The organism is Geodermatophilus sp. SYSU D00705 (assembly GCF_054050135.1).
In genome coordinates this window covers 1-56,594 of the sequence record NZ_JBJGYT010000028.1, presented here as the reverse complement: position 1 = coordinate 56,594, position 56,594 = coordinate 1, and the positions used below count along the sequence as shown (strand labels likewise).

The 56,594-nt window shown below is 74.1% G+C and carries 50 protein-coding genes and 1 tRNA gene; 35 read left to right on the top strand and 16 right to left on the bottom strand.

All coding sequences use genetic code 11. The features are described from left to right. Positions 1–81: 81 nt before the first annotated feature. The 4 genes from ACI78Q_RS18575 to ACI78Q_RS18560 all read right to left on the bottom strand — a co-directional run bounded on the left by ACI78Q_RS18575 (position 82) and on the right by ACI78Q_RS18560 (position 3,537). Positions 82–681 carry an endonuclease domain-containing protein gene (locus ACI78Q_RS18575; protein ID WP_456924915.1) on the bottom strand — a complete coding sequence of 200 codons (600 nt, stop codon included), beginning with the start codon at positions 679–681 and terminating at the stop codon, positions 82–84. A gap of 419 nt (positions 682–1,100) precedes the next feature. Next, the gene (locus tag ACI78Q_RS18570) at positions 1,101–2,012 is read right to left on the bottom strand and encodes an SDR family oxidoreductase (RefSeq protein ID WP_456924914.1); all 912 of its coding nucleotides are present in this window, start codon (positions 2,010–2,012) and stop codon (positions 1,101–1,103) included. Positions 2,013–2,107: 95 nt separating this feature from the next. Continuing rightward, the gene (locus tag ACI78Q_RS18565; RefSeq protein WP_456924913.1) at positions 2,108–2,779 is read right to left on the bottom strand and encodes a 3-oxoacid CoA-transferase subunit B; all 672 of its coding nucleotides are present in this window, start codon (positions 2,777–2,779) and stop codon (positions 2,108–2,110) included. Then, entirely contained in the window at positions 2,779–3,537 is a 759-nt protein-coding gene (locus ACI78Q_RS18560) for a CoA transferase subunit A (RefSeq protein ID WP_456924912.1), read from the bottom strand. The genes ACI78Q_RS18565 and ACI78Q_RS18560 overlap by 1 nt, the downstream gene beginning before the upstream one ends. A gap of 420 nt (positions 3,538–3,957) precedes the next feature. Between ACI78Q_RS18560 and ACI78Q_RS18555 the strand changes: the two genes are divergently transcribed. Genes ACI78Q_RS18555 through ACI78Q_RS18545 form a run of 3 tightly spaced genes read left to right on the top strand, consistent with a single transcriptional unit; the run spans position 3,958 to position 7,686 of the window. Continuing rightward, positions 3,958–5,061, top strand: a complete 1,104-nt coding sequence (locus ACI78Q_RS18555) for an NDMA-dependent alcohol dehydrogenase (protein WP_456924911.1) — start codon at positions 3,958–3,960, stop codon at positions 5,059–5,061. 11 nt (positions 5,062–5,072) lie between these two features. Continuing rightward, on the top strand, positions 5,073–6,551 hold the full coding sequence (locus ACI78Q_RS18550; protein ID WP_456924910.1) for an aldehyde dehydrogenase family protein: 1,479 nt from the start codon (positions 5,073–5,075) through the stop codon (positions 6,549–6,551). Between the two features lie 10 nt (positions 6,552–6,561). Beyond that, positions 6,562–7,686 (top strand): NDMA-dependent alcohol dehydrogenase, encoded by a 1,125-nt coding sequence (locus ACI78Q_RS18545; protein WP_456924909.1) that lies wholly within the window; start codon positions 6,562–6,564, stop codon positions 7,684–7,686. A gap of 101 nt (positions 7,687–7,787) precedes the next feature. Here ACI78Q_RS18545 and ACI78Q_RS18540 read toward each other — a convergent pair whose 3' ends face one another. Then, positions 7,788–8,642 carry an IclR family transcriptional regulator gene (locus tag ACI78Q_RS18540; RefSeq protein ID WP_456924908.1) on the bottom strand — a complete coding sequence of 285 codons (855 nt, stop codon included), beginning with the start codon at positions 8,640–8,642 and terminating at the stop codon, positions 7,788–7,790. 369 nt (positions 8,643–9,011) lie between these two features. On the opposite strand from ACI78Q_RS18540, the gene ACI78Q_RS18535 reads away from it, so the two are divergent. From ACI78Q_RS18535 to hisF, 8 genes are all read left to right on the top strand, one after another. Continuing rightward, positions 9,012–9,578 carry a UGSC family (seleno)protein gene (locus tag ACI78Q_RS18535; protein WP_456924907.1) on the top strand — a complete coding sequence of 189 codons (567 nt, stop codon included), beginning with the start codon at positions 9,012–9,014 and terminating at the stop codon, positions 9,576–9,578. Further along, on the top strand, positions 9,575–10,678 hold the full coding sequence (locus tag ACI78Q_RS18530; protein WP_456924906.1) for a hypothetical protein: 1,104 nt from the start codon (positions 9,575–9,577) through the stop codon (positions 10,676–10,678). The genes ACI78Q_RS18535 and ACI78Q_RS18530 overlap by 4 nt, the downstream gene beginning before the upstream one ends. Next, positions 10,675–11,511: an SDR family NAD(P)-dependent oxidoreductase gene (locus tag ACI78Q_RS18525; RefSeq protein ID WP_456924905.1), complete on the top strand. Its 837-nt coding sequence runs from the start codon at positions 10,675–10,677 to the stop codon at positions 11,509–11,511. The genes ACI78Q_RS18530 and ACI78Q_RS18525 overlap by 4 nt, the downstream gene beginning before the upstream one ends. After that, positions 11,508–12,371 carry an SDR family NAD(P)-dependent oxidoreductase gene (locus ACI78Q_RS18520; protein ID WP_456924904.1) on the top strand — a complete coding sequence of 288 codons (864 nt, stop codon included), beginning with the start codon at positions 11,508–11,510 and terminating at the stop codon, positions 12,369–12,371. Before ACI78Q_RS18525 ends, ACI78Q_RS18520 begins: the two co-directional genes overlap by 4 nt. A 75-nt stretch (positions 12,372–12,446) precedes the next feature. Further along, positions 12,447–13,370: an SDR family oxidoreductase gene (locus tag ACI78Q_RS18515; protein WP_456924903.1), complete on the top strand. Its 924-nt coding sequence runs from the start codon at positions 12,447–12,449 to the stop codon at positions 13,368–13,370. 20 nt (positions 13,371–13,390) lie between these two features. Further along, on the top strand, positions 13,391–14,137 hold the full coding sequence (gene priA, locus ACI78Q_RS18510) for a bifunctional 1-(5-phosphoribosyl)-5-((5-phosphoribosylamino)methylideneamino)imidazole-4-carboxamide isomerase/phosphoribosylanthranilate isomerase PriA (RefSeq protein WP_456924902.1): 747 nt from the start codon (positions 13,391–13,393) through the stop codon (positions 14,135–14,137). Next, complete coding sequence (locus tag ACI78Q_RS18505; protein WP_456924901.1) at positions 14,134–14,526, top strand: RidA family protein; 393 nt, start codon at positions 14,134–14,136, stop codon at positions 14,524–14,526. Before priA ends, ACI78Q_RS18505 begins: the two co-directional genes overlap by 4 nt. After that, a complete protein-coding gene (hisF, locus tag ACI78Q_RS18500) occupies positions 14,523–15,317 on the top strand; it encodes an imidazole glycerol phosphate synthase subunit HisF (protein WP_456924900.1) in 795 nt (264 codons plus the stop codon). The genes ACI78Q_RS18505 and hisF overlap by 4 nt, the downstream gene beginning before the upstream one ends. 42 nt (positions 15,318–15,359) lie before the next feature. On the opposite strand, the gene ACI78Q_RS18495 is transcribed toward hisF, so the two are convergent. Further along, on the bottom strand, positions 15,360–15,983 hold the full coding sequence (locus ACI78Q_RS18495) for a TIGR03085 family metal-binding protein (protein ID WP_456924899.1): 624 nt from the start codon (positions 15,981–15,983) through the stop codon (positions 15,360–15,362). Between the two features lie 111 nt (positions 15,984–16,094). On the opposite strand from ACI78Q_RS18495, the gene ACI78Q_RS18490 reads away from it, so the two are divergent. The 17 genes from ACI78Q_RS18490 to ACI78Q_RS18410 all read left to right on the top strand — a co-directional run bounded on the left by ACI78Q_RS18490 (position 16,095) and on the right by ACI78Q_RS18410 (position 39,012). Further along, entirely contained in the window at positions 16,095–17,870 is a 1,776-nt protein-coding gene (locus tag ACI78Q_RS18490) for an ABC transporter ATP-binding protein (protein ID WP_456924898.1), read from the top strand. Next, positions 17,867–19,693 carry an ABC transporter ATP-binding protein gene (locus ACI78Q_RS18485; RefSeq protein WP_456924897.1) on the top strand — a complete coding sequence of 609 codons (1,827 nt, stop codon included), beginning with the start codon at positions 17,867–17,869 and terminating at the stop codon, positions 19,691–19,693. The genes ACI78Q_RS18490 and ACI78Q_RS18485 overlap by 4 nt, the downstream gene beginning before the upstream one ends. A gap of 68 nt (positions 19,694–19,761) precedes the next feature. Beyond that, a complete protein-coding gene (locus ACI78Q_RS18480; RefSeq protein ID WP_456924896.1) occupies positions 19,762–20,208 on the top strand; it encodes a hypothetical protein in 447 nt (148 codons plus the stop codon). A 55-nt stretch (positions 20,209–20,263) separates the two neighbouring features. After that, a complete protein-coding gene (locus ACI78Q_RS18475; RefSeq protein WP_456924895.1) occupies positions 20,264–20,779 on the top strand; it encodes a hypothetical protein in 516 nt (171 codons plus the stop codon). 9 nt (positions 20,780–20,788) lie between these two features. After that, positions 20,789–22,441 (top strand): FAD-binding dehydrogenase, encoded by a 1,653-nt coding sequence (locus ACI78Q_RS18470; RefSeq protein ID WP_456924894.1) that lies wholly within the window; start codon positions 20,789–20,791, stop codon positions 22,439–22,441. A gap of 78 nt (positions 22,442–22,519) precedes the next feature. After that, complete coding sequence (locus tag ACI78Q_RS18465) at positions 22,520–23,212, top strand: hypothetical protein (RefSeq protein ID WP_456924893.1); 693 nt, start codon at positions 22,520–22,522, stop codon at positions 23,210–23,212. A 36-nt stretch (positions 23,213–23,248) separates the two neighbouring features. Next, positions 23,249–23,623 carry a phosphoribosyl-AMP cyclohydrolase gene (hisI, locus tag ACI78Q_RS18460; protein ID WP_456924892.1) on the top strand — a complete coding sequence of 125 codons (375 nt, stop codon included), beginning with the start codon at positions 23,249–23,251 and terminating at the stop codon, positions 23,621–23,623. Next, complete coding sequence (locus ACI78Q_RS18455) at positions 23,610–25,145, top strand: anthranilate synthase component I (protein ID WP_456924891.1); 1,536 nt, start codon at positions 23,610–23,612, stop codon at positions 25,143–25,145. The genes hisI and ACI78Q_RS18455 overlap by 14 nt, the downstream gene beginning before the upstream one ends. Positions 25,146–25,224: 79 nt before the next feature. Beyond that, a complete protein-coding gene (locus ACI78Q_RS18450) occupies positions 25,225–25,851 on the top strand; it encodes a Trp biosynthesis-associated membrane protein (RefSeq protein ID WP_456924890.1) in 627 nt (208 codons plus the stop codon). 155 nt (positions 25,852–26,006) lie between these two features. Beyond that, positions 26,007–26,816: an indole-3-glycerol phosphate synthase TrpC gene (trpC, locus tag ACI78Q_RS18445; RefSeq protein ID WP_456924889.1), complete on the top strand. Its 810-nt coding sequence runs from the start codon at positions 26,007–26,009 to the stop codon at positions 26,814–26,816. Positions 26,817–26,981: 165 nt separating this feature from the next. Next, positions 26,982–28,331, top strand: a complete 1,350-nt coding sequence (trpB, locus tag ACI78Q_RS18440; RefSeq protein WP_456924888.1) for a tryptophan synthase subunit beta — start codon at positions 26,982–26,984, stop codon at positions 28,329–28,331. Next, the gene (trpA, locus tag ACI78Q_RS18435; RefSeq protein WP_456924887.1) at positions 28,328–29,131 is read left to right on the top strand and encodes a tryptophan synthase subunit alpha; all 804 of its coding nucleotides are present in this window, start codon (positions 28,328–28,330) and stop codon (positions 29,129–29,131) included. Before trpB ends, trpA begins: the two co-directional genes overlap by 4 nt. Then, positions 29,128–30,099 (top strand): prolipoprotein diacylglyceryl transferase, encoded by a 972-nt coding sequence (lgt, locus tag ACI78Q_RS18430; RefSeq protein ID WP_456924886.1) that lies wholly within the window; start codon positions 29,128–29,130, stop codon positions 30,097–30,099. Before trpA ends, lgt begins: the two co-directional genes overlap by 4 nt. 321 nt (positions 30,100–30,420) lie before the next feature. Further along, positions 30,421–35,091 carry a glutamate synthase large subunit gene (gene gltB / locus ACI78Q_RS18425; RefSeq protein WP_456924885.1) on the top strand — a complete coding sequence of 1,557 codons (4,671 nt, stop codon included), beginning with the start codon at positions 30,421–30,423 and terminating at the stop codon, positions 35,089–35,091. Then, on the top strand, positions 35,084–36,574 hold the full coding sequence (locus tag ACI78Q_RS18420) for a glutamate synthase subunit beta (RefSeq protein ID WP_456924884.1): 1,491 nt from the start codon (positions 35,084–35,086) through the stop codon (positions 36,572–36,574). Before gltB ends, ACI78Q_RS18420 begins: the two co-directional genes overlap by 8 nt. 150 nt (positions 36,575–36,724) lie before the next feature. Then, positions 36,725–38,140, top strand: a complete 1,416-nt coding sequence (pyk, locus tag ACI78Q_RS18415) for a pyruvate kinase (protein ID WP_456924883.1) — start codon at positions 36,725–36,727, stop codon at positions 38,138–38,140. Further along, positions 38,137–39,012 carry an acyl-CoA thioesterase gene (locus ACI78Q_RS18410; protein WP_456924882.1) on the top strand — a complete coding sequence of 292 codons (876 nt, stop codon included), beginning with the start codon at positions 38,137–38,139 and terminating at the stop codon, positions 39,010–39,012. The genes pyk and ACI78Q_RS18410 overlap by 4 nt, the downstream gene beginning before the upstream one ends. A 10-nt stretch (positions 39,013–39,022) precedes the next feature. On the opposite strand, the gene ACI78Q_RS18405 is transcribed toward ACI78Q_RS18410, so the two are convergent. Both ACI78Q_RS18405 and ACI78Q_RS18400 read right to left on the bottom strand, forming a co-directional pair. Next, positions 39,023–40,768 (bottom strand): aminotransferase class V-fold PLP-dependent enzyme, encoded by a 1,746-nt coding sequence (locus tag ACI78Q_RS18405; RefSeq protein WP_456924881.1) that lies wholly within the window; start codon positions 40,766–40,768, stop codon positions 39,023–39,025. A 188-nt stretch (positions 40,769–40,956) separates the two neighbouring features. Next, positions 40,957–41,030, bottom strand: a tRNA-Leu gene (locus ACI78Q_RS18400). A gap of 79 nt (positions 41,031–41,109) precedes the next feature. Here ACI78Q_RS18400 and ACI78Q_RS18395 point away from each other — a divergent pair. After that, positions 41,110–41,706: an ANTAR domain-containing response regulator gene (locus ACI78Q_RS18395; protein ID WP_456924880.1), complete on the top strand. Its 597-nt coding sequence runs from the start codon at positions 41,110–41,112 to the stop codon at positions 41,704–41,706. 190 nt (positions 41,707–41,896) lie between these two features. Next, a complete protein-coding gene (locus ACI78Q_RS18390; RefSeq protein WP_456924879.1) occupies positions 41,897–43,237 on the top strand; it encodes an ABC transporter substrate-binding protein in 1,341 nt (446 codons plus the stop codon). 93 nt (positions 43,238–43,330) lie between these two features. Here the strand turns inward: ACI78Q_RS18390 and ACI78Q_RS18385 are convergent, their stop codons facing one another. From ACI78Q_RS18385 to ACI78Q_RS18365, 5 genes are all read right to left on the bottom strand, one after another. After that, complete coding sequence (locus tag ACI78Q_RS18385) at positions 43,331–43,750, bottom strand: DUF7712 family protein (RefSeq protein WP_456924878.1); 420 nt, start codon at positions 43,748–43,750, stop codon at positions 43,331–43,333. A gap of 89 nt (positions 43,751–43,839) precedes the next feature. Further along, the gene (locus ACI78Q_RS18380) at positions 43,840–44,697 is read right to left on the bottom strand and encodes an ABC transporter ATP-binding protein (RefSeq protein WP_456924877.1); all 858 of its coding nucleotides are present in this window, start codon (positions 44,695–44,697) and stop codon (positions 43,840–43,842) included. Beyond that, positions 44,694–45,728 (bottom strand): ABC transporter ATP-binding protein, encoded by a 1,035-nt coding sequence (locus ACI78Q_RS18375; RefSeq protein WP_456924876.1) that lies wholly within the window; start codon positions 45,726–45,728, stop codon positions 44,694–44,696. The genes ACI78Q_RS18380 and ACI78Q_RS18375 overlap by 4 nt, the downstream gene beginning before the upstream one ends. After that, entirely contained in the window at positions 45,718–46,716 is a 999-nt protein-coding gene (locus ACI78Q_RS18370) for a branched-chain amino acid ABC transporter permease (RefSeq protein WP_456924875.1), read from the bottom strand. Before ACI78Q_RS18370 ends, ACI78Q_RS18375 begins: the two co-directional genes overlap by 11 nt. Before the next feature lie 3 nt (positions 46,717–46,719). Then, the gene (locus tag ACI78Q_RS18365; RefSeq protein ID WP_456924874.1) at positions 46,720–48,066 is read right to left on the bottom strand and encodes an ABC transporter permease subunit; all 1,347 of its coding nucleotides are present in this window, start codon (positions 48,064–48,066) and stop codon (positions 46,720–46,722) included. 190 nt (positions 48,067–48,256) lie between these two features. Between ACI78Q_RS18365 and ACI78Q_RS18360 the strand changes: the two genes are divergently transcribed. After that, entirely contained in the window at positions 48,257–48,898 is a 642-nt protein-coding gene (locus ACI78Q_RS18360) for a GNAT family N-acetyltransferase (RefSeq protein ID WP_456924873.1), read from the top strand. A 13-nt stretch (positions 48,899–48,911) separates the two neighbouring features. Here ACI78Q_RS18360 and ACI78Q_RS18355 read toward each other — a convergent pair whose 3' ends face one another. Beyond that, positions 48,912–49,322: a PaaI family thioesterase gene (locus tag ACI78Q_RS18355; RefSeq protein ID WP_456924872.1), complete on the bottom strand. Its 411-nt coding sequence runs from the start codon at positions 49,320–49,322 to the stop codon at positions 48,912–48,914. 90 nt (positions 49,323–49,412) lie between these two features. Between ACI78Q_RS18355 and polA the strand changes: the two genes are divergently transcribed. Together polA and ACI78Q_RS18345 are read left to right on the top strand one after the other, a co-directional pair. Further along, positions 49,413–52,154, top strand: coding sequence for a DNA polymerase I (gene polA, locus ACI78Q_RS18350; protein ID WP_456924871.1), 2,742 nt, complete (start codon positions 49,413–49,415; stop codon positions 52,152–52,154). A 39-nt stretch (positions 52,155–52,193) separates the two neighbouring features. Next, positions 52,194–52,469 carry a hypothetical protein gene (locus ACI78Q_RS18345; RefSeq protein ID WP_456924870.1) on the top strand — a complete coding sequence of 92 codons (276 nt, stop codon included), beginning with the start codon at positions 52,194–52,196 and terminating at the stop codon, positions 52,467–52,469. Between the two features lie 314 nt (positions 52,470–52,783). Here the strand turns inward: ACI78Q_RS18345 and ACI78Q_RS18340 are convergent, their stop codons facing one another. Next, complete coding sequence (locus ACI78Q_RS18340) at positions 52,784–53,626, bottom strand: class I SAM-dependent methyltransferase (protein WP_456924869.1); 843 nt, start codon at positions 53,624–53,626, stop codon at positions 52,784–52,786. 214 nt (positions 53,627–53,840) lie between these two features. Here ACI78Q_RS18340 and rpsA point away from each other — a divergent pair, with 214 nt between their 5' ends. After that, entirely contained in the window at positions 53,841–55,301 is a 1,461-nt protein-coding gene (gene rpsA, locus ACI78Q_RS18335; RefSeq protein ID WP_456924868.1) for a 30S ribosomal protein S1, read from the top strand. 151 nt (positions 55,302–55,452) lie between these two features. Here rpsA and ACI78Q_RS18330 read toward each other — a convergent pair whose 3' ends face one another. Then, on the bottom strand, positions 55,453–55,611 hold the full coding sequence (locus tag ACI78Q_RS18330) for a hypothetical protein (protein ID WP_456924867.1): 159 nt from the start codon (positions 55,609–55,611) through the stop codon (positions 55,453–55,455). Between the two features lie 266 nt (positions 55,612–55,877). Between ACI78Q_RS18330 and coaE the strand changes: the two genes are divergently transcribed. Continuing rightward, positions 55,878–56,465: a dephospho-CoA kinase gene (gene coaE, locus ACI78Q_RS18325; protein WP_456924916.1), complete on the top strand. Its 588-nt coding sequence runs from the start codon at positions 55,878–55,880 to the stop codon at positions 56,463–56,465. Positions 56,466–56,594: the final 129 nt, after the last annotated feature.

The window sequence follows — 56,594 nt, the reverse complement described above, 5'->3', positions numbered from 1 at the left end:
CCCCCCCCCCCGTTGAGGCCACGCCCAAGGTCCCAACACGGCCCCCCCCGGGGGGGGCGTTGGGGGCCACTTCGGCCGCGGTCAGCCGGCGAGGGCTGCGAGCACGCGCGCGACGACGCCGTCGAGGTCGCGGAGGTCGGTCGCGCTGAGCCGGATGACCCGCCAGCCGGCCGCGTCCAGGCGACGGATGCGGGCGTCGTCTCGCACGAGGTGTCCGTCCGCGAAGTGGTGCGCGCCTTCGTACTCGACGGCCAACTGCGCCTCCGGGAAGGCCAGGTCGACGCGCGCCAGGAACTCACCCGTCGAGCGGACCTCGTACTGGGGGATCGGGGTGAGTCCCGCCAGGACGAGCGCGACCCGGACCCGCGACTCCGGCGCCGACTCGGCGCGCGCATCGACGAGGGGCACCGCGGCGCGCATCCGGGCCACTCCCCACCGACCAGCGCCGGACGAGGCGAGCTGGACCAGCGCGGGAAGGGTCACGGCCTCCGTGCGGACCATCGAGTCCAACGCGGCCACCGCGGTGCCCACGGGTTCGAGCGCCGCGAGGTCCCACGCCGTTCGCAGCGCCGACGTGACCGGAACGCCGTCGTGTACCTCGACGTCGCCGGGTCGGAGGTCGGTGCGGTGGACCCGCACGCCGCGCGGTCCCTTCCAGAGCACGGTTGCGGGGCGCAGCACCGTGACTGGGTCTGTGGGCCGGCGAAGGGGGCGCCGTGCCAGGCCGCCGCGGAGTGGCCGCCGATCGCGGTGCCTGGCGGCATGAGCAGGGCGACGGCCCGGCACCGCAGACGGTGATCGACCGTCAGTCCCGGGTCGGCATAGACGCCGTGGACGAGACGCCGGTAGCTGCGCTCACGCAGCTGCCGGCGGGTGAGGAAGCCCTCCGCGATGGCGTGGCTGCCGACGAAGACGCCGGTGAGTCGAGAACGGGACACTGCGGCAGGGTCGCCCATCGCGACCCGCCTGCGCTGTCGTCGTCCACAGGCACCGGCTCACACCCGGCCTTCGTGGGCACGAAGGCCGGGTGCCAGGGCCGAGATGGCCACAAAGGCCGTTCAGGGCGCGGCCGAAGTGGCCACAAAGGCTCGCGCGGGGGCTCAGCGCAGGTCGGTCAGGCGCGGCGCGGGCAGCCGCTTCTCCGGGGCGTAGATCGTGTGCCCGGTCAGGAACGGGATCGCCGCGGCCCGCTCCTCGTTGATCGGCTCGTCCGGGAAGGCAGCCAGCGTGGTGTCGAAGCGGTCCTGCACGCCCGCCTTGAACTCGGGGTGGGTGAGGATGAACAGGTCGTTGCGGCGGACGCCGCCCAGCACCCGCTCGCCGGCCTCGACGTAGCTCATGTACGGCTGGGTCTTGGCCCGCTCGAGGAACTCGGCCGGCGGCGGGGTGTAGCCGCTCTCGCCGTACTGGGCCGGCCGGTTGGCGACCGCGCCGGCGATGTTGCTGTGCACCGGCCCGGGGCAGTAGGCCGAGACGCCGATGCCGTCGGGGGCCAGTTCGATGGCCAGGGCCTCCGACAGCGCGACGACGGCGGCCTTCGTCATCGAGTACAGGCCCGCGACGATCGGCATCAGCGCGGCCATCGACGCGGTGTTGACGACGTGCCCGCCCTGGCCGTGCGCGCGGATGCGCGGGACGAACGCGGCGATGCCGTTGCCGACACCCTTGATGTTGACGTCGATCAGCCAGTCCCAGTCGGCCGGCGTGGCCTCCATGACCGGGCCGGTCAGCCCGATGCCGGCGTTGTTCACCAGCACGTCGACCCGTCCGTGGCGGCGCTCGGTCTCCTCGGCGGCGCGCTCGACGGCCTCCCGGTCGGTGACGTCGAGGAGGACGGCGTCCACCTCGAGGCCTGCGTCGGCGAACTCCGCGCGCGTCTCGTCGATGTGCTCCTGGCGACGGCCGCTGATCACGACCGTCATGCCGGCGCGGGCGAACGCCAGCCCGATCCCGCGGCCGATGCCGCTGGACCCGCCGGTGATGAACGCGACCTTGCCGTGGACGTCCTGCATGGGCTCCTCCTCGTCTCGAAGATGGGTCGGGCCCGCACCGCTGCTCGGCGGTGCGGGCCCGGGGCCGGGTGACCGGCCGTGGTCCGACGACCGGCTCAGCCGGCCAGGTGCTCGGTGTAGGGAGCGGTGGTGCGGGCGCGCACGTCCTCGGGGCTGACGCCGGGGGCGCACTCGACCAGCCGGAGCTGGCCGTCGACGACGTGGAAGACCGCGAGGTCGGTGTAGATGCGGGTGACCACGCCCTTGCCGGTCAGCGGCATCGTGCACTCGGCCACGACCTTCGGCTGCCCCTTGCGGTCGACGTGCTCCATGGCGACCCAGACCTGCGGGGTGCCGGCGACGAGGTCCATCGCGCCACCGACGGCCGGGTTCTTGCCCGGCACGTACCAGTTGGCGAGGTCGCCGGACGCCGACACCTGCAGGGCGCCGAGGATGGTGCAGTCCAGGTGCCCGCCGCGGATGATCGCGAACGACAGCGCCGAGTCGGTGATGGCCGCGCCGCTGATCAGCGTGATCGGCTGCTTGCCGGCGTCGGTCAGGTCGGGGTCGGCCTCCTCCGGCGAGGCCTCCGCGCCGATGCCGAGGACGCCGTTCTCCGCGTGGAGCACGACCTCCTTGTCCTCGGGCAGGAAGCGCGGGACCAGCAGCGGGATGCCGACGCCGAGGTTGACGACGTAGCCGTCCTGCAGGTCCTGGGCGAGGCGCTGCGCGATGCCCTCGCGGGTGCGGCCCACGACCGTGGCCGGGGCGGGGATGGTGCCGGTCATCAGGAGGCCTTCCTCGTCGTCGCGGCGGTGTCCTCGTGGGCGGGGGCCTTGCCGGTCGTCATGACCACGTCGTCGACGAACACGCCCGGCAGGTGGACGTCGTCGGGGTGCAGCTCGTCGACCTCGACCAGCTGCTCGATCTCGGCGAAGGTGGTCCTGCCGGACATACCCGCCATCGGGTTGAAGTTGCGGGCCGACAGGCGGAACCGCAGGTTGCCCTTCCGGTCGGCCTTGTGGGCCTTCACGAAGCCGAAGTCGGCGACGATGCCCTCCTCCAGCACGTACTCCCGGCCGTTGATCAGCCGCGTCTCCTTGGCCGGCACGTGCTCGGCGACGCCGCCGTCGGGGGAGTAGCGCAGGGTGAAGGAGCCGTCGGAGAGCATCGTGCCCGCGCCGGACGGCGTGAAGAAGGCGGGGATGCCCGAGCCGCCGGCCCGCAGCCGCTCGGCGAGGGTGCCCTGGGGGACCAGCTCGAGCTCCACCTTGCCGGCGAAGTACTCGTCGTAGAACTCCTGCAGGATCGGGAAGGACGCCGTCACCCGGCGCAGGCGGCCCTCGTGCAGCAGCCGGCCGACGCCGGTGAAGTCGTGACCGACGTTGTTGACGAACACGTGCAGGTCGCGCTTGTCCAGCTCGCACAGGGCGTCGAGCAGTCCGTCGGGCCGGCCGGAGCTGCCGAAGCCGCCGACGGCGATCGAGGCGCCCGAGGGCACGGCGTCGACGACGGACAGGATGTCCTCGCGGAACTTGTCGATCACTGGCGGTCCTTCACGGGGAGGGGTCCTTCCACGGATGTGCTCGCTCGTGGACCGTTGCAGGCCACACGGGGGGCGCCGGGTGGCGCGGGGGAGATCCCGGACCGACCGGACCGATGCGGTCGACGTCGGTCGAGCACGACGAGTGCAACAGCCGCGCACGGCGGGCAGCAGCGCATCTTCCACGTCCCGGAAAAGAGACGGGGCGCACACCAGGTGCGGCGGGCCGCCGCCCGGCCCGCCACCGCGTGGTCTTCCGTGCTGGGGAAGGCGTGTGGTCCGCGCCACCCCGCGGGACGGATCGTGGACCGCGGCCGGGGAGCGCGCCCGTGCAGCTCGCGACGGTCACGAGACCTCGTCGCCGTCCTGCCGGGCACCCCGTTGCGGCCGACGTCCAGTACTGGGAAGGAGCCCCATATGAGCATGACCACGCGCGCCGCGGTCTGCCGCGAGCCGGGTCGGCCGTGGGAGATCACCGAGCTCGAACTCGACGAGCCGAAGGCCAACGAGGTCCGCGTCAAGTTCATGGCGGCCGGGATGTGCCACTCCGACGACCACATCCAGAAGGGCGACGCGATGATGCGTTTCCCGGTGGTCGGCGGCCACGAGGGCGCCGGCATCGTCGACGCCGTCGGTGAGGGCGTCACCCGGGTGAAGGTCGGCGACCACGTCGTCTGCTCCTTCATCCCCGCCTGCGGCAAGTGCCGCTACTGCTCCACCGGCCGGCAGAACCTCTGCGACGAGGGCAAGAACGCCTCCACCGGCGAGTTCCCCGACGGCACCTTCCGCTTCCACCAGAACGGTGAGGACTTCGGCGGGCTGTGCGTGCTGGGCACCTTCTCCCAGCACGCCGTGGTGAGCGAGTACTCGGTCATCCAGATCCCCGACGACATCCCGTTCGAGATCGCCGCCCTCGTCGGCTGCGGCGTGCCGACCGGCTGGGGCAGCGCGGTGCACCTCGCCGGCGTCAAGGCCGGCGACACCGTGGTCATCTACGGCGCCGGCGGCGTGGGCAGCAACGCGGTCCAGGGCGCGGCGCTGGCCGGCGCCGAGCGCGTGGTCGTCGTCGACCCGGTGGAGTTCAAGCGCGAGATGGCGACCGTCTTCGGCGCCACCCACACCTTCGCCTCGGCCAAGGAGGCCCACGACTTCGTCGTCGAGTCGACCTGGGGCGAGCTGGCCGACCACGCGATCATCACCGTCGGCAGCCTGCACGACGAGGTCATCGCCGACGCCCTGCAGGTGGTCGGCAAGACCGGGCAGGTCACCGTCACCGCCGTCGGCAACGGGTGGGTCAACGAGCACCCGGGCGTGTTCATCGGCTACCAGCGGCGCATCCAGGGCGGCATCTTCGGCGGCTGCAACCCGCTGCACGACGTCCCGCGGCTGATCAGCCTCTACCGCTCCGGGAAGCTCAAGCTCGACGAGCTGGTGACGCGGACCTACAAGCTCGAAGAGGTCAACCAGGGCTACCAGGACATGCTCGACGGCAAGAACATCCGCGGCGTCATCATCCACGAGCACTGAGGACCACAGACATGACGATTGCTCCCCCCGCGCCCTCGGCGGGTGCGTCCCTGATCATCGACAACGCGCAGCTCATTGGTGGTGACTGGGTCCCGGCCGCCAGTGGCGAGACCATCGACGTCATCAACCCGGCCACCGGCGAGGTCCTCGGCCGGGTGCCCCGCGGCACCGCCGCCGACGTCGACGCCGCCGTCCGGGCCGCCGAGGCCGCGTTCCCGGCGTGGCGCGACACCAACGCCACCGCCCGCGCCGCGCTGCTGTTCCGCTGGGCCGCGCTGATCGACGAGAACATCGCCGAGCTCGACGCCCTGGAGTCCCAGGAGGTCGGCCGCCCGCACTGGGGCCCGCCGCCCATGGCCGGTCAGCTGCGCTTCACCGCCGGCCAGGCCGACAAGGTGCAGGGCCTGTCCCTGCCGACCTACACGCCCGACGCCCTCGGCCTCACCCTCCGCGAGCCCTACGGCGTCGTCGGCGCGATCATCCCGTGGAACGCCCCCGGCCCGATGTTCGTCACCGACGTCGGCCCGGCGATCGCCGCCGGCAACACCATCGTGATCAAGCCGGCCGAGGACGCGCCGCTCACCGGCCTGGCCCTGGCCAAGCTGGCGCTCGAGGCGGGCATCCCGCCGGGCGTGGTCAACGTCGTCACCGGCTACGGCCACGAGGCCGGCGCGGCGATCCCGGCGCACCCGCGGATCCGCCGGATCAGCTTCACCGGCTCCCCGCAGACCGGGGAGATCATCATGGCCGCCTGCGCCACGAACCTCACCCCGCTGCACCTGGAGCTGGGCGGCAAGTCGCCGCAGGTCATCCTCGCCGACGCCGACCTCGACGCCGCCATCCCGGCGATCGCCCGCGGCATCACCCTCAACACCGGCCAGATCTGCGCGGCCGGCTCGCGGGTCGTCGTCGCCCGCTCCATCCACTCCGAGGTCGTGCAGCGCCTGGCGCAGCACATGTCCGAGGTCAAGGTCGGCCCCTGGCACGAGCAGGTCAACATGGGCCCGCTCATCAACGCCAAGCAGCACGAGCGGGTGCTCAAGTACATGCAGCTGGGCCAGGAGGAGGGCGCCGACCTCGTCCTCGGCGGTGGCCGCCCGTCCGGGGAGAAGTTCGAGCGCGGCTTCTTCGTCGAGCCGACCCTCTTCGACAACGTGGACCCGCAGATGCGGATCCACCAGGAGGAGATCTTCGGCCCGGTCCTCGGGGTCACCCCGGTGGACGACGACGAGCAGGCCCTCGAGGTCGCCAACGGCACCGACTACGGCCTGGTGGCCTCGGTGTGGACCCGGGACGTCGGCAAGGCCGTCAAGTTCGCCCGCGGGCTCCAGGCCGGCCAGGTCGCGGTGAACGCGGCCCTCGGCGCCGGGGTCATCGGCGGGCCGTTCGGCGGCTACAAGCGCAGCGGCTTCGGCCGGTCGATGGGTGCCGACGCGGTGCTCGACTACACGCAGGTCAAGACCGTGTCCCTCCGTGGCACCGGGAACTGAGAGGGATCGCATGAGCAGCATCACCACGCGCGCGGCCATCGCCCGGGCGCCGCACCAGGGCTGGGAGCTGGTCGACCTCCAGCTCGACGACCCCAAGGAGCACGAGGTCCGGGTCAAGTTCGCCGCCTCGGGCCTGTGCCACTCCGACGACCACATCACCCAGGGCGACGCGCCGGTGCGCATGCCCGTGGTGGGTGGCCACGAGGGCGCCGGGATCGTCGAGTCGGTCGGCCCGAACGTCACCCGGGTCAAGCCCGGTGACCGGATCGTGTGCTCCTACATCCCTGCGTGCGGGGCCTGCCGGCCCTGCTCCACCGGGCACCAGAACATGTGCGTGAAGGGCCTCAACGCCGGCACGGGCATGTTCCTCGACGGCACCTTCCGCTTCCACCTCGGCGACGAGGACCTCGGTGGCTTCTGCACCGTCGGCTCCTTCTCGCAGTACGCGGTGATCTCGGAGTGGGCCGCCATCCCGCTGGCCGACGACATCCCGTGGGAGGTCGCCTGCCTGGTCGGCTGCGGCGTCCCCACCGGCTGGGGCTCGGCGGTCAACGCCGCCGGCGTCCGCGCCGGTGACACCGTGGTCATCTTCGGGTCGGGCGGCGTCGGCAGCAACGCCGTCCAGGGCGCCCGCTACGCCGGCGCGAAGAACGTCGTCGTCGTCGACCCGGTCGCGTTCAAGCGCGAGATGGCCACCTCGGTCTTCGGCGCGACGCACGCCTTCGCCACGGCGAAGGAGGCCCACGAGTTCGTCGTCGAGACCACCTGGGGCCAGCTGGCCGACCACGCGATCCTCACCCCCGGTGTGGTGACCGAGGAGATGGTCAACAGCGCTCTCCAGATGACCGGCAAGGGCGGCAAGGTCACCATCACCGGCGTCGGCAAGCTGACCGAGAAGGCCGCGCACTTCCACGCCGGCGCGCTCATCGGCTACCAGCGGCAGGTCCGCGGCGCCCTGTTCGGCGACTGCAACCCGCTCTACGACGTGCCGCGCCTGCTCCGCCTGTACCAGGACGGCCAGCTCAAGCTCGACGAGCTGGTCACCCGCACGTACAAGCTGGACGAGGTCAACGAGGCCTACCAGGACCTCGCCGACGGCAAGAACATCCGCGGCGTCATCCTCCACGAGGGCTGAGCCCGCAACGCAGAGGCCGCCGGCACCCATCGGGTGCCGGCGGCCTCTGCCGTGTGTGCCGACGGGTGCCGGCCGGGCCCCGGAGCCCGGCCGGCACCGGGTCAGCCGGAGGAGCGGGAGGTGCGCACCGCGCCGCTGGCCTCGGGCTTGGCCGAGGGGGCGCCCAGGGCGCGCGAGATGCCGCGTGCCGTGGCGGCCAGGGCGGGCACCAGCGCGTGGCTCTGCACGGTCCCGCGCTGCACGGTGACGCCCAGGGCGGCCACGACCTCGTCGCGCCGGCCCCGGACCGGGACGGCGACGGCGAGCGCGTCGGGGGTCAGCTGGTTCTCGGCGATGGCCACGCCGGTGCGGCGCACCTCGGCCAGCACCCGCCGCAGCTCGGCGACGTTGGTGATGGTGTCCGCGGTGAACCGCTTCAGCGGGGCCTGCAGCAGCTCGTCCTGCACCTCGCGGTCGGCGAAGGCCAGCAGCACCTGGCCGGTGCCCGTGGCGTGCAGCGGCCAGCGCCCGCCCAGGCGGCTGAGCACCTGCACCGCACCCCGGGCCCGCAGCGCCTCGACGTACACGCCGTCGGAGCCGTCCCGGACGGCGAGGTGCACGTTGGCGCGGGTGGCCTGGTGCAGGTCGTCGAGGTAGGGGAGGGCCAGCTCGCGCAGCTGCAGCCCGTGGGGGGCGAGGGCGCCCAGCTCCAGCAGTCGCAGGCCGATGGCGTAGCGCCCGTCGGCGGCCCGCTCGAGGCCGCCCCACTGACGCAGCTCGCCGACCAGGCGGTGCGTGGTGGTGAGGGTCAGCCCCGACCGCCGGCTGATCTCGCTGAGGGTGAGCGAGGGGTGCGCCGGCCCGAAGGCGGACAGGACGGCGAGGACCCGGCCGGCGGCGGTGGCGGCCCCGCCGGTGGGCAGCCGGGCGGGCCGGCTCTCGGTGGCGGTCGACGGCAACGGTCTGCTGGCTGCCAAGGCACGCCCTTTCGTTTCACAGGACATCTGGTTGGCTCGTACACCCAAGTGGGCCGCGTCACTGTGCGGGGGCGAGCGGTGTGGTGTCAAGCACGCCCACCGGTCCGGGCCGTCGCGCCCGGCTTCCGCCTCGGGGAAGAGCCGTCGCTGGGGGAGTGTGGCCCCGCACACCATGGTCCGGCAAGGACGGCGTGAGCCCGGTCACCGCCTCCCGGTCGGGAGTCGGCCGGCGCGGGGCCGTCCGCCAGCCGTGATCCGCACGCCGGCCGGGGTCCCCGGGCCTCCCGGCGGCGACCATCCCGCCGAGAGGACACGAGGCCGCGTGAACCCGACCCCCACCCCGACCCGCGCGACGGGCGGCCGCGACTGATGGCCACCCTCGCCGACATCCTCGACCCCACGGGGCAGACGACCACGCGCATCGGCGCGACCGCGCAGGCGCCGCGGCGGGCCGACCTGACCGGCGTCCGGCTCGGGCTGCTGGAGAACACCAAGCACAACGCCGCACTGCTGCTCGACGAGCTCGCCGCCCTGCTGCAGAGCGAGCACGGCGCCTCGGCGACCGTGCTGCGCCGCACCAAGACCGCCTTCGCCCTGCCCCTGCCCGAGGCGCAGCTGGCCGAGTTGGTGCGCGAGTGCGACGTGGTGCTCACCGGCGTGGGCGACTGCGGCTCGTGCAGCGCCTCGGCCGTCGCCGACGGCATCGCCCTCGAGCGGGCCGGCGTGCCGGCCGCGGTCATCTGCTCGGACGCGTTCACCGCGACCGCCAGCGGCATGGCCGAGGTCCAGGGCGCCCCCGACTACGCGTACCTGACCACCGCCCACCCGGTGGCCATCCTCGACGCCGACGCCGTCCGTGAGCGCGCCCGGCAGCTGCTGCCGCAGGTCGTCGCGACGGTGACCGCGGCCGGCGCCCAGCAGAAGGCGGCGTCGTGAGCGTCGCCGAGGCCCCCGTCGTCGTCCCGGACGCCGACCCCGAGGCCGCCCAGGCGGCGATCGAGCACTGCTACGCGCAGGGCTGGTCCGACGGGCTGCCGCTGGTGCCCGCCACCCGCTCGCTGGTCGACCGGTTCCTCGCCACCGTCGACCGCACGCCCGACGAGGTCATCGGCACCCTGCCGCACCTCGACCGCAGCGTGACCGTGGAGCTCGCGGCGATCAACGCCGTGATGGCCGGCTGCCGGCCGGAGTACTTCCCGGTCGTCCTCGCGGCCTGGGAGGCGGTCCAGCGCGACCGGTCGGCGCAGGGCGGCGGCTGGCAGAGCACCAGCGGCCCCTCGCCGCTGCTGATCGTCAACGGCCCCGTCCGCCAGGAGCTCGGCCTCAACGCGGCCGGCGGCGTCTTCGGCCCCGGCTTCCGGCCCAACATGACGATCGCCCGCACGATCGGGCTGATGGTGCGCAACGCCCTCGGCGTCGTCCCGCACGGCTTCGAGCAGGCCACCCAGGGGCTGCCCGGCCGCTGGCAGGTCTGCCTCGCCGAGAACGAGGAGGAGAGCCCCTGGGAGCCGCTGTCGGTCGAGGGCGGCGTGGCCGCCGGCACCTCCGCGGTCTCCGGGATGCTCACCCGCACCGTCGAGTACGTCGACAACCGGCACACCGCCGACCCCGAGCAGCTGCTCGCCGACTTCGCCGACACGATCTCCCGCAGCGGCGCGTCGATCTTCCGCCACCACCCGGCCGGCATCGTCTTCTGCCCCGAGCACGCGCAGATGCTGGCCGAGGCCGGCATGAGCAAGGCCGACGTCCGGGCGTGGCTGGTCGAACGCTGCGGCAGGAGCAAGGCCGACCTGGCCCGCGTCGGCAAGGACGGCGTCGGTGACAACGGCGTCCGCTTCGCCGACGGCGGCACCGACCCCGAGGCCTTCGACCGGCTCTTCCCCGGCGCCGGCCCCGAGGCGCTGCCGATCGCCGTCGCCGGCGCCCGCAACGCCGGCATCTCGATGGTGGTCCGCGTCTTCTCCGGCTGGTCGGCGAGCTCGGTGCCCGTCGTCGGCCGGACCACCCCCACCACCCAGGCAGGAGCCACTGCGTGACCGAGTTCAGCGAGTCCCTCACCGACCCCTTCGGGGACGCCGGCGAGCTGTGGATGACCGGGCGGACCGCCCTGGTCACCGGCGGCGGCCAGCAGAGCACGAAGGAGCCGGGCGTCGGCTACGCCATCAGCCGGGTCCTCGCCGCCCACGGCGCCCGGGTGGCCGTGCTCGACCGGGACCTCGCCGCGGCGCAGCGCACCGTCGAGGCCATCGAGGGCGACGGCGGCAAGGCGATCGCCGTCGTCGCCGACCTGCTCGACGACGAGGCCTGCAAGCGGGCCGTCGAGGAGACCGTCGGCCAGTTCGGCGGGTTCGACACCCTGGTCAACAACGTCGCCGTCGGCGACCGCGCGGGCATCTTCGAGGTGACCCCCGAGCGGTTCCACCAGCTGATGGACCTCAACCTGACCACCGCCTGGCAGATGACCCGGCACGCGGTGGAGGTGCTGCCCAGCGGCTCGGCGATCGTCAACATCAGCTCCGTCGGCGTGCGGGCCCGCGGGCCGGGCATGGTCTACAACCTGGCCAAGGCCGGTCTGGAGAACATGACCGTCGGTGCGGCCAACACCCTCGGCGAGCGCGGCATCCGGGTGAACTGCGTGCAGGTCGGCGCGATCTGGGGGGCGTTCGCCGCGGCCAACATGTCCCCGGAGATGCGCGCCATCCGCAAGGGCTGGTCGGGGCTGGGCACCGAGGGCAGCCCCTGGGACATCGCCCAGGCGGTCCTCTTCCTCTCCAGCGACCGCGCCCGCTGGGTGTCGGGCCAGATCCTGTCGGTCGACGGCGGCCCGAGCAGCCCGAAGCCACCGAAGCCCGCCGGGGACGCCGAGTGACCGCCCAGCGGGTCGCGCTCGTCACCGGCTGCGGCAAGCCGGACGGGATGGGGCAGGCGATCGCCCGCAGGCTCGCGGAGCAGGGGCTGGCGGTCGTCGTCACCGACCTGCAGGCCACCGGCGTGCCCAACCGCCAGCAGGAGAACCGGAAGGCCGACTGGGGCGGGGTCGAGGCGCTGGTCGTCGACATCACCGCCGGCGGCGGGACGGCCTCCTTCGCGCTGGGGGACGTCGCCGTCGAGGCCGACGCCCAGCGGATGGTGGCCGAGGCCGTCGACCGGTTCGGCCGGCTCGACGTCCTGGTCAACAACGCCGCCGCGCCGCAGGGCCCGGACCGCGCGGACGTCGCCGACATCCCGATCGAGGTCTTCGACCGGGTGGTCGCGGTCAACCTGCGCGGGCCGTGGCTGATGAGCAGCGCCGCCGTCCCGGTGATGCGGGCCCAGCGCTCGGGCCGGATCGTGAACATCTCCTCGATGGCCGGCCTCACCGCGGCGCCCTTCTCCGGGCCGTACTCGGCGTCCAAGGCCGGCGTCATCGGGCTCACCCGGGCCCTGGCCATGGACCTGGGCCCCTGGGGGATCACCGTCAACGCGCTGTGCCCGGGGCTCGTGGGCACCAGCCGGGCGTTCCTCAGCTCGGGTCCGGACGTCGACGAGGCGGCGCTGCTGGCCTCGCGCGGGCGCAACATCCCGGTCGGCCGCGTAGGGCTGCCCGAGGACATCGCCGCGGCGGTGGCCTTCCTCGCCTCGCCCGAGGCCGGGTACCTCACCGCCCAGGCGATCCCGATCGACGGCGGCGGGATGAGCCCTTTCCCGCTGCGACACCCCGAGCCGGTCGCGGAGGCCGCGCTGTCCTGACCCACCCGGGTGCCCCGGCGCAGGTCTCCTGCGCCGGGGCACTCGGCTGTCGGTGGCCGGGTGCAGGGTGCCGGCATGGACTACTCGCCGCCCGACCTGTCCGGCACCGTCGTCCTCGTCGCGGGCGCCACCCGCGGGGCGGGGCGGGGCATCGCCGTCGCGCTGGGCGCGGCCGGGGCCACGGTCTGGTGCACCGGCCGCAGCACCGCCGGTCGCCGCTCGGAGTACGACCGGCCCGAGACGGTCGAGGAGACCGCCGAGCTGGCCACCGCAGCCGGCGGCCGCGGGATCCCGGTGGTGTGCGACCACCTGGACCCGGCGCAGGTGGCCGCGCTGGTGGCGCGCATCGACGCGGAGTCCGGCCGCCTCGACGTCCTGGTCAACGACGTCTGGGGCGGCGACCCGCTGTTCCAGTGGGACGTCCCGCTGTGGGAGCACGACCTCGACCGGGGGCTGCGGCTGCTCCGGCTGGCCGTGGAGACCCACCTGGTCACCAGCGCGCACGCGCTGCCGCTGCTGATCCGCCGACCGGGCGGGCTGGTCGTCGAGGTGACCGACGGGACGCTCGCCTACAACGAGGCCACCTTCCGCGTCAGCGCCTACTACGACCTGGCCAAGTGGTCGGTGCTGCGGCTGGCCTTCATCCAGGCGCACGACCTGCGTCCGCACGGCGGGACGGCCGTCGCGCTCACCCCGGGCTGGCTGCGCTCGGAGGCGATGCTGGAGCTCTTCGGGGTGGCCGAGGCGAACTGGCGCGACGCGACCGCGACCGTGCCGCACTTCTGCATCTCCGAGAGCCCGACGTTCGTCGGCCGGGCGGTCGCCGCGCTCGCCGCCGACCCCGACCGTCCCCGCTGGTCGGGGCGGTCCACCTCCAGCGGGGAGCTGGCCCGCGTCTACGGCTTCCCCGACCTCGACGGCACGCAGCCCGACGCGTGGCGCTACGTCGTCGAGGTGCAGGACGCCGGCCGACCCGCCGGTGACGAGGGCTACAGATAGACGCTCACTAACCTGGAGGCGTGCCGAAGCTGCAGCTGCTCCCCGCCGTCGACGTCGCCGACGGTCAGGCCGTCCGTCTCGTGCAGGGGGAGGCCGGCAGCGAGACCGACTACGGCGACCCGCTCGAGGCGGCACTGACGTGGCAGCGGGACGGCGCCGAGTGGGTGCACCTGGTCGACCTCGACGCCGCCTTCGGCCGCGGCAGCAACCGCGAGCTGCTGGCCCGCGTGGTCGGCGAGCTGGACGTCGACGTCGAGCTCTCCGGCGGCATCCGGGACGACGAGTCGCTGGCCGCCGCGCTCGCCACGGGCTGCCGCCGGGTCAACCTCGGCACCGCGGCGCTCGAGTCGCCGGAGTGGTGCGCCCGGGCCATCGCCGAGCACGGCGACCGGATCGCCGTCGGCCTCGACGTCCGGGGCACCCGGCTGGCCGCCCGCGGCTGGACCCGCGAGGGCGGCGAGCTCTACGAGACGCTCGCCCGCCTCGACGCCGAGGGGTGCGCCCGCTACGTCGTCACCGACATCACCAAGGACGGCACGCTGCGCGGCCCCAACCTGGAGCTGCTGCGCGAGGTCTGCGCCGCCACCTCCCGCCCGGTGGTCGCCTCCGGCGGGGTCAGCTCGCTCGACGACATCCGGGCGCTGGCCGGGCTCACCGCCGTCGGCGTGGAGGGCGCGATCGTCGGCAAGGCCCTCTACGCCGGTGCCTTCACCCTGCCCGAGGCGCTGCGGGTGGCCTCCGGGGAGAACGGCATGGAGCTCGCGTGAGTGTCGTCCGGTTCGGGTCCGACGCCCCGTGGGAGGCGGTCGTCGGCTACAGCCGGGTCGTCGTCCACGGCGACATGGCGTGGGTGAGCGGCACGACGGCGACGGTGGACGGCGAGGTCGTGTGCCCCGGGGACGCCGCAGGCCAGACCCGCCAGGCGCTGGCCAACGTCGCCGAGGCGCTGGAGCGCGCCGGGTTCACCGTCGCCGACGTCGTGCGCACCCGCATGTACGTCACCGACATCGCGCGCTGGGAGGAGGTCGGGCGGGCGCACGGCGAGGTCTTCGGCGAGGTCCGCCCGGCGACGTCGATGGTGCAGGTGGCCGCCCTGATCGACCCGGCGATGCTGGTGGAGATCGAGGCCGACGCGGTGCGGAGGGCGGGGGCGTGAGCCTGGCCGTGCGGGTCATCCCGTGCCTGGACGTCGACGCCGGCCGGGTGGTCAAGGGCGTGAACTTCGTCGACCTGCGCGACGCCGGCGACCCGGTGGAGATGGCCCGCGTGTACGACGCGGAGGGCGCCGACGAGCTCACCTTCCTCGACATCACGGCCAGCTCCGGTGACCGGGAGACCACCTACGACGTCGTCCGCCGGACCGCGGAGAGCGTCTTCATCCCGCTGACCGTCGGCGGCGGCGTCCGCAGCGTCACCGACGTCGACCGGCTGCTGCGCGCCGGCGCGGACAAGGTCGCGGTCAACACCGCCGCCGTCGCCCGGCCGGAGCTGATCAGCGAGATCACCGACCGGTTCGGCAACCAGGTGCTCGTGCTCTCGCTCGACGCCCGCCGCTGCCGGGACGGCGCGGTCACCGACTCCGGCTTCGAGATCACCACGCACGGCGGACGGCGGGGCACCGGCCGCGACGCCGTGGAGTGGGTGGTGCAGGCCGCCGAGCTCGGCGTCGGCGAGGTGCTGCTGAACTCGATGGACGCCGACGGCACCCAGGCCGGGTTCGACCTGGAGCTGATCCGGGCGGTGCGCCGGGAGGTCACCGTGCCGGTCATCGCCAGCGGGGGAGCGGGCGAGCCCGAGCACTTCCCGCCCGCGGTCGAGGCCGGGGCCGACGCGGTGCTGGCCGCGAGCGTCTTCCACTTCGGCAAGCTGCGGATCGGTGAGGTGAAGGGCGCGCTGGCCGGCGCCGGCGTCCCCGTCCGCCGCGAGGCCGACACCCCGCTCGCGTAGCGGAGGCTCACGGCGCAGGAGAGCTGCGCCGTGAGCCTCCGCTCAGGTGATCTCGACGCGGGCGACGTCCTCGCGCCCGCCGGCCCACAGCAGCAGCTCCAGCGGCTCACCCTCGACGGTGGTGGCCGGCTCGGCCCGCGAGATCCGCCGGACCATGCCGGGCACGTCGCTGCGCCGCAGCCGCAGCCCGCCGGGCACCCGCCCGACCGCGCGGCGGGCGTAGAGGACCGCCGCGCCCCACAGCTCGTCCTGGTCGGCCCGGCTCAGGGGGCGGGGGGCCCAGTCCGGCTGGGCGCGGCGGGCGTCCTCGTGGTGGACGGCGAACTCGGCGGTGTTGACCAGCCGCGCCAGCAGCGGCCAGGCCAGCGGCGACCAGACCGGCGGCCCCGACCGCACCCGGGCCACGACGTCGGCGTAGGACGTCGACGCCCGCAGCCGGTCCTCCAGCCGGTGCGCCCACGCGGTCAGCGGCCGGCCCACCCCCAGCTGCTCGACGGCGAGGCCCGGCATCGCGTCCGCGCGCCGCTCGCGGACCACGAGGTGCGCGGCGAGGTGGGCCGTGGTCCACCCCGCGCAGCAGGTCGGCGCGTCGGGCCCGAGCCGGTCGAGCAGGTCGGCCAGGCCGGCGCGCTCGCGGTCGACGAGGGACCGGGAAGAGGAGGTCACCCGGCGAAGTTACCGACGGTGCGGAGCCGGGGACACCGGTCCGCGGGAGCGAGATGTCCGAGGCCCGTCGTACGGTCGCCGACGCCGCCCGAACGACGATCGAGGAGGACCGTGCCCCGCCGCCGAGAAGCCGTGGTCCGGCGAGGGGTGCGCCACATCGGGCGCGCCATCGCCGAGCAGCCGGGCATGTTCACCCTGGCCTTCCTCGCCAGCAGCCTCTACGGCGGGATGACCGTCGCCAGCGCCTACGTCGTCGGCGAGGTCACCGGCCGCGTCGTCCTCCCGGCGTTCGAGCAGGGGGCGACGACGGCCGCGGCGCTGACCCTGGCCGCGGTCGCCATCCTCGCGGTGGCCGTGCTCAAGATCCTCGGCATCCTCGGCCGGCGGCTGTTCGCCGGCGTCATGAGCTACCGGCTGCAGGCCTCCTACCGCCGCCGGGTGACCGGCCAGTACCTGCGGCTGCCGTTGTCCTGGCACCAGCGGCACCCGACCGGGCAGCTGCTGTCCAACGCGAACGCCGACGTCGAGGCCGCCTGGTTCTTCGTCGCCCCGCTGCCCTTCGCCTGCGGTGCGCTGGTGATGATCGCGATCACCGTGGTCGCCCTGGTCGCGACCGACCCGTGGCTGGCGCTGGTCGGCCTGGTCGTCTTCCCGCTGGTGTTCCTGGCCAACGCCGTCTACTCGCAGGTGATGAGCCCGCGCATGCAGCGGGCGCAGCAGCTGCGCGCCGAGGTCAGCGAGATCGCCCACGAGAGCTTCGACGCCGCCCTGGTGGTCAAGACCCTGGGCCGGGAGGACGTCGAGACCGCCCGCTTCACCGCCCGCGCCGAGGAGTTGCGCGACGGGCTGGTCGCGGTGGGCCGGGTGCGCGGCCTGTTCGACCCCCTGATGGAGGCGCTGCCCAACCTCGGCACGCTCGCCGTCCTGCTCATCGGGGCCCAGCGGGTCGCGGCCGGGGCCACCGACGCCGGCGACCTGGTCTCCATCGCGTACCTGTTCACGCTGCTGGCGCTGCCGATCCGGGCGATCGGCTGGGTGCTGGCCGACCTGCCGCGGGCGCTGGCGGGCTTCGACCGGGTCACCCCGGTCCTCGACGCCACCGGCGAGATCCCGCACGGGGACGACGCCGCCCCGCGCGGCACCGGGGGCGCCCGCCTCGGCCTGCGCGACGTCGGCTTCACCTTCGACGGCGTCGACGCACCCACGCTGGCGGGGATCACCTTCGACGTCGCCGCCGGCAGCACCGTCGCCGTCGTCGGCCCCACCGGGTCGGGCAAGTCGACGCTGGCCGGGCTGCTCGTGCGGCTGGTCGACCCCGGCACCGGGCGGGTGCTGCTCGACGGGGTCGACCTGCGGGCGTTGCGCGAGGGCGAGGTCAGCGGGCAGGCGGCGTTCGTCCCGCAGGGCACCTTCCTCTTCGACGACACCGTGCGCGGCAACGTCACCCTCGGCGGCGACTTCTCCGACGCGGAGGTCCGGGCGGCGCTGCGGGTGGCCGCCGCCGAGGAGTTCGTGGACCGGCTCCCCGAGGGCCTCGACACCCGCGTGGGCGAGCGCGGCGCCTCGCTGTCCGGCGGCCAGCGGCAGCGCCTGGCCCTGGCCCGCGCCGTCGTCCGCCGGCCGCGCCTGCTGGTGCTCGACGACGCGACCAGCGCCGTCGACCCCGCGGTGGAGGCCCGCATCCTCGACGCCCTCCGCGCCGCCGACCGGCCCTCGACGGTGGTCGTGGTCGCCTACCGCCAGGCGACGATCGCGCTCGCCGACGAGGTGGTCTGGCTCGAGGGCGGCCGGGTGCTCGCCCGGGGCGACCACGAGCAGCTGCTCGCCGAGGTGCCCGGCTACGCGGCCCTCGTGCGGGCGTACGCGCAGACGGAGGTGGCGGCATGACCGCGCTCGCCGAGCACCGCGAGGAGGGGGCGCTGGCCACCCTCCGCCGCGGCCTGCGGATGATGCCGGAGTTCCGCCGCGGCCTGCCGGCCACCTTCGCCCTGGCCCTGGTCGCGACCGCCGGGAGGGTGGTCGTGCCGATCGCCGTCCAGCAGGTCATCGACCGCGGCCTGTCGGGTCCGGGCGGGCCGGACCTCGACCTGGTGCGCGACCTCGTGCTGCTGTGCGCGCTCGTCGTCGTGCTCACCGCGGTGGCGGTGTACCGGATGAACGTCCGGCTGTTCCGGACGACGGAGACGGCGCTGGCCGGGCTGCGCTCGCAGGCGTTCCGCCACGTCCACGACCTCTCGGTGCTCCACCAGCAGGGCCAGCGGCGCGGGTCTCTGGTCTCCCGGGTCACCAGCGACGTCGACCAGCTCTCCACGTTCATGCAGTGGGGCGGCGTGCTCGGCGTGGTGAGCGTCGGGCAGCTGCTCGTGGCCACCGTGGTGATGGCCGTCTACTCCTGGCAGCTGACCCTGCTGGTGCTCGTCTGCTTCGTGCCCCTGGCGGTCGCCGTCCGGTTCTTCGCCCGGCGGCTGGCGGTCGTCTACGGCGTGGTCCGCGAGCGGGTGGGCGACGTGCTGGCCGCGGTCTCCGAGGCCGTCGTCGGGGCGGCCACGGTGCGGGCCTACGGCATCCGCGAGCGCACCGCGGGCCGCCTCGACCGCGCCGTCGACCGGCACTACCGGGCGCAGGTCTCCGCGCAGCGCACGACGGCCGCGGTGTTCGTCAGCGGCGAGTTCGTCGCCGCGGTCGCCAACGCGGCGGTGGTCGTCGTCGGCGTGCTGCTCGGTGTGGGCGGCCACCTGACCGCCGGCACCCTCGTGGCGTTCCTCTTCCTCGTGACCCTGTTCGTCGCCCCGGTGCAGACCGCCAGCGAGGTGCTCAACGAGGCGCAGAACGCCGTCGCCGGGTTCCGCCGCGTGCTCGACGTGCTCGAGACCGAGCCCGACGTCCGCGACCCGGCGGTGGCCGACCCCGCCGGGGCGAGGGAGCTGCCGGCCGGCCCGCTGGGGGTGCGGTTCGAGCACGTCACCTTCCGGTACGCGCCCGGCGCCCGGCCGGCCCTCGACGACGTCCACCTGGACATCGCCCCGCGCCGGCGGGTGGCCATCGTGGGGGAGACCGGCTCGGGCAAGACCACCTTCGCCAAGCTGGTCACCCGCCTCATGGACCCCACCGCCGGCCGGGTCCTGCTCGGCGACGACGCCACCGGCTGGGTGCCGCTGGACCGGGTCTCGTTCGCGTCCCTGCGGCGGCGGGTCGTCATGGTGCCGCAGGACGGCTTCCTGTTCGACGCCACCATCGCCGACAACGTGCGCTACGGCCGCCCCGGGCTGTCCGACGCCGAGGTGCTGGCCGCCTTCGACGACCTCGGCCTGGGGCCCTGGGTGGCCGGGCTCGCCGGCGGCGTGGCCACCCGCGTCGGGCAGCGCGGGGAGTCGCTGTCCGCGGGGGAGCGGCAACTGGTCGCCGTCGCCCGCGCCTACGTCGCCGACCCGGACCTCCTGGTGCTCGACGAGGCGACCAGCGCGGTGGACCCGGCGACCGAGCAGCGGCTGACCCGAGCCCTGGACACCCTCACCGACGGCCGGACGACGCTGACGATCGCGCACCGGCTGTCGACCGCCGAGCGCGCCGACGAGGTGCTCGTCGTCGACGCCGGCCGGGTCGTCCAGCGCGGCACCCACGCCGACCTGGTGGACGCCGAGGGCCCCTACGCGCGGCTGCACGCCTCCTGGCGGCGCTCCTCGGCCGGGGAACCGCAGCCGACCCCCTGAGGCCGGTGCCGCGCGGCCACGGCCACGGCAGCGCCCACCGGTGGCCCGGGCGCCCTAGCCTGCGCAGCATGCCCACACCCACGGCCCGGCGCCCGGCACCCGACGTCCCGCCGTCCGACCCGCGCATGCCGGGCCTCGCACTGGCCGCGGGTGCCGTGGGCATCGTCGGGGTGCTGCCGCCGGCCTTCGTCGCGGTGCTGGCCGTGGCCCTGGGCGGGCTGGCCGCCGACACCGGCCCGGACCCGTGGACCTACCTGCTCCTCGTGGCGCCGTTCGTGCAGCTGTGGGGGGCGCTGTGGCTGCTGGCCCGCCGGGGCTGGCTGCTGCTGGTCCTGTCGGTCCTGCCGGTCGCCGTGCTCACCGGCGCCGTCATCTGGGCCGCGGCGCAGGCCGAGGAGTCCGGCGGGCTGGGCTGGCCGCTGCTGCTGCTGGTCCTCCCCGTGGTGGCGGCCGTGCTGGCGGTGACGCCGCGCGTGCGCCGGTGGATCGCCGGCCGCCCGCGCCGCGCCCGCTGAGCCCACGGCGCGCCGCCCACAGCTGACGGCCAGGCTGCGGCCCTACCCTGCCTGCATGGCGTCGTCCTCCTCGCGGAGCCGGGCGGCCACACGGCGCTCACCCCGCCCGGCGCCCCGGCCGGTCCCGGGTCCGACGGTCGCTGCGGCAGCCCGCGGGCGCCCGCTGCTCGCGCCCTTCGCCGCGGTGTTCGGGGTGCTGGTCGCCGCCGAGGACGTCTTCCTCGGGTACCTGCTGTGGGAGCCCGACCGCGGGTGGCACTGGTACGTGGTGGGCGCCGCCCTCCTGGCCGGCTGGGCCACCGTGGGCGCGGCGATGGTGTGGCTCGGCCGGGACCACGGGTGGCTGGTGCTGGCCGGCGCGAGCCTGCTGCCGCTGCTGCTCCTGATCGGGCTGGTCGTCCTCTTCGGCGTCCTCGGCGCCGGGTCGGCGATGTGGTGGGCGGTGCTGCTGCTGGTCGGGCCGATCGGCTGCCTCGTGATCACCCTGCGCCGCCCGATCCGGCAGTGGACCCGCCCCGCCCGGGCGACGATCCCCCTCCAGCGCGACCGCCGGAGCGCACGCGCCCGATAGCGTGCGCCCGTGGTCGACACTGACGTCGTCGTGGTGGGTGCGGGGCTGGCCGGGCTGGTCGCCACCGCCGAGCTGGCCGACGCCGGCAAGCGGGTGGTGCTGCTCGAGCAGGAGCCGGAGGCATCCCTCGGCGGGCAGGCCTGGTGGTCCTTCGGCGGGCTGTTCCTCGTCGACTCCCCGGAACAGCGCCGGTTGCGCGTGCGCGACTCCCTGGAGCTGGCCCGGCAGGACTGGTTCGGCACCGCCGGGTTCGACCGCGACGAGGACCACTGGCCGCGGCGGTGGGCCGAGGCCTACCTGCAGTTCGCGGCGGGGGAGAAGCGGGCCTGGCTGCGTGAGCAGGGCGTCGGGTTCTTCCCGGTCGTCGGCTGGGCCGAGCGCGGCGGGTACACCGCCACCGGCCACGGCAACTCCGTGCCGCGCTTCCACGTCGTCTGGGGCACCGGGCCCGGCCTGGTCGAGCCGTTCGCCCGCCGGGTGCGCGCCGCCGTCGACCGCGGTCTGGTGGAGCTCCGCTTCCGCCACCGGGTGGACGAGCTCGTGGTGAGCGACGGCGCCGTCACCGGCGTGCGCGGCGGGGTCCTCGAGCCCAGCGACGCCGCCCGGGGGCAGGCCAGCTCGCGGGTCGAGGTCGGCCCCTTCGAGATCGGCGCGCAGGCCGTCGTCGTCACCTCCGGCGGGATCGGCGGCAACCCCGACCTGGTCCGCCGGAACTGGCCGGCCCGGCTGGGCCCCGCGCCGCAGCGGCTGCTGGCCGGCGTCCCGGCACACGTCGACGGCCGGATGCTGGAGGCCAGCGAGGCCGCCGGCGCCAACCTGATCAACCGCGACCGCATGTGGCACTACACCGAGGGCATCGCCAACCACTCGCCGGTCTGGGAGCGGCACGGCATCCGGATCCTGCCCGGGCCGTCGTCCCTGTGGCTCGACGCCACCGGCCGGCGGCTCCCGGTGCCGCTGTTCCCCGGCTTCGACACCCTCGGCACGTTGGCCCACATCGGGCAGACGGGGTACGAGCACACCTGGTTCGTCGCGACCAAGAAGATCGTGGAGAAGGAGTTCGCCCTCTCCGGCTCCGAGCAGAACCCCGACCTGACCGGCAAGGACGTCAAGCTGCTGCTCAACCGGGTCAGGGCCGGCGTCTCCGGGCCGGTGCAGGCGTTCCTGGACCGGGGCGAGGACTTCGTCGTCGCCCCGACGCTGCCGGAGCTGGTGGCGGGGATGAACCGCATCACCGGCGGGACGCCGGAGCTGGACCTCGGCACGGTGGAGCGGGAGATCGTCTGTCGCGACCGCGCCATCGCCAACGAGTTCGGCAAGGACCTGCAGATCACCGCGGTCCGGGGTGCCCGCCAGTACCTGGGCGACAAGCTGATCCGGGTGGCCCCGCCGCACCGGCTGCTGGACCCCGACGCCGGCCCGCTGATCGCGGTGCGGCTCAACCTGCTCACCCGCAAGACCCTCGGCGGTCTGGAGACCGACCTCTCCGGGCGGGTGCTGCGGGCCGGCGGCGCGGTCTTCCCCGGTCTGTACGCGGCGGGGGAGGTGGCCGGGTTCGGGGGCGGCGGCATGCACGGCTACCGCTCGCTGGAGGGCACCTTCCTCGGCGGCTGCCTCTTCTCGGGGCGGGTCGCGGGCCGGGCCCTGGCGGCCGCGCTGTGAGAGCGACGCGCGAGGGAGCATCGCAGGGAGCGCAGCGACCGAGGAGCGGATCGAGCGCGGAGCCGAACGAGGTGCCCTGTGACCGCACCGCGTGACCCGTGGTCGGACCCGGCCACGGAGACCGAGCACGGCGCCCCCTACGCCGGCCCGCCGCCCACCGCGGCCGTCCCGCCCTGGCCCGGCCCGCCCTACGGCGCGCCCGGTCCGGCCGGCTGGCCTCCCTACGGGGCCTACGGCACGCCCTACGCCCCCTACGGTCCGCCGTGGCCGCCCCCGCCGGCCGGGCCCCGGCGCCCCGGGCAGGTGGTCGCCGCCGCCGTGCTGGCGTTCGTGCAGGCCGCCGGGGTGACGGTGGCGTCGGCCTACGTCTTCCTCGTGGCCTCGCTGTTCGCGCTGGCCGAGGGGGAGCCCGGGTTCCCCGGCGACGGCGACGCGCTGGCCAGGGAGGCGACCGCGCTGGCCGCCGTCCAGATCGCCTCGGTGATCGCCCTCGTCGTCGGCGGGGTCATGGTGCTCAACCGCCGCAGCCGGGCCGCCCGCCGGACCCTGGTCGTCGCGCTGGGCGCCCAGGTCGCGCTGGCCGCCTACTGGGCGGTGCGGCTGTTCGACATGCTCGACCAGATGCCCGGCGCCGATCCGTCGGCGGTGCTCCTGTTCGGTGTCTTCTGCTTCGCCGCCGGGCCGGCGGTCGCCCTGGGGCTGCTGGCCGGGCGCCCCTCCCGCGAGTGGTTCGCCGCCGGCCGGCAGGGAGAGCCGGCATCGAGCCGGTGACCGGCGCGGACGTCCCCGGGTGGGACGATCGGGGGCATGTCCGTCGTCCCCGCCCCCGAGTCCGCCCTGGACCCGGCCGTCGCCGCGCTGCTGCGCCGTGACGACGCCGGCCTGGTCGCCGCCGTCGTCCAGCAGCACGACACCGGTGAGGTGCTCATGGTCGCCTGGATGGACGACGAGGCGCTGCACCGCACGCTGACCACCGGGCGGGCCACCTACTGGTCACGCAGCCGGCAGGAGTACTGGGTGAAGGGCGAGACCTCCAGCCACCGCCAGTGGGTCCGCGACGTGCGCCTGGACTGCGACGGCGACGCCCTCCTGCTGCTCGTCGACCAGGAGGGCCCGGCCTGCCACACCGGCGCGCGCAGCTGCTTCTCCCACCCCCTGGAGGTGACCCGTGCGGCTCGGTGAGACCACTCCGTCGCGGGACGAGTTCGCCGCCCTCGACCAGCCGGTCGTCCCGGTCACCCGGCGGCTCCTGGCCGACGGCGAGACCGCCGTCGGCATCTACCGCAAGCTGGCCGGCAACCGGCCCGGCACCGTGCTCCTGGAGTCGGCCGAGCAGGGCAAGCGGTGGGCCCGGTACAGCTTCGTGGGGGTCCGCAGCGCCGGCGTCCTCACCGAGCGGGACGGCGTCACGCAGTGGCTCGGGCAGCCGCTGCCGGGCCTGACCGACGACCTCCCGGACGACCCGCTGGCCGCCGTCCGGACGCTGGCCCGGCGGCTCCGCTCGCCGCGCACCGAGGGCCTGCCCCCGCTGACCGGCGGCCTGGTCGGGTACCTCGGCTACGACGTCGTCCGCCGGCTGGAGCGGCTGCCGGTCCTGGCCACCGACGACCTGGGCATGCCCGAGCTCGCGATGACGCTCGTCACCGACCTGGCCGTGCTGGACCACAGCGACGGCACCGTGCTGCTGATCGCCAACGCGTTCGCCGGGGTGGCTGGGGTGGGTGGCCAGCATGGCGCGGGGGAGGACGGCACCGGGTGGGACGACGCGGTCGCCCGGCTCGACGCGATGGCCGCGGACCTGACCAAGGCCGCCCCTCCGGGGGTGGCCACCTTCGCCACCGCCGAGGCGCCGCCGGTGGTCAGCAACATGGCGCCGGGGGTGTTCGAGGACGGCGTGGAGCGGGTCCGGGAGCACATCCGGGCCGGTGACGCGTTCCAGGTCGTCCTGGCCCAGCGCTTCGAGGTGGCCACCGAGGTCGACGCGCTCGACCTCTACCGGGTGCTGCGGGCGACCAACCCCTCGCCGTACATGTACCTGCTGCGCTTCGCCGGGCGCGAGACGCCGTTCGACGTCGTCGGCTCCTCGCCGGAGGCGCTGGTGACGGTGACCGGCTCGTCGGCCGTCGTCCACCCGCCGGCCGGCACCCGCCCGCGCGGCGCGACCCCCGACGAGGACGCCCGGCTGGCCGAGGGCCTGCTGGCCGACCCCAAGGAGCGCGCCGAGCACGTCATGCTGGTCGACCTGGCCCGCAACGACCTGGGCCGGGTGTGCGTGCCGGGCACGGTCGAGGTGCCCGACTTCATGCGGGTCGAGCACTACAGCCACGTCATGCACCTGGTGTCCACCGTCGCCGGTGAGGTCGACGCCCAGTGGGACGCCCTGGACGTCTTCGACGCCACGTTCCCGGCGGGCACCGTCTCCGGTGCCCCCAAGCCGCGGGCGATGGAGATCATCGAGACGCTGGAGCCGACCCGCCGCGCGCTGTACGCGGGCACCGTCGGCTACGTCGACGCCAGCGGGGACCTCGACATGGCCATCGCCATCCGGACGGCGGTGCTGCACCAGGGGCGGGCCTACGTGCAGGCCGGCGCCGGCGTCGTCGCCGACAGCGACGCCGCCACCGAGGAGGCCGAGACCCGCCACAAGGCCCGCGCCGTCCTGTCGGCGATCGCGACGGCCGAGGGGATGCGGGAGCTGCCGTGAGCCGGCCGCGGCGGAGGTCCGACGGCGAGCGCCGGCGAGCGAGGAGCGGAGCGCTGCGCGGGAGCGGACCGTGGGCGCCGTGAGCTCCCCGCCCGGCCGGGCCCGGCGCGAGCTGACCCTGGCGGTGGCCGGTGCCGCGCTGGCCGGTGGGCTGGCCCTCTCCGCCGGCGGCCAGACCTGGACGACCGCCACGCTGCGCCGCCCGGCCCCGCTGCCGCCGACCACCACGGAGCTGACCGGCGCCACGCTCGCGCCGCTGGTGCCGGCCGGCGGGCTGCTGCTCCTGGCCGCCGCGGTGGCGCTGCTGGCCGTCCGCGGCGCCGGGCGGGCCACGCTCGGCCTCCTGGTCGCGCTCACCGGGGGCGTGCTCGGCTGGTCGGGCCTGCGGGCGCTGGCCGGCGACGCCGACGCCGCCGCGGCCGCCGCCGTCGGCCCCGGGACGCCCGGCAGCGAGCTCACCGCCCAGGTGCACGCCGCGTGGCCGGTGCTCGCGCTGCTGGCCGGCGTCGTCGCCGTGCTGGCCGGCCTGCTCACCGTGCTGCGCGGCCGCGACTGGCCGGGCATGGGCCGCCGCTACGAGCGGACGCCGGAGGCCGGCGTGTCCGCACCCGCGCGGCCCCGCACCGACGAGGACCGCGCCCTCGACGCCTGGCGGGCCCTGGACCGCGGCGAGGACCCGACCGAGCCCGGTGGACGCGAACCCTGAGCGCTACCCACGCCCGGTTGCCGCCAATCGCCTGACCGCCGTGTCGGGCGCCCCCGCGGGCGGGGGAGCCCCGCGCCGCCTCTACAGTGGGTGTGCGGGCCCGGTCGAGACCGGTCCGGACCGCCCGGCCAGACCGACGATCAGCGGGAGGACACGTGTCCGTGCTCGACGAGATCGTCGCCGGTGTACGAGAAGACCTGGCGGCGCGCGAGGCCCTCACCCCGCTGAGCGAGGTCAAGGCCGCCGCGCAGGACGCCCGGCCGGCGCTCGACGCCCTGGCCGCCCTGCGCGCCCCCGGCGTCGGGGTCATCGCCGAGGTGAAGCGGCAGAGCCCGTCGAAGGGCGCCCTCGCGGCGATCCCCGACCCGGCCGTCCTGGCCGCGCAGTACGCCGACGGCGGGGCGCGGGTGATCAGCGTGCTCACCGAGCGGCGCCGCTTCGGTGGGTCGCACGCCGACCTCGCCGCCGTGCGGGCCGCCGTCGACGTGCCGATCCTGTGCAAGGACTTCATCGTCAGCAGCTACCAGGTGCACGAGGCCCGCGCGCACGGTGCCGACGTCGTCCTGCTCATCGTCGCGGCGCTGGAGCAGAACGCGCTCGTGGGCCTGCTCGAGCGGGTCGAGTCCCTGGGCATGACCGCGCTGGTGGAGGTGCACACCGAGGCCGAGGCCGACCGGGCCCTGGCCGCCGGTGCCGCCGTCATCGGCGTCAATGCCCGCGACCTCACCACGCTCGAGGTCGACCGCTCCACCTTCGAGCGCATCGCCCCGGGGCTGCCCTCGGGCGTGGTCAAGGTCGCCGAGTCCGGCGTCCGCGGGCCGCACGACCTGATCGGCTACGCCGCCGCGGGGGCCGACGCCGTCCTCGTCGGCGAGGGTCTGGTCACCGCCGGCGACGCCCGCCAGGCGGTCGCCGACCTGGTCACCGCGGGGTCCCACCCCGCGACCCCGCGCACGAGTCGCTGAGGAGAAGGGCCCTCCTGCCCCCACCGCTCGCACGCTCGCGGCGGGCCCCTGCAGGAGGGTCAGGCCACCGCGGGAGCGGCGCCGCGTGGCGTCGCCGCGGAGGCCGGCGACACGTCCCGGCGACCCCTGCACCACCGGCGCGTCCCGGCGCGGGACACTGGGGGCATGACGACGACCAGCCCACCGCAGCCCGAGGACCAGCTCCTTCCGGCGCGCCCGGGCTGGCCCGACGCCACGGGCCACTTCGGGGCCTTCGGCGGCCGCTTCGTCCCCGAGGCGCTGATCGCCGCGCTCGACGAGCTCACCGAGGCCTACGAGGCGATGCGGGTCGACCCGGCCTTCCTCGCGGAGTTCGACCGGCTGCAGCGGGACTACACCGGCCGCCCGAGCCCGGTCACCGAGGTGCCGAAGTTCGCCGAGCACGCCGGCGGCGCCCGCGTGCTGCTCAAGCGCGAGGACCTCAACCACACCGGCTCGCACAAGATCAACAACGTGCTGGGCCAGGCCCTGCTCACCAAGCGCATCGGCAAGACCCGCGTGATCGCCGAGACCGGGGCCGGTCAGCACGGCGTGGCCACCGCCACGGCCGCCGCGCTCATGGGGCTGTCCTGCACCGTCTACATGGGCGAGGAGGACACCCGCCGGCAGGCGCTCAACGTCGCCCGGATGCGGCTGCTCGGCGCCGAGGTCATCCCGGTGAGCACCGGCTCCCGCACCCTCAAGGACGCGATCAACGAGGCGTTCCGCGACTGGGTCACCAACGTGGAGACGACGAACTACGTCTTCGGCACCGTCGCCGGCCCGCACCCGTTCCCGGCGATGGTCCGCGACTTCCAGCGGGTCATCGGCGACGAGGCGCGCGCCCAGGTGCTCGAGCGGGAGGGCCGGCTGCCCGACGCCGTCCTGGCCTGCGTGGGCGGCGGGTCCAACGCGATCGGCATCTTCACCGCGTTCGTGCCCGACGAGGGGGTGCGCCTGGTGGGCCTGGAGGCCGGTGGGGACGGCGTCGAGACCGGTCGGCACGCCGCGACGATCACCGGCGGGTCGCCGGGCGTGCTGCACGGCGCCCGCTCGTACCTGCTGCAGGACGACAACGGCCAGACGATCGAGTCGCACTCGATCAGCGCCGGCCTGGACTACCCCGGGGTCGGCCCGGAGCACTCCTTCCTGCACAGCACCGGCCGCGCCGAGTACCGGCCGGTCACCGACGCCGAGGCCATGGAGGCCTTCGCGCTGCTGTGCCGCACCGAGGGCATCATCCCGGCGATCGAGTCGGCGCACGCCCTCGCCGGCGCGCTGCAGCTCGGCAAGGAGCTGGGGTCGGACGCGCTGCTGCTGGTGAACCTCTCCGGCCGCGGCGACAAGGACGTCGAGACGGCGTCGAAGTGGTTCGGCCTCGGCGACCGCGAGGACGTCGACCCGGGACCGGGCCTGGACACCGACCAGCAGCCCACCGAGGGCGCGGTCAGCAACGACGAGGCCGTCGCCGGCCAGGACGCGGGAGAGACGGCGTGAGTCTGTTGGCAGACCGGATCGCGGCGGCACGGGGGGAGGGGCGCTCGGCGCTGGTGGCCTACCTGCCGGTCGGCTACCCCGACGTGGACGCCTCGATCGAGGCCATGGTCGCCATGGTGGAGGGCGGGGCCGACGTCGTCGAGGTCGGCGTCCCCTACAGCGACCCGGGCATGGACGGTCCGGTGATCCAGCGGGCCGTCGACCCGGCCGTCCGCGCGGGCGTCGGGATGCGCGACGCGCTGCGCGCGGTCGAGGCGGTCGCCGCCGCGGGCGCGGTGCCCGTGGTCATGAGCTACTGGAACCCGATCGAGCGCTACGGCGTCGACCGGTTCGCCACCGACCTGGCCGCCGCCGGGGGAGCGGGGGCCATCACCCCCGACCTCATCCCCGACGAGGCGACCGGGTGGATCGCCGCCGCCGAGCGCGCCGACCTCGACCGCGTGTTCCTCGTGGCGCCGTCGTCCACCGACGCCCGGCTGGTGTCCACGACCGCCGCCTGCCGGGGCTTCGTCTACGCCGCCTCCACCATGGGCGTCACCGGCACCCGCGCCACCGTCGGCGACGCGGCGGAGAAGCTGGTCGCCCGGACCCGCGCGGCCGCCCCCGACCTCGCGGTCTGCGTGGGCCTGGGGGTCTCCGACGGCGACCAGGCCGCCGAGGTGGCCGCCTTCGCCGACGGCGTCATCGTCGGGTCGGCGTTCGTGCGCACGCTGCTCGACGGCCGCGGCGCCGACGGCGTCCGGGCGCTGGCCGCCGAGCTCGCCGAGGGTGTCCGCCGCCGGGCGGGGGCGCCCGCGTGATCCCGCTGGCCGCCATCCCCAGCCCCACCCAGGGCGTCTGGGAGCTCGGCCCGCTCCCGATCCGCGCCTACGCGCTGTGCATCATCGCCGGCATCGTCGCCGCGATCTGGCTGACCGACCGGCGCTGGCGGGCCCGCGGCGGGGCGGAGGGCGACGTCCTGGACATCGCCGTCTGGGCGGTGCCCTTCGGCATCATCGGGGGCCGGCTCTACCACGTCATCACCAGTCCCCGGGCCTACTTCGGCGAGGGCGGCGACCCGCTGCGCGCCTTCGCCATCTGGGAGGGCGGCCTGGGCATCTGGGGGGCCATCGCCCTCGGCGGCGTGGGTGCCTGGATCGCCTGCCGCCGCCGCGGCATCCCGCTGCCGGCCTTCGCCGACGCGCTGGCGCCCGGGCTGCTGGTCGCCCAGGCCATCGGCCGGCTGGGCAACTGGTTCAACAACGAGCTCTACGGCGGCCCGACGGACCTGCCCTGGGCCCTGACCATCTACGACTGGGACGGCACCGGGGCGGTCGTGGGCGCCGACGGGCAGCCGGTGGTGCTGGGCACGTTCCACCCGACGTTCCTCTACGAGCTGCTGTGGAACCTCGCCGCGGCCGCCCTGGTCATCTGGGCCGACCGCCGGTTCCGGCTCGGCCACGGCCGCGCGTTCGCCCTCTACGTGGCCAGCTACTGCGCCGGCCGGCTGTGGATCGAACTGCTGCGCACCGACCCGGCGGAGCACTTCTTCGGCGTCCGGCTCAACGTCTTCACATCGGTCATCGTCGGCCTGCTCGCGGTGGCGTACATGGTGTGGCAGCGAGGGCGCCCGCGCGAGGTGATCACCCGGGGACGTGACACTTCTGACACCGCCGGCCGCGACCGCGGGCCCGACGCGGCGTCGCCGGTGGTCGCCCCCGGCGGCGGCGATCCGGTGGACGGCGAACCCGCTGGTGAGGACGATCACGGGCGTCGCACGGAGAGTTGAGCGGGACGCGCCGGGTCGATGTTTGTCGGTGTGAGGCCAGTGTTACGTCTGTGTACCCTTCTGCCCGGGCCCTCTCAGTGATCCTGGCGAGGGCGCTTGCGTCGGAACCGGGCCAGCGCCGCCCCGCGGACGACCACCTCGGGGGGCACCACCTCCGGGGCTCGTGAGCCAAGCGGGACCGGCGATCACGGATCGTCCCCGCTGCGGCTCTCCCGCAGTGCCGCACCCTCTGCCTCTGACCACCGGCCCCGGGCCTCCGCCCCCCGCCCGCTCCCCGTCATCGACGACGGCGGCGGACGGCGCGCCGACGACGGGAGTGACATGCCCGAGTTCCCCGCCCCCGCCACCGGCTCTCCCGCTCCCCGCGGGACCGCCGTCCCGTTCTCCGCGGTGCCGCCGGCCGCCGGCCTGTACGACCCGGCCAACGACAAGGACGCCTGTGGCGTGGCCTTCGTCGCCGACGTCCAGGGACGCCGGTCGCGGCGGATCGTGGCCGCCGGCCTCACCGCCCTGCACAACCTCGACCACCGCGGTGCGGCCGGCTCCGAGCCGAACTCCGGGGACGGCGCCGGCATCCTGACGCAGGTGCCCGACGCGCTGCTGCGGGCCGAGGTCGACTTCGACCTGCCGCCGCTGGGCGAGTACGCGGTCGGCGTCGCCTTCCTGCCGGTCGACGAGGCCGAGCGGGCCGCCCGCTACGAGGAGGTCGCCCGCCTCGCCGCCGAGGAGGGCCTGACCGTCCTCGGCTGGCGCGAGCTGCCGGTCGACCCCGACGGCGCCGACGTCGGCCCCACGGCGCGCGCGGTGATGCCGCACTTCGCCCAGCTGTTCGTCGCCGAGACCATGGGCGCCCGCGCGGACACCGCCGCCTTCGGCGGCAACGCGGCCCCCCACGGCGTCACCCGGCTCGAGCGGCGGGCCTTCGTGCTGCGCAAGCGCGCCGAGCGGGCGGCCGCCGAGGCCGGCAGCTCCCTGTACATCGCCTCGCTGTCGTCGCGGACGATCACCTACAAGGGCATGCTGACCACCGACCAGCTGCCGGCGTTCTTCCCCGACCTGCGCGACGAACGCTACGAGTCGGCGATCGCCCTGGTGCACAGCCGGTTCTCCACCAACACCTTCCCGAGCTGGCCGCTGGCCCACCCGTTCCGGCTGATCGCGCACAACGGCGAGATCAACACCATCAAGGGCAACCGGAACCGGATGCGGGCGCGCGAGGCCAAGCTCGAGACCGCGCTGTTCGACGGGCCGGCGGGGCCCGCCTCCGAGCTGGGGCTGGAGCGGATCTTCCCGGTCACCGCCAGCGACTTCAGCGACTCGGCGACCTTCGACGAGGTGCTGGAGCTGCTGCACCTGTCCGGCCGCTCGCTGCCGCACGCGGTGCTCATGATGATCCCGGAGGCGTGGGAGAACCACGACGAGATGGACCCGGCCCGCCGGGCCTTCTACCGGTTCCACTCCTCGATCATGGAGCCCTGGGACGGCCCCGCCGCCGTCGCGTTCACCGACGGCACGCTCATCGGCGCCGTCCTCGACCGCAACGGCCTGCGCCCCGGCCGCTGGTGGCACACCAAGGACGACCTGGTCGTCCTGGCCAGCGAGGTCGGCGTGCTGGAGATCCCCGACTCCGAGGTCGTGGCCAAGGGCCGGCTGCAGCCGGGCCGCATGTTCCTCGTGGACACCGCGGCGCGGAAGATCGTCTCCGACGAGGAGGTCAAGGGCGCGCTCGCCGGCGAGCACCCCTACGAGGACTGGCTGCACGCCGGCCTCGTGCACCTGCCCACGCTGCCCGAGCGCCGCCGCGCCCGGCCCAGCCACGAGTCCGTCGTCCGCCGGCAGCAGCTGTTCGGCTACACCGAGGAGGACCTCCGCGTCCTGCTCACGCCGATGGCGTCGACCGCCGCCGAGCCGATCGGGTCGATGGGCACCGACACGCCGGTCGCGGCGCTGTCGGACCGCTCCCGGCTGCTCTTCGACTACTTCGGGCAGCTGTTCGCCCAGGTGACCAACCCGCCGCTGGACGCCATCCGCGAGGAGCTGGTGACCAGCCTCGGGCGCACCTTCGGCCCGGAGCAGAACCTGCTGCAGGCCACCCCGGCGTCGTGCCGGCAGGTGTTCCTGCCGTTCCCGGTCATCGACAACGACGAGCTGGCCAAGATCCTGCACATCGACGACGACGGCGACCTGCCCGGGTACGCCGCCGTCCGGATCACCGGCCACTTCGACGTCAACGGCGGTGGGCCGGCGCTGGCCGAGGCGATCGAGCAGCTGCGGACCAAGGTCAGCAAGGCGATCGCCGCCGGCGCGCGGATCATCGTGCTCTCCGACCGCGACTGCGACGAGAAGCGCGCCCCGATCCCGTCGCTGCTGATGACCGCCGCGGTCCACCACCACCTCGTGCGGCAGAAGACCCGCATGGAGGTCGGCCTGGTCGTCGAGTCCGGCGACTGCCGCGAGGTGCACCACATCGCGCTGCTGCTCGGCTACGGCGCCGCCGCGGTCAACCCGTACCTGGCGTTCGAGTCGATCGAGGACCTCATCCGCGACGGCGTCCTCACCGGCGTCGAGCCCGCCCAGGCGGTCCGCAACGTGGTGAAGGCGCTGGGCAAGGGCGTCCTCAAGGTCATGAGCAAGATGGGCATCAGCACCGTCGGCTCGTACACGATGGCGCAGATCTTCGAGGCCGTCGGCCTGTCCCAGGAGGTCGTCGACGAGTACTTCACCGGCACCTCCTGCCCGCTGGGCGGTGTCGGCATCGACGTCCTCGCCGAGGAGGTGGCCATGCGCCACCGCCGCGCCTATCCGGAGAACCCGACCGAGCGCGCCCACCGCCGCCTGGAGACCGGTGGCGAGTACCAGTGGCGCCGCGAGGGCGAGGTGCACCTGTTCAACCCCGAGACGGTGTTCCTGCTCCAGCACGCCACCCGGGCGCGCCAGTACGACGTCTTCGAGAAGTACACGAAGACCGTCGACCAGCTCTCCGAGAACGCCGCGACGCTGCGCGGGCTGTTCACCCTCCGGACCGGCGTGCGCCCCGCGGTGCCGCTGGAGGAGGTCGAGCCGGTCAGCGCGATCGTCAAGCGGTTCTCCACCGGCGCGATGAGCTACGGCTCCATCTCGCAGGAGGCGCACGAGACCCTCGCGATCGCGATGAACCGGCTGGGCGGCAAGTCCAACACCGGTGAGGGCGGCGAGGACCCCGACCGCTTCGTGCCCGACCCGAACGGCGACCTGCGCCGCTCGGCGATCAAGCAGGTGGCCAGCGGCCGCTTCGGCGTCACCAGCGAGTACCTGGTCAACGCCGACGACATCCAGATCAAGATGGCGCAGGGCGCCAAGCCCGGCGAGGGCGGCCAGCTGCCCGGCCAGAAGGTCTACCCGTGGGTGGCCCGCACCCGGCACTCCACGCCGGGCGTCGGCTTGATCAGCCCGCCGCCGCACCACGACATCTACTCCATCGAGGACCTCAAGCAGCTGATCCACGACCTGAAGAACGCCAACAACGAGGCGCGGGTCCACGTCAAGCTGGTCTCCGAGGTCGGCGTCGGGACGGTCGCGGCCGGCGTGAGCAAGGCCCACGCCGACGTCGTCCTGATCTCCGGGCACGACGGCGGCACCGGCGCCGCGCCGCTGACCTCGCTCAAGCACGCCGGCTCGCCGTGGGAGCTGGGCCTGGCCGAGACGCAGCAGACGCTGCTGGCCAACGGCCTGCGCGACCGGATCGTCGTGCAGTGCGACGGGCAGATGAAGACCGGCCGGGACGTCGTCATCGCCGCGCTGCTGGGCGCCGAGGAGTACGGCTTCGCCACCGCTCCGCTGGTCGTCTCCGGCTGCGTGATGATGCGCGTCTGCCACCTGGACACCTGCCCGGTCGGCGTCGCCACGCAGAACCCCGAGCTGCGCAAGCGGTTCACCGGGCGCCCGGAGTTCGTGGTCACGTTCTTCGAGTTCCTCGCCGAGCAGGTCCGCCAGTACCTGGCCGAGCTGGGCTTCCGCTCCCTCGACGAGGCGATCGGCCACGCCGAGCTGCTCGACACCCGCAAGGCCGTCGACCACTGGAAGGCCGCCGGGCTGGACCTCACCCCGGTGCTGGCCGTGCCCGAGCTGCCCGAGGGTGCCCCCCGGCACCGCGTGCGGGAGCAGGACCACGGCCTGGACGTCGCCCTGGACCAGACCCTCATCCAGCTGTGCGAGGGGGCGCTGCTCGACGCGCGGCCGGTCAGCCTCGAGCTGCCGGTGCGCAACGTCAACCGCACCGTCGGCACGATGCTCGGCTCGATGGTCACCCGGCGCTTCGGCGGCGAGGGCCTGCCCGACGGCACGATCGACCTGACCTTCACCGGGTCGGCCGGCCAGTCCTTCGGCGCGTTCGTGCCGCGCGGCATCACCATGCGGCTGCTGGGCGACGCCAACGACTACGTCGGCAAGGGCCTGTCCGGCGGTCGGATCGTCGTCCGGCCGGCGCGGGAGGCGACCTTCGCCGCCGAGGACAACGTCATCGCCGGCAACGTCATCGGCTACGGCGCGACCGCGGGGGAGATCTTCCTGCGCGGCCGGGTGGGCGAGCGGTTCTGCGTGCGCAACTCGGGCGCGCTGGCCGTCGTCGAGGGCGTGGGCGACCACGCGCTGGAGTACATGACCGGCGGGCGCGCGGTGATCCTCGGCCCGACCGGCCGCAACATCGCGGCCGGCATGTCCGGTGGCATCGCCTACGTGCTCGACCTGGCCCGCCACCGCGTCAACGGCGAGATGGTGGACGTCGAGCCGCTGGACGGCGAGAACGCGCAGTGGCTGCGCGACGTGCTGGTCCGCTACCACGAGGACACCCAGTCGCCGGTGGCGTCCGCGCTGCTGGCCGACTGGGGCCGCTGGTCGGAGCGCTTCAGCGTGATCATGCCGCGTGACTACCGTCGCGCGGTCGAGGCCCGGCGTGCTGCCGAGGCCGCCGGAACGGATGTGGACAGGGCACTGATGGAGGCCGCACGTGGCTGACTCGACGGGTTTCCTCAAGCACGAGCGGGCGCTGCCGCCGCGGCGTCCGGTCGATGTCCGGATCCTGGACTGGAAGGACGTCTACCTCGCCCGGCAGAACGGTGAGGACGGCGTCTTCCCGGTGGCGGCGGTCCGCCAGCAGGCGGCGCGCTGCATGGACTGCGGCATCCCGTTCTGCCACCACGGCTGCCCGCTGGGCAACCTGATCCCGGAGTGGAACGACCTCGCCCGCCGCGACGACTGGACCGAGGCGATCGAGCGGCTGCACGCGACCAACAACTTCCCGGAGTTCACCGGGAAGCTGTGCCCGGCGCCGTGCGAGGGCGCCTGCGTGCTGAACCTCCAGGAGTCGCCGGTCACGATCAAGCAGATCGAGTGGGAGATCATCGACCAGGCGTTCCAGCGGGATCTCGTCAAGCCGGTGCTCCCGCAGGAGCACACCGGCAAGAAGGTCGCCGTCATCGGCTCGGGCCCCGCGGGCCTGGCCGCCGCCCAGCAGCTGACCCGCGCCGGGCACGAGGTGACCGTGTACGAGCGGGCCGACCGCGTCGGCGGGCTGCTCCGGTACGGCATCCCCGAGTTCAAGATGGAGAAGGCCGTCCTCGACCGGCGGCTGGACCAGATGCGGGCCGAGGGCACCCGGTTCGTCACCGGGGTCGAGGTCGGCGGCAGCGGTGCCGGCGACCTGTCGGCCGAGCAGCTGCGGGCCGAGTACGACGCGGTCGTGCTGGCCGGTGGCGCCACCATCGGCCGCGACCTGCCCGCCCCGGGCCGGGAGCTCTCCGGCATCCACCTGGCCATGGAGTACCTGCCCTTCGGCAACCGGCAGGCCCTCGGCGAGCTGGACGAGCCGCCGATCGACGCGCGTGGCAAGCACGTGGTGATCATCGGTGGCGGCGACACCGGCGCGGACTGCCTGGGCACCGCCCACCGGCAGGGCGCGGCGTCGGTGACGCAGCTGGAGATCATGCCGGCGCCGCCGGACCGCCGCGACCAGGCGGCCAACCCGTGGCCCACCTACCCGATGATCATGCGGGTCTCCAGCGCCCACGAGGAGGGCGGGGAGCGGCTCTACAGCGTCAACACCGAGCGCTTCCTGGGCCACGAGGACGGGCGCGTGCGCGCCCTGCTCCTGCACGAGGTGGAGCGGGTCGACGGCCGGTTCCAGAAGGTCGAGGGCACCGAGCGGGAGATCCCCGCCGACCTGGTGTTCCTCGCCATGGGCTTCACCGGTGCCCAGCGCACCGGCCTGGTCGATGCCCTCGGCGTCGAGGTCGACGGGCGCGGCAACGTCGCGCGCGACGGCGAGTTCATGTCCACCGTCCCCGGGGTCTTCGTCGCCGGTGACATGGGCCGCGGCCAGTCGCTGATCGTGTGGGCCATCGCCGAGGGCCGGGCCGCCGCCGGCGCCGTGGACACCTGGCTGACCGGGGCGTCGATGCTGCCGCGCCCGGTGACCCCCACCGCGGTCGCGCTGCGCTGAACCACCGCCCCGTCCACCGCGACGGGGCTCCCGGCCGGGGCCGGGTCCTGCGTCCCGCAGGGCCCGGCCCCGGCTGTTTCCGCACGCGGATGTGAACGCTCACAGGGGTCCTCCCCGCGAAGCGCGCGCGGGCCGGATAGCGTTTGGGCCATGTCGCGTCGCGCCAAGATCGTCTGCACCCTCGGGCCGGCGACCGGTTCGCTGGAGCAGGTCACCTCCCTCGTCGAGTCCGGGATGGACGTCGCCCGGCTGAACTTCAGTCACGGCGCACACGCCGACCACGAGAAGGCCTACCGCCTGGTCCGCGAGGCCTCGGACCGCACCGGCCACGCCGTCGCCGTCCTCGCCGACCTCCAGGGCCCCAAGATCCGGCTGGGCACCTTCACCGACGGCCCGGTCGTGTGGCCCACCGGCAGCCGGGTCTGCGTCACCGTCGACGACGTCGAGGGCACCGCCGAGCGGGTCTCCACCACCTACAAGGGCCTGGCCTCCGACGCGCGCGTCGGCGACCGGCTGCTGGTCGACGACGGCAAGCTGGCGCTGTCGGTCGTGGGCGTGGACGGCCCCGACGTCTGGTGCCTGGTCGTCGAGGGCGGCGAGGTGTCCAACAACAAGGGCCTGTCGCTGCCCGGCGTCGCGGTGAGCGTGCCCGCGCTGTCGGACAAGGACGAGGAGGACCTCCGCTTCGCCCTGCACCTGGGCGTGGACTTCATCGCCCTGTCGTTCGTGCGCTCGCCCCGCGACGTGGAGCTGGTCCGCGACATCATGCGGCAGGAGGACATCTCCGTCCCCGTCATCGCCAAGCTGGAGAAGCCCGAGGCGGTCGAGAACCTCGAGGCGATCGTCGAGGCCTTCGACGGCGTCATGGTCGCCCGCGGCGACCTCGGCGTGGAGCTGCCGCTGGAGCAGGTGCCGCTGGTGCAGAAGCGCGCCGTGCAGGCCGCCCGCGAGCGGAACAAGCCGGTCATCGTGGCCACCCAGATGCTCGAGTCGATGATCAGCTCCTCGCGGCCCACCCGCGCCGAGGCCTCCGACGTCGCCAACGCCGTCCTCGACGGGGCCGACGCGGTCATGCTGTCGGGGGAGACCTCGGTGGGCCGCTACCCGATCGCCGCGGTGCGCACGATGGAGCGGATCATCGACGCCGTCGAGAGCGCCGACACCGCCGTCCCCGACCTCGTGCGCATCTCCCGGTCCCGCTCCGGGGCCATCGTCCGCGCGGCCAAGGACGTCGGGGAGACCCTCGCGGTCAAGGCGCTGGCCACCTTCACGCAGACCGGCGACACCGCCCGCCGGCTGGCCGCGCTGCACCCGCGGCAGCCGCTGCTGGCCTTCACCGTCGACGCCCGCGTGCGCAGCCAGTTGGCGCTGTCCTGGGGCGTGGAGACCTTCCTCGTGCCCGAGGTGCAGCACACCGACGACATGGTGCGGCAGGTGGACTTCTCCCTGCTGTCCATCGGCCGCCTCAAGGAGGGCGACCGGGTCGTCGTCGTCGCGGGCAGCCCGCCCAACACCGTCGGCTCGACCAACCTCATCCGGGTCCACGAGGTGGGCACCGACTCATGAGCGGCCCGGCGGGGGACGGCGACAGCCAGGCCGCCGCGCTCCTGCACGTGCTCGACCTCGAGGAGCGGGAGCGCGACGTCTTCGTCGGCCAGACGCCGACCACGCGGCTGCAGCGCATCTTCGGCGGGCAGGTCGCGGGGCAGGCGTTGATGGCCGCCGGGCGGACGGTGCCGGCGGGCCGGGACGTGCACTCGCTGCACGCCTACTTCCTGCGGCCCGGTGACCCGCACGAGGAGATCCGCTACACCGTGGACCGCATCCGCGACGGGCGGTCGTTCACCACCCGCCGGGTCATCGGCTGCCAGCGGCGCAAGGGCGAGGACGTCGCCATCTTCGCGCTGACCGCCGACTTCCACGTCGAGGAGCCGGCCGTCGTCGAGCACTCGCTGCCGATGCCCGCCGTCCCCGCTCCGGACGAGCTGCCCTCACTGGCCGACCTCGCCGCCCGCCACGGCAAGGAGGGGTCGGGCGCGATGGAGATCAGCCGGGCGGTGGAGCAGCGGCTGCTCGAGGACCCGTTCGACGGGCAGGCCAAGGAGCCGCCGACACGGGTCTGGATGCGGGTCGCCGGGCGGCTCCCGGCCGTGCCCGCCGTGCACGCGGCCGCGCTGACCTTCGTCAGTGACCTCACGCTGCTCGGGGCCGGCCTGGTGCGGGTCGGTGGCTGGGGTGACCGGTACGCCGGCGCCAGCCTGGACCACGCGGTGTGGTTCCACGCGCCGGTCCGCGCCGACGAGTGGTTCCTGTACGAGACCGACAGCCCGGCCGCGTCCGGAGGGCGGGCGCTGTGCTTCGGCCGCATCTGGGCGGCCGACGGCACGCACGTGGCCACCGTCGCCCAGGAGGGACTGCTGCGCGCCGTCGGCCGCTGAGCCCGGCGGCTCAGGAGCCGGTGCCCCGGGCGCCCGCGGCGTCGGTCTCCGCGGCGACGGCGGCCTCCTCGGCCGGTGCCGTGGCGACGTCGGCCTCGGGCAGCGCGGGGGAGGCGTCGCCGTCCGTCGCCGGCTCCCGGAGGAGCTCCTGCTGCGCCTCCGCCTGCGCCGCCGACTCGTCCTGGGCGGCCGGGGCCTCCAGGACGTCGTCGGCCGGCGTGCCGGCGTCGGCGGCCGCCAGGGTGGCCGCGCGGCGCTCGGCCTCGGCCCGGGCCCGCTCGGCGGCGGACTCGGCGAAGTCGGCGGCCAGCCAGTCGTGCCCCTCGCACAGCAGCGCCCACGCCCGCTCGACGTGGGCCCGGGTCGTGGCGGGCGCGCCGACGGCCACCCGCAGCACCACCTGGCCGCGGACGGTGGTGTGGGTCAGGAAGACCTCGCCGCCGTCGTTGAGCCGCTCCAGGAGGGTCATGGTCGCGACGTCGGCGTCCACCTCCTCGGGCCAGCGGGGACGCAGGCACACCAGCGACAGCGGGTGCCGGGTCGCGACGTCGAAGCGCTCGTCGGCCTCGGCCCAGGCGGCCAGCTCCTGCGCCAACGCCACGCCGGAGCGGATGTGGGCGCGCAGCCCCTCGGCGCCGTACCAGCGCAGGACGAACCAGAGCTTGAGCGCGCGGAAGCGGCGGCCCAGCTCGATCTGCCAGTCGCGGTAGTCGACGACGGTGCCGGCGTCGGTGGCGGCGTTGCGGAGGTACTCCGGCAGGATCGACAGCGCCCCGGTGAGCGCGGCGCGGTCGGCGACCCAGAACAGCGTCGCGTCGAAGCCGGTGAGCAGCCACTTGTGCGCGTCGGTCGTGTAGCTGTCGGCCCACTCGACCCCGGCCTGCAGCTCCCGGAGCTCCGGCGCGACGGCGCTGACGCCCGCGTAGGCGGCGTCGACGTGCAGCCAGACGCCGTGCTCGTGGCAGATCGGGCCCAGCTCCGCGAGGGGGTCGACGGCGGTGGTGGACGTCGTCCCCACGGTGGCGCAGACCAGGACCGGGCGGAAGCCGCGGGCGGTGTCGCGCTCCAGGCGGGCGGCGAGGGCCGCCGGGCGCATCGCCAGATCGCCGTCGACCTCGACGATGCGGACGGCGTCGGTGCCCAGACCCGCGATGCGCACGGCCTTCTCCATCGAGGAGTGGGTCTCCGAGGAGACGTAGACGGTGTACTCCTCGGGCCGCACCCCGTCGCGCACGGTGGCCCCGCCGCTGGCCCGGTGCAGGGCGGCCAGCAGCGCCACCAGGTTGGCGCCCGAGCTGCTGTCCTGGACCACGCCGCCGCCGCTGCCGGTGGAGCGGAAGGACTCGGGCAGGCCGAGCAGCTCGGCGAACCAGTCCATGACGTGCTGCTCGAGCTCGGTCGCCGCGGGGCTGGTCACCCACGACATCCCCTGGACGCCGAGGCCCGAGGAGACGAGGTCGCCGAGGACCGACGGGCCGGAGGTGTTGGCCGGGAAGTAGCCGAGGAAGCCGGGGTGCTGCCAGTGCGTGACGCCGGGCAGCACGACGCGCTCCAGGTCGCCGAGGACCGCCGCGAACGGCTCACCCTGCTCCGGTGGCGAGGCGGGCAGGGACTCGCGGACGTCGCCGGGCGCCACGGGGGAGCGGACCGGGAAGGTGGCGATGCGGGTCCAGTAGTCGGCGATCCAGTCGACGACCTCGTGCCCGTGCTGCCGGAACTGCTCGGGGGTCATGTGCGGCGGCGTCGGCGAGCTCACCGGGTCACCGTAGTGCGCGGCGATCGGCTCGGCCCCAGCGCCGCCGGGGACGGCACCTGGCCGTGGGTGGACCGGTCGCGGGGGGGGGGGGGGGGGGGGGGGGGGGGGCGGGGGGGGGGGGGGGGGGGGGGCCGGGGGGCCCCCCCGGCCGGGACACGGGTGCGCTCAGCGTCCTGCTCTTCCGAACGTGCCCCCGGTGCGACTCGAACGCACACTGCGCGGGTTTTGAATCCGCTCCCTCTGCCGATTGGGGTACGGGGGCGTGCCGGGGACGGGGCCCCGGCTGCCCGAGCAGCCTAGCCGTCCGTCGCCGACCCTCCGGCATCGCTAGGCTCCCGCGCGTGAGCAGCGAGTCGATCCGGGTCCTCATCGCGGAGGACGAGGCGCTCATCCGCCTCGACCTCAAGGAGATGCTCGAGGAGGAGGGGTACACCGTCGTCGCCGAGGTCGGCGACGGGCAGCAGGCAGTCGACCGCGCCACGGAGCTGCGTCCCGACCTCGTCATCCTCGACATCCAGATGCCGGTCCTCGACGGGCTGTCGGCCGCCGAGCAGATCGCCGCCGCCCGGGTGGCGCCGGTCATCGTGCTCACCGCGTTCAGCCAGCGGGAGCTGGTCGAGCGGGCACGGGACGCCGGCGCGATGGCCTACCTGGTGAAGCCGTTCTCCAAGAACGACCTGGTGCCGGCGATCGAGGTCGCCCGGGCGCGGTTCGCCGAGATGTCCGCCCTCGACGGCGAGGTGCGGACGCTGGAGGAGCGGCTGGAGGCCCGCAAGGTCGTCGAGAAGGCCAAGGGCCGGCTGATGGCCGAGCAGGGCATGACGGAGTCGGAGGCGTTCCGCTTCATCCAGCGGACGGCGATGAACGAGCGGACGTCGATGAAGGCCCTGGCGCAGCGCATCCTCGACCCGCAGGAGGCCGAGGCCCCCGCGGAGTGATCCGCGTCTCCGGGTGAGGAGCCCGGCCCGTGCTGTGTGTCGGGCCGGGATCCGGGAGGTCACGACCTCATCACGGTCCGGGCGACCCCCGGTCCGGGCCCGGATCCGGCAGTTACCTTCCCCCCACTGACCAGGCCACCCGGCCAGGGCTGGCCGAGTGCACGACCGACAGCACAGTGGGAGTTGTTTGATGCGCACAGGCATCCTCGCCCGGAGCGCCGCGATCAGCGCGGCGGCCCTGCTCGTCCTGACCGCCTGCGGTGGCGGCGGCGACGACGAGGGCGGCAGCGGTGGCGGGGGCGACGCCGCCAGCGGTGAGAAGCAGGTCAACGTCTACGGGTCCGACGGCAACATGGGCAACGCGCTCGGTGAGCGGCTCTCCGGCGAGGGCGCGCTGGCGGGGATGAAGGGCACGCTTCCCCTCACCGAGCTGTCCGGCGACTTCCGCGACCGGCTGCTCGAGGTCAACCCCGACCTCGTCGACTTCAACTACGCCGGTGAGACCTACGACGCCATCGTCATCACGGCCCTCGCCTCGCAGATGGCCGGGACCACCGACGCCAACGTCTTCAAGGCCTACGTCAACGGCGTCACCGCAGGCGGCGACAAGTGCGAGGACTTCACCTCGTGCCTGGAGATCGTCAACGGCGGCGGCAACCCCGACTACGACGGCCAGTCCGGCCCGCTGAGCTTCACCGACGCCGGCGAGCCGGCCCAGGCGAGCATCGGCATCCAGCAGTTCGGCGACGACAACCGGATCGACGACAGCCAGACGCGGTACGTCATCCCGGGCGACGAGGCGAACGCCACCCAGGACGAGGGTCCGGCCCCGGCGCCGGCCGGCACCACCTCGCCGGAGCCACTGATCATCGGCACCCTGCTGCCGGAGACCGGCAACCTGGCCTTCCTCGGGCCGCCGGAGATCGCCGGCGCGCAGCTGGCGGTCAACGACATCAACGCCGCCGGCGGTGTGCTGGGCCAGCAGGTGCAGCTCATCCAGCGCGACTCGGGTGACACCACCACCGACATCGCGACCCAGTCGGTGGACGCCCTGCTCCAGGCCGGCGCGAACGCGATCATCGGTGCGGCGTCCTCGGGTGTGAGCCTGACCGTCATCGACACGATCACCGGTGCCGGCGTCCTGCAGTTCTCCCCGGCCAACACGTCGGACCAGTTCACGACGTACAACGACAACGGGCTGTACTTCCGCACCGCCCCGCCGGACACCCTGCAGGCCGAGGCGCTGGCCGACCTCATCATCGAGGACGGCAACAACACCGTCGGCATCCTCGCCCTCAACGACCCGTACGGCACCGGGCTGGCGGAGAACGTCGCCAACAACCTGCAGGCCGCCGGCCTCGCCGAGGGCGACATCCAGTCGATCATCTACGACCCGCAGGCTGCGAACTTCGACTCCGAGGTCCAGCAGATGGTCGACTTCAACCCCGACGCCATCGTGGTGATCGGGTTCGACGAGTCCTCCCGGATCATCGAGGGGCTCAACTCCAACGGGATCGGCCCGCAGCGCTGACCCCACCCCGGCAACGTCACTGACGCTCCCGGCGCACCACCTCGCAGTGGCCCGGCACCGCATCGCGGTGCCGGGCCACCGTGCTGTCCGGGGTCAGCGCTGCAGGTGCTGGTCGGGCGGTCGCCAGTCGGAGGGGCGGCCGGTGTGGTTGGAGAACTCGACCGACCACCGCCACCAGCTGTGGTCCTCGGCGTGCTGCCAGGCGGTGAGGACGCCGACCTCGCCGCCGGGCAGCAGCACGGGCAGCCCGTGCATGGCGGCGTCGGGCCACACCTCGCTGCGGGTCACCGCCCCGTCGTCCAGCTCCAGCAGGGTGATGGGGGAGTAGTCGCCGTCCCGCTCGGCGTCGGCGCGGAGGACGACGCGGTCGTCCTCCGCGATGACCTCCACCTGCAGCCGGGCGGGTGCGGCGTGCACCAGCACGCGGGGAAAGCCGCCGGCGGTGGTGGCGCGCGCGAACTCCAGGCCGTTCATCCCGCCGTCGCGGGAGCGCAGGTTCCACGTCCAGTTCATGCCCTGCCCCTACCCACGCCCGGGACGACGACGGCGCCGGTCCCGCGGGGGGACCGGCGCCGTCGAGGGAGCGGGAGGAGGGGCCCCCTTCAGTGGGCCTTGGCCAGGGTGCCCAGGTACAGCTCGACGACCTTGGGGTCGGTCATGAGCGCGTTGCCGGTGTCGGTGTAGGCGTTGCGGCCCTGGTCGAGGACGTAGCCGCGGTCGCAGATCTGCAGGCAGCGCCGGGCGTTCTGCTCCACCATGATGATCGAGACGCCGGTGGCGTTGATCCGGCGGCAGCGGATGAAGACCTCGTCCTGGTAGGCAGGGGAGAGACCGGCCGACGGCTCGTCGAGCAGGAGCACCGACGGGTCCATCATCAGCGCCCGGCCCATGGCGACCATCTGCCGCTCGCCGCCGGAGAGCGCACCGGCCTTGCCCTTGCGCCGCTCGCCGAGCAGCGGGAACAGGTCGATGACGTAGTCGAAGCGCTCCTTGAACGTCTTCGGCCGCAGGTAGACGCCCATCTGCATGTTCTCCTCGATGGTGAGCGAGGGGAACACGTTGTTGTTCTGCGGCACGTAGCCCACGCCGAGGGAGACCAGCCGGTGCGCGGGGGCGGAGGTGATGTCCTCCCCGCGCAGCGTGACCGACCCCGACCGCACCGGGATCAGCCCGAAGAGGGTCTTGAGCAGGGTCGACTTGCCGGCCCCGTTGGGGCCGATGATGCCGACGAGCTCACCCTCCTGCAGGTAGAAGTCGCAGCCGCGCAGGATGTTGACCCCGGGCACGTACCCGGCGACGAGGTCGTCGGCCCGCACGAGGGCGCCCTCGGCGAGGCGCACGTGCTCCTCGCGGGTGGCCGCCTTCTCCGCGGGGGAGAGCTCGGCGGTCGTCGAGGCGGCCTGGTCGGCGCGGGTGAGGTCCTCGCCGGACTCGTCGACCTCGAACAGGGGGTCGCTCATCGGTCGGTCCTCTCCTGGGGCGGGACGTCGGAGCTGAGGACGTCGCCGCCCGCGACGTGCTCCTCACGGGCGATCTCACGCTCGGCCTGGGCGAGGACGCGGTCCTCCTCCTCCACGGTGAGCGGGGCGTCGTGGTGGGCGCCGAGGTAGGCGTCGACGACGGCCTGGTTCTGGCTGATCGACTCCGGCGGCCCCTCGGCGATCACCCGGCCGGCCGCCATGACGACGACCCAGTCGCTGATGTCCCGGACGACGTCCATGTCGTGCTCGACGAAGATGACCGTCATGCCCTCCTCGCGGAGGTCCTTGACGTGGCCGAGCAGGCTCTGCGTCAGCGCCGGGTTCACCCCGGCCATCGGCTCGTCGAGCATGACGACCTTCGGGTCGCTCATCAGCGCCCGGGCCATCTCCAGCAGCTTGCGCTGACCGCCGGAGAGGGTGCCCGCGAAGTCGTCCTTCTTGGCGTCGAGCTTGAAGCGCTGGAGCAACTCCATCGCCTTCTCGGTGTTCGACCGCTCCTGCGACCGCCAGGCGCCCGGCCACAGGGCGCCGAAGAAGCTCTCACCCTTCTGCCCCTGGGCGCCGAGCAGCATGTTCTGCAGGACGGTGAGCCGGGACAGCGCCTTGGTGAGCTGGAAGGTGCGGACGACGCCGAGCCGGGCCACCTTGTGCGGGGCCAGGTCCGACAGCGACCGCCCGTCGAAGGTCCAGTTGCCGGTGTTGGGCTGGTCGAAGCCGGTCAGCAGGTTGAACAGCGTGGTCTTGCCGGCACCGTTGGGCCCGATCAGCCCGGTGATGCCGCCGCGCTGGATCTCCAGGTGGTCGACGGCGACCGCGGTGAGCCCGCCGAACTGACGGGTCACGCCGTCCACGACGACGATCGGGTCGGGCTTGGCGACGCCGACCTGCCAGGGCACGTCGCGCAGGGCGGCCTGGGCCAGCCGGCGCGGCGTGCGGGGGGCACCCGGGCCGACGGACGCCGCGTGCGCCCCGCTGCCGACCGGCTCGGTGGGGGTGGGGTCAGCGGGCATCGAGCATCACCTCTCGTCGGTCACCGAAGATGCCTTGTGGCCGGAAGACCAACAACAGCATGAGCCCGAGGCCGACCAGGACGAAGCGGATCTGCGCGACGTCGGTGGAGGTCAGCAGACCCTCCGGGATGACGCCGTTCTCGATCAGCGCCCGCAGGCCGGCGTCGGCGAACTGGAGGATGAACAGCAGGATCATGCCGCCGACCACCGGCCCCAGCACCCGTGCGGCACCGCCGAGGATGAGGGCGGCGTAGGCGAGGAAGGTGTTGGCGTTCTGGTACTGGTCGGGGATCGCCGAGCCGGTGCCGACGGCGTAGACCATCCCGCCGAGGGCGCCGATGATCCCGCCGAGCACCAGGGCCTGCATCTTGTAGACGTAGACGTTCTTGCCCAGCGCGCGGACGGCGTCCTCGTCCTCACGGATCGACCGGACGACGCGGCCCCACGGGCTGCGCATCAGGGCCCAGATGAGCAGGCAGGACAGGGCCACCAGCAGCCACCCGACGAAGGCCACCCAGAGCTCACCGCCGGACCAGCTGGTGCCGAGGATGCGGTAGCGCGCGTTGGTGGTCCACGGCGCGAGTGCCAGGAAGTCGGCGTTGAACGCCGAGATGCCCCGGGTGCCGTTGGTCAGGGGGGTGGCCGACACGGACCGGAAGAGCAATCGCAACCCCTCCGCCGCGGCGATGGTGACGATCGCCAGGTAGTCCGCGCGCAACCGCAGCGTGGGGAGGCCGAGCAGCAGGGCCAGGACGATCGCGGCCAGCAGCCCGATGGCCACCCCGACCCAGAAGTTCAGCCCCCACTTGGTGACGGAGATCGCGATGCCGAACCCGCCGAGCATCGCGAAGGCGATCTGCCCGAAGTTCAGCAGCCCCGTGTAGCCGAACTGCACGTTGATGCCGACGGCCAGCAGGACGAAGAAGATCGCCTGGAAGCCCAGCGCCGCCTTGAAGGCGACCGCGAGCGCGTCGATGACTTCGTTCATGGGTCAGCCCACCCGGACGCGGCTGCCCAGGATCCCCTGGGGCCGGATGACGAGGATGACGATCAGCAGCAGCAGCCCGCCGACGTACTTGACGTCGTTCGGGATGACGAGGGTCGACATCTGGACGAAGACGCCGACGACGAGGCTGCCGATGAGCGCGCCGTACGCGGTCCCGAGGCCACCGAGGGTGACGCCGGCGAACATGAGCAGCAGCAGGCGGAAACCCATGTCCCACTGCACCTGGTCGGACAGGCCCAGCAGCACGCCGCCGAGGGCGGCGAGCCCGCCACCCATCATCCAGACGACGAGGATGACGCGGTTGACGTCGATGCCGGAGGAGGCGGCGAGGTCCCGGTTGTCCGCGACCGCGCGCATCGCCTTGCCGATCTTCGTGCGCTGGAGCATGAGCGCCACGAGGAGGAGCACGACGACCGAGATGACCACCGACGCGAGGTCGGCCCCGGTCATGCGGAACAGGCCGTAGTCGACGGCCCGGCCGCCACCGACCCCCTGGTAGGCGTTGGAGCGGCCGCCGTACACCAGCTGGATCAGGTAGCGCAGCATCAGGGACAACCCGATCGAGACCACCAGGGCGGCGATCAGGCCGGTGCCGCGGCGACGCAGCGGGCGCCACAGGCCCAGCTCGTTCAGCGCGCCCACGCCCGCCCCCACCACCATGGCGATCAACGCCGCGGGGATCAGCGGCACCCCGCCCTGCACGTTGATGTACCAGGCGACGACCGCGCCGATGGTGACCAGCTCGCCGTGGGCGAAGTTGGTCAGGCCCGTCGTCCCGAAGATCAGGGACAGGCCGACCGCGCACATCGCGATGAGCAGGCCGAACCGGATGCCGTCGACGAGCAGCTGGACGGCGCGGACGGTGCCGCCGCCCCCCTCCCGGCTGCCGTCGTTGAGGCCGATGATCGCCGCCTGCCGGCGACCCTCCTCGACGGTCACCGTGCGGCTGTCCTCGCCCGAGAGCACCACGCCGTCGGGCAGGTCGTCGGCGTCGATCGAGACGACGTACTCGCCGGGGCCGGGGAGGTCGACCTCCCAGCGGCCCTGCTCGTCGGTCTCGACGGCGTCGACCTCCTCGCCGTCGGCGGCGGTGACCGTCACCTCGACGCCCTCGATCGGACCGCTGCGGCTGGTCTGCAGGGTGCCTGCGAGCTGCTCGCCCTCGGCCTGCGCGGTGCCGGGGACGAACAGGGCGAGACCCAGCCCGAAGGCGGCGACGAGCAGGACCCGGACGAGGATGTGGCGGCGGGCACCGGGGTGCGGGCGGGCCGCGGTTCCGGTGGCTCCCGATCGTCGACCGCGTCGTGGGACGCGGCCTGGCGCGTGCGTCACTCGACCTCCTAGGCGTGTGAGTGAGGTGGGGACCGTAACTCAGCGGTGTTTCGGGCTGCGGTCCTCGACGCGACCTGTGACCTTTCCGCGACACGCCGCTCCTGTCACCTCCGCCCCACGGGCGGCGCGCCGTCGTGACGGGGGGACGCCGGGCGGGCACTCTCTGGCCACCGTCCAGGGGAGGGCTCCTGTGCCAGGAACAGGTTCGCGGTCCCGCGTCACGACGCGCACGGCGCGTCCTGACGACCTGCCCGCCGTCCTCGCCCTGGTGCGGCAGCACCGGGCCGAGGCGCACGCCGAGGGCGTGCTGACCGGTCAGACCCCCGGGGCCGCCGCGGCCGCCGGGTTCCGCCGGCTGCTGGCCGATCCCGCGCACCGGGTGGCGCTGGCGGTGCTGCCCGGTCCCAACGCCCCCGACGGCGGGGTGGACGGCGCGCTGGTGGTGGGGCTGGCGATCCTCGGGCTGGACCCGCTGTCGGTGGTCCTCGGTGTCCCGCAGGTGACCGTCGACAACCTCGTGGTGCACCGGGAGCACCGCCGCCGTGGCGCGGGGGCCGCCCTGCTGGGGGCCGCCGTCGCGTACGCGACGGAGTCCGGCGCCGAGCACGTGGTGGCCGCCGTGGGCGGGCACGAGGCGGAGCGGCAGCGGTTCTTCGCGCGGATGGGGTTCGCGCCGCTCACGACCCGGCGGATCGTGCCCCGCGACACCCTCGCCCGCTCGCTGGCCACCTGGCAGCGCGGTGGCGTGACGATCCCGACGCCGCGACGGCCGCCGGTGCGCCGCCGGCCGCTGCCCCGGGTCGTCCCGGTGGCGGGCGCGGCCGAGGGCTGACCCTGGCCCCGGGTCAGGCCCGGGCGTCGGAGAGCATGCAGGTCAGCCGGGCGGTCGCCGTCGGCCGGCCCTGCTCGTCGCTGACCTCGACCCGGAAGGTGGCCAGGGTCCGGCCGCGGCGGACCGGGGTGGCCACGGCGGTCACGGTCCCGCTGGTCGCCGCCCGCAGGTAGCTGACGTTGAGCTCGACCCCCACGCACCGGCGGCCGGGACCGGCGCCGAGCGCCGCGGCCCAGGACCCCACCGTCTCCACCAGTGCGCAGGTGGCGCCGCCGTGCAGCAGCCCCGCCGGCTGCTGGTTGCCCTCGACCGGCATGGTGGCGACCAGGTGGTCGGGGTCGTAGTCGGTGATCTCGATGCCCAGCTTCTCGTCGAGCGGGCTGGTGGAGGCGGCGGGCAGCCAGTCGGGGCGGGCGAGGGTCACCACGGCACGGTATCCAGCGCCCGGACGCCGCCTCGCCGTGGGCCGTCGTGGGCGCGGCGGTGTCGGTGCCCGCACCTAGGATCGGCACCGATGTCCGCTCCGGTCTCCGCCCCCGCGTCCACCGCCGTCCCGACCACCGGCGGGCCGCGCCCCCGGCTGCTGCTGCTCGACGGGCACTCCCTGGCCTACCGCGCCTTCTTCGCGCTGCCGGTGGAGAACTTCTCCACGACCACCGGGCAGCCCACGAACGCCGTCTACGGCTTCACCTCGATGCTGATCAACATCCTGCGCGACGAGCAGCCCTCGCACCTGGCGGTCGCCTTCGACGTCGGTCGCAAGACCTTCCGCAGCGAGATCTACGCCGAGTACAAGGCCAACCGGGCCGAGAGCCCGACGGACTTCCGCGGCCAGGTGAGCCTCATCCAGGAGGTGCTGGGCGCCCTGCGGGTCCCGGTCATCACCGCCGAGGGCTTCGAGGCCGACGACGTCATCGCCACGCTGACCGTGCAGGCCGTCGAGCAGGGCATGGACGTGCTCATCGCCACCGGCGACCGCGACGCGCTGCAGCTGGTCAACGAGCACGTGACCGTGCTCTACCCGCGCAAGGGCGTCTCCGACCTCACCAGGTTCACCCCCGAGGAGGTCGAGACCAAGTACGGCCTGTCGCCGGCCCAGTACCCCGACTTCGCCGCGCTGCGGGGCGACCCCAGCGACAACCTGCCGAGCATCCCGAGCGTCGGCGAGAAGACCGCGGCCAAGTGGGTGCGCGAGTACGGCTCGCTCGACGCGCTCGTCGACCAGGTCGACACCGTCAAGGGCAAGGTGGGCGAGAAGCTGCGCGAGCACCTGGCCTCGGTGCTGCAGAACCGGCGGCTGACCGAGCTCGACCGCGCCGTCCCGCTCGAGCTGGGCCCCGTCGACCTCGCCGTCCGCGCCTGGGACCGCAACGAGGTGCACACCCTCTTCGACAACCTGCAGTTCCGGGTGCTGCGCGACCGCCTGTTCGCCACCCTGACCAGCGCCGAGCCGGAGGTGGAGGGCGGCTTCGACGTCGCCGTCGACGAGGTCCCCGCCGGCGGGCTGGGCGCGTGGCTGGACCAGCACGCGCGCACCGGCCGCACCGGCGTCATCTTCCGCGGGACGTGGGGGCGCGGCGCCGGCGAGCTGTCCGGCATCGCGCTGGCCGCCGCCGACGACAGCGCCACCTTCGTCGACCTCGGTCCCGCCCTGGACGTCGCCGACGAGCAGGCGCTGGCCGCCTGGCTGGCCGACCCGGCGGCCCCGAAGGTCGTCCACGAGGTCAAGGGCCCGCTGCTGGCGATCTGGTCGCGCGGCTGGGAGCTCGAGGGCGTGGTCAGCGACACGGCGCTGGCCGCCTACCTGGCCCTGCCGGGGCAGCGGTCGTTCGACCTCGGCGACCTCGCGGTGCGCTACCTGCGCCGGGAGCTCAAGGACGCCGCGGCGGAGGAGGCCCAGCTCACCCTCGACGGGATGGGCCCGTCGGAGGACGACGTCGCCCGGGAGGCCGCGCACGCCGACGTCCTCAAGGCCGTGGCGGTCAACGACCTCTCCGACGCCCTGGAGTCGGTGCTCGGCCAGCGCGGCGGGGATGCCCTGCTCGGCGCCATCGAGCTGCCGCTGACCCGCGTGCTCGCCGCCATGGAGTACCGCGGCATCGCCGCGGACCTGGAGTTCCTCCAGGAGCTGCAGCGGGAGTTCGCCGAGGGCGTCTCCGCCGCGGCCGCCGAGTGCTACGCCGTCATCGGCCGCGAGGTGAACCTCGGCTCGCCCAAGCAGCTGCAGGCGGTGCTGTTCGACGAGCTCGGCCTGCCCAAGACGAAGAAGATCAAGTCCGGCTACACGACCGACGCCGACGCGCTGACCTGGCTGCTGGCGCAGACCGGCCACCCGTTCCTGGAGCACCTGCTCCGCCACCGCGACGTCACCCGGCTGCGCACCGTCATCGACGGGCTCATCCCGATGGTGGACGACGCCGGGCGCATCCACACCACGTTCGGGCAGACGATCGCCGCCACCGGCCGCCTGTCGTCGACCGACCCGAACCTGCAGAACATCCCGATCCGCACCGCAGAGGGCCGCCGGATCCGACAGGCGTTCGTCGTCGGCTCGGGCTACGAGTCGCTGATGACCGCCGACTACAGCCAGATCGAGATGCGGATCATGGCGCACCTGTCCGGCGACGAGGGGCTGATCGAGGCGTTCACCTCGGGGGAGGACCTGCACTCCTTCGTCGCGTCGCGGGCGTTCAACATCCCGATCGAGGACGTCGACCCCGAGATGCGCCGCCGGATCAAGGCGATGAGCTACGGCCTGGCCTACGGGCTGTCGGCGTACGGCCTCTCGCAGCAGCTGCGCATCTCCACCGAGGAGGCGCGCGAGCAGATGCAGGCCTACTTCGAGCGGTTCGGCGGCATCCGCGACTACCTCGACAGCGTGGTCGAGGAGGCGCGCCTGTCCGGCTACACGGAGACGACGCTGGGCCGGCGCCGCTACCTGCCCGACCTGACCAGCGACAATCGTCAGCGGCGCGAGATGGCCGAGCGGATGGCGCTCAACGCCCCCATCCAGGGCTCGGCGGCCGACGTCATCAAGGTCGCGATGCTGAACGTCGAGAAGGCGATCGCGGCCGAGGGCCTGCGGTCCCGGATGCTGCTGCAGGTCCACGACGAGCTCGTGCTCGAGGTCGCGCCGGGCGAGCGGGAGCCGCTGGAGGCGCTGGTCCGCCGGGAGATGGCCGGCGCCGCCCGGCTGTCGGTGCCCCTGGAGGTCTCCGTCGGCTTCGGCGCCAGCTGGGACGCCGCCGCGCACTGAACGGCCCCGTCCAGAGGCTCGCCGCGAGCGGGCATCCCCGTGACGGTGCTCGACCGCGCGCCCGACGTGGTCATGTCCCCGCGCGCGGCCGTCTACCACTGGGCGGTGCTCAAGGGGCTGGACCGGCTCGGCGTCCACGAGCCGGCCGCCGCGCGGGGCTTCCTCAAGCAGGACTACGAGTACCGGGCGCACCGGACGGGGGAGCGGGTCCGCTTCGGCCTGCAGCCGCTGGAGGGCGTCGTCCCCCGGCCGTACAACCTGCACCTCGGCCAGGGCGCGCTGGTCAGGCTCGTGCTGGCGGAGCTGGCCGCGTAGGACTCGGCCACGGTGCTGTGGCAGCACGACGTCGTCGCGGTCGGCCAGGACGACGCCGGGGTCACCGTCGTCGCCGAGACGCCGGAGGGGCGCCGGTCGCTGCGGGCTCTGGCTGCCCGGCGACCTCCAGCAGGACCGAGCCGGGACGTGGCAGCTCGGCCCCGCCTGAGTGCAGTGGGAGGCGCCGGCCGGGCTCACCGGGCAGCCCCCGGTCGTGTTCGTGCACCGCGGCGGAAGCCGGCGACGGGGAGAGCTGGGCGGTGGTGGCGAGCTGGCTGGCGGAGCGGCCCAGAGGCTGGACCTGAGGTGCAGGGTCAGGGTTTGGTGCAGACCAGGACCAGTGTGCCGGGCACCAGCGCCCCTCGGGCCGGGGACCACTGACCCCACTCCTGCACCCGGCCGGGCGTCCACTCCGGCTCGAGGAGGTCCTCGAGCACCAGGCCGGCGTCCACCACCGCGCGCACCCAGTCGCCGACCGTCCGGTGGTGCTCGACGTAGACCGCGCGGCCGTCGTCGTCGGTCTCCACGTACGGGGTGCGGTCGAAGTAGGAGGAGGTGATCTGCAGGTCGTCGGGGTCGGGGGAGTCGGGGAACGGCCAGCGCATCGGGTGGTTCACCGACGCGACGAACCGCCCGCCCGGCCGCAGCACCCGGGCCATCTCCGCCAGTGCGCCCCCGACGTCGGCGACGAACGGCAGGCCGCCGAATGCGGAGCAGGCCAGGTCCACGCTGGCGCCGGCCAGCGGCAGCGCGCCGACGTCGGCCTGGACCAGCGGGACGGCGATCCCGGAGCGGCGGTTGAGCTCGGCGGCGCGGGCGAGCATGCCGGCCGAGAGGTCGAGCGCGACGACATCGGCCCCCTCGCGGCGCAGCCACCGGGCGCACGGCGCCGACCCGCAGCCGACCTCCAGCACGCGCCGGCCGGCGACGTCCCCCAGGAGGTGTGCCTCGCTCTCCCGCAGGCCCTCGGGGCACCACAGGAAGTCGACGTCACCGAGGTCCTCGCCGTGCTCGGCGAGGTAGGCCGGCGCGGCGGCGTCCCACCACCGGCGGTTGGCGCGCACCGACTCCACCTCGCCGGCCGGGCGCCGGGCCACCCCGCCGGGCGCGGGATAACCGTCGGCGGCCAGGGGCAGGGGCGCAGGGGAGGGCTCCATGACCCGCCGATCGTGACACGCCGGGGAGCGGGCCACCGGGCACTCACCCAGGTGGACCCGGGATGCCGGAGCTACGTACCATGGGTGGTGCGCCAGAGGTCTGTCTGTGCTGTCCCCATCGGGGTTCGGCGCGCGCCGGCTCTCCCTGCTCCCCGCGGCACCGCGCCGCGGGTTCCCTGTCCCTACGCATCCCCCGTCCGGAGCACTCGACCACATGACCTCCACCCAGGTCCGTCCTAACAGCACCCCGCAGGTCGCGATCAACGACATCGGCACTGCCGAGGACTTCCTCGCGGCGATCGACCAGACGATCAAGTACTTCAACGACGGCGACATCGTCGAAGGCGTCATCGTCAAGGTCGACCGCGACGAGGTGCTGCTGGACATCGGCTACAAGACCGAGGGCGTCATCCCCTCGCGCGAACTCTCCATCAAGCACGACGTCGACCCCAACGAGGTCGTCAGCGTCGGCGACGAGGTGGAAGCCCTCGTCCTCCAGAAGGAGGACAAGGAAGGCCGGCTGATCCTGTCCAAGAAGCGCGCGCAGTACGAGCGCGCCTGGGGCACGATCGAGGCCAAGAAGGAAGCCGACGAGGTCGTCACCGGCACCGTCATCGAGGTCGTCAAGGGTGGTCTCATCCTCGACATCGGCCTGCGCGGGTTCCTCCCCGCCTCGCTGGTCGAGATGCGCCGCGTCCGCGACCTGCAGCCCTACGTGGGCCGCGAGCTCGAGGCCAAGATCATCGAGCTCGACAAGAACCGCAACAACGTCGTCCTCTCCCGTCGCCAGTGGCTGGAGCAGACCCAGTCCGAGGTCCGCAGCGAGTTCCTCAACAAGCTCGCCAAGGGCCAGGTCCGCACCGGTGTGGTCTCCTCGATCGTCAACTTCGGTGCGTTCGTGGACCTGGGTGGCGTCGACGGCCTGGTGCACGTCTCCGAGCTGTCCTGGAAGCACATCGACCACCCGTCCGAGGTCGTCGAGGTCGGCCAGGAGGTCACCGTCGAGGTCCTCGACGTCGACCTGGACCGCGAGCGGGTCTCGCTGTCGTTGAAGGCGACGCAGGAGGACCCGTGGCGTCAGTTCGCCCGGACCCACCAGATCGGCCAGGTCGTGCCCGGCAAGGTCACCAAGCTGGTGCCCTTCGGTGCGTTCGTCCGCGTCGACGAGGGCATCGAGGGCCTGGTCCACATCTCCGAGCTGGCCGAGCGCCACGTGGAGATCCCGGAGCAGGTCGTGCAGGTCGGCGACGAGATCCTCGTCAAGGTCATCGACATCGACCTCGACCGTCGTCGCATCTCGCTGTCCCTCAAGCAGGCCAACGAGGGCGTCATCGGCGACGAGGAGCAGTTCGACCCGGCCGCCTACGGCATGGCCGCCTCGTACGACGAGCAGGGCAACTACATCTACCCGGAGGGCTTCGACCCGGAGACCGGGGAGTGGCTCGAGGGCTACGAGCAGGCCCGCGAGACCTGGGAGCGGCAGTACGCCGAGGCCCAGGCCCGCTACGAGGCGCACCGCAAGCAGATCGCGGCGGCCAAGGAGGCCGACGCCGAGGCTGCGGCCGGTGGCAACTACTCCAGCGGCGACGTCGAGGTGGGCGACACCTCCGGCGGCACCCTGGCCAGCGACGAGGCGCTCGCGGCCCTGCGGGCCAAGCTGGCCGGCGGCGAGTGATCTCGGCTCCGCTGAGCTGAACCACTGAGAGAGGGCTGAGGCCCGGGACCCGCGAGGGTCCCGGGCCTCAGTCGTCCCTCCCATCCCCGTGGAGGGACGAGGACGGGCCCCGTGGACGACGTCCGCGGGGCCCGACCCGTCAGGGGAGCTGTCAGAGGCTGAGGATGATCGCGAACGCCGTCCGCGGGCGGCCGCCGGCGTTGGCGAGGAACTGCCAGGTGTGCCGCCCGGCCGGGGCCGTCGCCGAGATCCAGCGCATGAAGGCGTTGCGAGGGCGGACCGCGGCGTTGCGCTCCAACCGCTCACGCACGGCCGGCAGGTCGGTGCACCGCACGCCGGTGGGGCGGTCCAGCCGGTGACGGCCGGCGCCCCGACGGGGAGCTGCGGGGGCCGACGACGGGGCGGCGTGGGCGGGTCGGGACATGATCGGTCTGCCTCTCTCGGCGGGGAAGAGCGCCGACGACACTGTTGTCCACGGGACGCGTGTGACTGGAGCGACGCGCCGGGCAGGACGGACGGGTGTTACCTGTCCGTGACCGTCCCCGGCGTGCTGGCTACTGTCCGTACGTGCTGCGCATGGGACTGACGGGCGGGATCGGGTCGGGGAAGAGCACGGTGGCCGGACTGCTGGCGGCCCGGGGGGCGCGGATCGTCGACGCCGACCGCATCGCGCGGGAGGTCGTCGAACCGGGGACGCCGGGCCTGGCCGCGGTCGTCGAGGCCTTCGGCTCCGGGGTGCTCACCGCCGAGGGGGCCCTCGACCGCCCGGCGCTGGCGGCGATCGTCTTCGCCGACCCCGCGGCGCGGGCGCGGCTGGACGGCATCGTGCACCCGCTGGTGCGCGCCCGGGCCGCCGAGCTGGTCGCCGCGGCCCCTCCGGACGCCGTCGTGGTCCAGGACGTGCCCCTGCTGGTGGAGACCGGGCAGGCGGGCGTCTACGACCTCGTGCTGGTCGTGGAGGCCGACCTGGAGACACGGGTCCGGCGGCTGGTCGAGCGCGGCCTGACCGCCGAGGACGCGCGCGCCCGGATCGCCGCGCAGGCCACCGACGAACAGCGCCGGGCGGTGGCCGACGTCGTCCTGGACAACAGCGGTACCCGGGAGGAGCTCGAGGCGCAGGTCGAGCGGTTCTGGGCCGACCGTGTGGTGCCGGCCCGGGGCTGAGTCCGCGCCCGCCCGGTGTGCGCGGATCCGCCCGCGGCACCTGTTCCGGCACGGGCTCGTTCTCTTCCCACCAACAATGGGTGAGCAAGAGCAACCCCAGGACGGGTACCTGGCCAACCCCGTGCGCCC

What these genes read in the sequence shown, in the direction of transcription:
- ACI78Q_RS18570 (WP_456924914.1), bottom strand. Translation starts at nt 2,012, where the DNA reads ATGCAGGACGTCCACGGCAAGGTCGCGTTCATCACCGGCGGGTCCAGC.
- ACI78Q_RS18565 (WP_456924913.1), bottom strand. Translation starts at nt 2,779, where the DNA reads ATGACCGGCACCATCCCCGCCCCGGCCACGGTCGTGGGCCGCACCCGC.
- ACI78Q_RS18555 (WP_456924911.1), top strand. Translation starts at nt 3,958, where the DNA reads ATGACCACGCGCGCCGCGGTCTGCCGCGAGCCGGGTCGGCCGTGGGAG.
- ACI78Q_RS18550 (WP_456924910.1), top strand. Translation starts at nt 5,073, where the DNA reads ATGACGATTGCTCCCCCCGCGCCCTCGGCGGGTGCGTCCCTGATCATC.
- ACI78Q_RS18545 (WP_456924909.1), top strand. Translation starts at nt 6,562, where the DNA reads ATGAGCAGCATCACCACGCGCGCGGCCATCGCCCGGGCGCCGCACCAG.
- ACI78Q_RS18535 (WP_456924907.1), top strand. Translation starts at nt 9,012, where the DNA reads ATGGCCACCCTCGCCGACATCCTCGACCCCACGGGGCAGACGACCACG.
- ACI78Q_RS18515 (WP_456924903.1), top strand. Translation starts at nt 12,447, where the DNA reads ATGGACTACTCGCCGCCCGACCTGTCCGGCACCGTCGTCCTCGTCGCG.
- ACI78Q_RS18485 (WP_456924897.1), top strand. Translation starts at nt 17,867, where the DNA reads ATGACCGCGCTCGCCGAGCACCGCGAGGAGGGGGCGCTGGCCACCCTC.
- ACI78Q_RS18480 (WP_456924896.1), top strand. Translation starts at nt 19,762, where the DNA reads ATGCCCACACCCACGGCCCGGCGCCCGGCACCCGACGTCCCGCCGTCC.
- ACI78Q_RS18475 (WP_456924895.1), top strand. Translation starts at nt 20,264, where the DNA reads ATGGCGTCGTCCTCCTCGCGGAGCCGGGCGGCCACACGGCGCTCACCC.
- hisI (WP_456924892.1), top strand. Translation starts at nt 23,249, where the DNA reads ATGTCCGTCGTCCCCGCCCCCGAGTCCGCCCTGGACCCGGCCGTCGCC.
- trpB (WP_456924888.1), top strand. Translation starts at nt 26,982, where the DNA reads ATGACGACGACCAGCCCACCGCAGCCCGAGGACCAGCTCCTTCCGGCG.
- gltB (WP_456924885.1), top strand. Translation starts at nt 30,421, where the DNA reads ATGCCCGAGTTCCCCGCCCCCGCCACCGGCTCTCCCGCTCCCCGCGGG.
- pyk (WP_456924883.1), top strand. Translation starts at nt 36,725, where the DNA reads ATGTCGCGTCGCGCCAAGATCGTCTGCACCCTCGGGCCGGCGACCGGT.
- ACI78Q_RS18410 (WP_456924882.1), top strand. Translation starts at nt 38,137, where the DNA reads ATGAGCGGCCCGGCGGGGGACGGCGACAGCCAGGCCGCCGCGCTCCTG.
- ACI78Q_RS18390 (WP_456924879.1), top strand. Translation starts at nt 41,897, where the DNA reads ATGCGCACAGGCATCCTCGCCCGGAGCGCCGCGATCAGCGCGGCGGCC.
- ACI78Q_RS18385 (WP_456924878.1), bottom strand. Translation starts at nt 43,750, where the DNA reads ATGAACTGGACGTGGAACCTGCGCTCCCGCGACGGCGGGATGAACGGC.
- ACI78Q_RS18380 (WP_456924877.1), bottom strand. Translation starts at nt 44,697, where the DNA reads ATGAGCGACCCCCTGTTCGAGGTCGACGAGTCCGGCGAGGACCTCACC.
- ACI78Q_RS18375 (WP_456924876.1), bottom strand. Translation starts at nt 45,728, where the DNA reads ATGCCCGCTGACCCCACCCCCACCGAGCCGGTCGGCAGCGGGGCGCAC.
- ACI78Q_RS18370 (WP_456924875.1), bottom strand. Translation starts at nt 46,716, where the DNA reads ATGAACGAAGTCATCGACGCGCTCGCGGTCGCCTTCAAGGCGGCGCTG.
- polA (WP_456924871.1), top strand. Translation starts at nt 49,413, where the DNA reads ATGTCCGCTCCGGTCTCCGCCCCCGCGTCCACCGCCGTCCCGACCACC.
- ACI78Q_RS18340 (WP_456924869.1), bottom strand. Translation starts at nt 53,626, where the DNA reads ATGGAGCCCTCCCCTGCGCCCCTGCCCCTGGCCGCCGACGGTTATCCC.
- rpsA (WP_456924868.1), top strand. Translation starts at nt 53,841, where the DNA reads ATGACCTCCACCCAGGTCCGTCCTAACAGCACCCCGCAGGTCGCGATC.
- coaE (WP_456924916.1), top strand. Translation starts at nt 55,878, where the DNA reads ATGGGACTGACGGGCGGGATCGGGTCGGGGAAGAGCACGGTGGCCGGA.